The sequence below is a fragment of the Pseudomonas saudimassiliensis genome, from assembly GCF_000939975.1.
Lineage (GTDB): Bacteria > Pseudomonadota > Gammaproteobacteria > Pseudomonadales > Pseudomonadaceae > Halopseudomonas > Halopseudomonas saudimassiliensis.
Genome location: NZ_LK391969.1, coordinates 933,239 through 990,909, shown reverse-complemented (window position 1 = coordinate 990,909; position 57,671 = coordinate 933,239). Strand labels below are relative to the sequence as shown.

The window sequence follows — 57,671 nt, the reverse complement described above, 5'->3', positions numbered from 1 at the left end:
GGGGCATCTTCGGGGTGCTCACGGCGCTGGCGCTGGCGCTGTTCCTGGGGCCCTGGATGATTCGCACCCTGCAACTGCGCCAGATCGGCCAGTCGGTGCGCAACGACGGCCCGCAGTCGCACCTGTCCAAAAAGGGCACGCCTACCATGGGTGGTGCGCTGATCCTGATGGCGATCACCGTCAGCACCCTGTTGTGGGCCGACCTCAGCAACCTCTATGTCTGGGTGGTGCTGGGGGTGACGGTCAGCTTCGGGGCCATCGGCTGGGTCGACGATTACCGTAAGGTGGTGGAGAAGAATTCCCGTGGCCTGCCGTCGCGCTGGAAATACTTCTGGCAATCGGTGTTCGGCCTGGTCGCCGCCGTGGTGCTGTATATGGCGGCCGATACCCCCGCCGACACCACGCTGATCGTGCCGTTCTTCAAGACAATCGAATTTCAGCTGGGTGCCTTTTTCATCGTCCTGACCTATTTCGTCATCGTCGGGGCCAGCAACGCGGTCAACCTCACCGACGGGCTCGATGGTCTGGCAATCCTGCCCACGGTCATGGTCGGTGGCGCGCTGGGCATTTTTGCCTACCTGTCAGGCAACTTCCAGTTTTCGCAATACCTGCTGATCCCCTATGTGCAGGGCTCCGGGGAGCTGCTGATCTTCTGCGGCGCGCTGATCGGCGCCGGCCTCGGTTTCCTCTGGTTCAACACCTATCCGGCCCAGGTGTTCATGGGCGATGTGGGTGCGCTGGCGCTGGGCGCCGCGCTGGGGGTGATCGCGGTGATCGTTCGCCAGGAAATCGTGTTGTTCATCATGGGCGGCATCTTCGTGGTCGAGACCCTGTCGGTGATCGTCCAGGTCGCTTCGTTCAAGCTGACCGGCCGCCGGGTATTTCGCATGGCGCCGATTCACCACCATTTCGAATTGAAGGGCTGGCCCGAGCCACGGGTCATTGTGCGTTTCTGGATCATCACCGTGGTACTGGTGCTGATCGGCCTGTCCACCCTGAAGCTGCGTTGAGGAATACAAGGTGTCACTGATCACCACGGACAAACAGCGGATCATCGTCGGCCTCGGCGCAACCGGTCTCTCGGTTGCGCGGTACCTGGCCGGACGCGATCTGCCGTTTGCCGTTTGCGACACCCGTGCCAATCCGCCGGGGCTGGACAAGCTCAAGCGCTTCGCGCCCATGGCTGATCTCTACCTGGGCGAGCTGGATGCCGCGCTGCTGGCCGGCGCCGATGAGCTGATCGTCAGTCCCGGCATCGCCCTGGCCACCCCGGCGATCAAGGCTGCGCTGGATGCGGGCGTCAGTGTGGTCGGCGATATAGAACTGTTCGCCCGCGAGGCGGATGCCCCCATCGTTGCCATCACCGGCTCCAACGCCAAGAGCACCGTCACCACCCTGGTGGGCGCCATGGCCGAGAAGGCTGGCCGGCAGGTGGCGGTGGGCGGCAATATCGGCACCCCGGCGCTGGATCTGCTGGACCAGCGGGCTGATCTCTACGTGCTGGAGCTATCCAGTTTCCAGTTGGAAACCACCTGGACGCTGAACGCCGAAGTGGCCACCGTGTTGAACGTCTCCGAGGACCACATGGATCGCTATGGCGATCTGCAGGCCTACCACCTGGCCAAACACCGCATCTTCCGTGGTGCCCGCCAGGTGGTGATCAACCGGGATGACGCCCTGACCCGGCCGCTGGTGGCCGATCAGCTGCCGTGCTGGAGCTTTGGCCTGTCCCGCCCCGATTTCCGCGGTTTCGGCCTCATCGAGAAAGATGGCGCCAATTGGCTGGCCTTTGAATTCAATGCCCTGATGCCCACCGCCGAACTGAAGATCCGTGGCGCCCATAACCAGGCCAATGCGCTGGCGGCGCTGGCCCTGGGCCACGCGGTCGGCCTGCCGCTGGACGCCATGCTGGCGACCCTGCGGGAGTTCGCCGGCCTGCCGCACCGTTGCCAGTGGCTCGGCCAGCATGGCGGCGTGGATTATTACGACGACTCCAAGGCGACCAACGTCGGCGCTGCCCTGGCCGCCATCGAAGGCTTTGGCGCCGATCTGGCCGGCAAGCAGGTACTGATTGCCGGTGGTGATGGCAAGGGCGCCGATTTCTCGGCGCTGGTTGCGCCCATCAGCCGTCATTGCCGCGCGGTCATCCTGCTGGGCCGGGACGCGCCGGTGCTGGAGCAATTGCTCACCGGCCATGTACCCGTGCAGCGGGTGGCGACCCTGGATGAGGCGGTGGCGGCGGCTGCGGCCGTGGCCGAACCGGGCGACGCGGTACTGCTGTCGCCGGCCTGTGCCAGCCTGGACATGTTCCGCAACTTCGAGGAGCGTGGCCGGCTGTTTGCCGACGCGGTCGGGAGGCTATCGGCATGATCTTCACCGAGGCCATGCAACGCTCCCTGGCGCCGCTGATCGGCGAGCGCCGTTTCGACCTGGATATGCCGCTGCTGGTAGGTAGCCTGGCGCTGCTCGGCCTGGGCCTGGTCATGGTCACCTCGGCTTCGATGGAAGTGGCCGCCGGGCAACTGGGCAGCCCCCTCTATTACATGAATCGCCAGCTGGTCTACATGCTCATCGGCCTGATCGCGATGATTGCCACCCTGGCGGTGCCCCTCAGCCTGTGGGAGCAGTTCCGCTTCCCGCTGCTGTTCCTGGGGTTCGCTCTGCTGATCGCCGTGCTGATCCCGGGGATTGGCCGGGAGGTCAACGGCAGCTGGCGCTGGATCGCCCTCGGGCCGATCAACGTGCAGCCCTCGGAGCTGGCCAAACTCTTTGCTGTGGTGTTCCTGGCCGGCTATCTGGTGCACCGCCGGGATGAGGTCAAGGAGCGCTGGTTCGGCTTTATCAAGCCGTTCATGGTGTTGGGCCCCATGGCCTGGTTGCTGATCATCGAGCCGGATTTCGGCGCCACCGTGGTGCTCATGGGCGCGGCCACCGGCATGCTGTTCCTCGGTGGGGTCGGCCTGTTCCGCTTCACTTTGCTGTTCGGCTCGCTGGGCGGCCTGGCGGCCTTGCTGGTGCTGTTCGAACCCTACCGGCTGCAGCGCCTGACCAGCTTCCTCAACCCCTGGAATGATCCATACGGTACCGGCTATCAGCTGACCCAGGCGTTGATTGCCTTCGGCCGGGGCGAGTGGCTGGGCACGGGCCTGGGCAACAGCATCCAGAAACAGTTTTATCTGCCGGAAGCCCACACCGACTTCGTGTTTGCGGTACTCGCCGAAGAGCTGGGGCTGATCGGCGCGCTGGCGGCCTTCGCCCTGCTGATCTTTGTCGCGGTGCGTGCCTTGTATATCGGCCTGTGGGCCGAGAAGGCCGGCCGCTACTTTTCCGCCTACCTGGCCTACGGCCTGGCGATCATGTGGTGCGGCCAGGTGCTGATCAACGTGGGCGTGAATATCGGTCTGCTGCCGACCAAGGGGCTGACCCTGCCGTTCCTCAGCTATGGGGGCAGCTCATTGGTGGTCTGTTGCATCAGCCTGGGGCTGCTGCTGCGGATCGACTGGGAGCGCCGGCAGGCGCTGCGGGAGGCTGCCCATGGCCAGTAAGATCCTGATCATGGCGGGCGGCACGGGCGGACACGTGTTCCCGGCCCTGGCTTGCGCCCGGCAATTGCAGCGGCAGGGCTACGAGGTGCACTGGCTGGGCACCCGCCGCGGTATCGAGGCCGAACTGATCCCGGCTGCCGGCATTCCCGTACATTACATCGATATCCAGGGACTACGCGGCAAGGGCAAGGCTGGCCTGCTGAAGGCGCCGGTGCGGCTGCTGCGTGCCTTGAGTCAGTCCCTCAAGGTCGTCCGCCAGCTGCAGCCGGTGTGCGTACTGGGCGCCGGCGGTTATGTCACCGGCCCGGGTGGCGTCGCGGCCTGGCTGCGGCGCGTCCCCCTGGTGATCCATGAACAGAACGCTGTGGTGGGCACCACCAACCGGCTGCTGGCGAAAATCGCCGCGCGCCGTTGCGAGGGGTTCGATGGCAGTTTCGCGCCGGGCGTGGCGCGACGCAGCACCGGCAATCCCGTGCGCAACGAGATCTTCGCCGTACCGCCGATGGCCTGGGACGGCAGCCGTCCGCCACGCCTGCTGGTGCTGGGCGGCAGCTTGGGCGCCTTGCCCCTGAACAAGCTGTTGCCGGAGGCGCTGGCGCAACTGCCCACCGAACTGCGGCCCCAGGTACGCCACCAGTGCGGCAAGCAACACGTGAGCGCTGCCTGTGAAGCCTATGCCGCTGCCGGCGTGGTCGCCGAGGTGGAAGCCTTCATTGCCGATATGGCCGAAGCCTACGCCTGGGCCGACCTGGTGGTATGCCGTGCGGGCGCGTTGACGGTAGCCGAGCTGGCTGCCGCCGGGCGCCCGGCGCTGCTGGTTCCGCTGCCCCACGCCATCGATGACCACCAGAGCGCCAACGCGCGCTATCTGGCTGACCGCGGCGCCGCCGAACTGCTGCCGCAAAAGATGCTTACCGCCGCGCTGCTGGCGCAGCGGCTGAACACCCTGTTTACCCAACCGGAGACGTTACAACTGATGGCAGAACATGCCCGCAAGCAGGCCAAACCCGACGCTACAGCGGATGTGGTCCGCGCCTGCCTGGAGGTTGCCCGTGAACACTAAGGCCACCTACAGCCTCCCAGCCATGCGCCGCATTCGCTGCATCCATTTTGTCGGTATCGGCGGGGTAGGCATGTGCGGCATCGCCGAAGTGCTGCTCAACCTCGGCTACGAGGTATCCGGTTCCGACCTGAAACGCTCCGCGGTTACCGAGCGCCTGGAGAGCTTCGGCGCCCGGGTGGATATCGGCCATCGTGCCGAGAACGTGCAGAACGCCGATGTGCTGGTGGTCTCCAGCGCCATCAACCCGAGCAACCCGGAAGTGGCCGCGGCGATGGAAAAGCGCATCCCGGTAGTGCCGCGCGCGGAAATGCTCGCCGAACTCATGCGCTATCGCCACGGCATTGCGGTTGCCGGTACCCACGGCAAGACCACCACCACCAGCCTGGTGGCCTCGGTGCTGGCCGCCGAGGGGCTGAGCCCGACCTTCGTTATCGGCGGTCGCCTGACCAGCGCCGGCACCAACGCCCAACTGGGCGAGAGCCGTTATCTGGTGGCCGAGGCCGATGAAAGCGATGCGTCCTTCCTGCACCTGCAGCCGATGACCGCCATCGTCACCAACATCGACTTCGACCACATGGCGACCTATGAGGGCGACTTCAATCGTCTCAAGCGCACCTTCGTCGAGTTCCTGCACAACCTGCCGTTCTACGGGCTGGCGGTGCTCTGCATCGACGATCCGGTGGTGCGCGAGATTCTGCCGCAGATCAATCGCCAGGTGATCACCTACGGCCAATCCCCGGACGCCGACATCCGCGCGGTGGATATCGAACAGCAGGGGATGCAGACCCATTTCACCGTGCTGCGTGAGGGCCACGAACCGCTGCGCGTATTCGTCAACATGCCCGGTGTGCACAACGTGCTCAACGCCCTGGCGACCATTGCCGTCACCGCTGACGAAGGCGTCAGTGACGAGGCCATCGTCAAGGGCCTGACCGGCTTCCAGGGCGTGGGCCGGCGCTTCCAGGTGCACGGCAACTTCCCGCTGGGTGACGACGGCGATGTGATGCTGGTGGATGACTACGGTCACCATCCCCGCGAAGTGGGCGCAGTCATCAAGGCCGTACGCGGCGGCTGGCCGGACCGGCGCCTGGTGATGGTGTACCAGCCCCATCGCTATTCGCGCACCCGCGATCTCTATGAGGATTTCGTCCAGGTACTGGGCGAGACCAACGTGCTGCTGCTGATGGAGGTCTACCCCGCCGGGGAAGAGCCGGTGCCCGGGGCGGACAGCAAGCACCTGTGCCGCAGCATCCGGCTGCGCGGGCAGATCGACCCGCTGTATGTGGAGCGTGACGCGGACCTGATGCCGCTGCTGCGCGCGGTGCTGCAGCCGGGCGACATCCTGTTGACCCAGGGCGCCGGGGATATCGGCGGCCTGGCACCGCAGTTGGCCCAGGCGCTGACGCAGCTGGGCAATGAACGCAAGGGAGACAAGGCGTAATGGTCGACGTAAAAGCCTTTGGGCGGGTGGCAGTGCTGTATGGCGGCACCTCGGCGGAACGCGAGGTGTCACTGAAGTCCGGTGCCGCCGTGTTGGCGGCGCTGCAGGGCGCCGGGGTGGACGCCTTCGGCATCGACGCCGGCGCCGACCTCGCTGAACGCCTGCTGACCGAGCGGCCCGACCGGGTATTCATTGCGCTGCACGGCCGCGGTGGGGAAGACGGCAGCCTTCAAGGCCTGCTCGAATGCCTCAAGCTGCCCTACACCGGCAGCGGCGTGATGGCCTCGGCGCTGGGCATGGACAAGCTGCGAACCAAGCAGGTCTGGCAGAGCCTGGGCCTGCCGACCCCGGCCTACGCCGTGCTGCGCGATGAGCAGGAGTGCGCGGGTGTGGTTGAACGCCTGGGTACGCCGCTGATCATCAAGCCGATCCACGAGGGCTCCAGCATCGGCATGGCGCGGGTGGATTCACTGGCGACTCTGCAGCAGGCCTGGCAGGAGGCGCGCAAGTACGACGATGTGGCGTTGGTTGAGCAGTGGGTCACCGGGGCGGAGTTCACCGTGGCCATTCTCGACGGCAAGGTGCTGCCGGCCATTCGCCTGAGCACCCCCAACACCTTTTATGACTATCAGGCCAAGTACCTGGCCAGCGACACCCAGTACCAGTGCCCCTGCGGTCTGCCACCGGAGCGCGAAGCCGAGCTGGCCGAGCTCTGTCTGCAGGCCTTCAACGCCGTGGGTTGCCATGGTTGGGGCCGGGTAGACCTGATGCAGGACAGCGATGGCAACTTCTACCTGCTCGAGGTCAACACCTCGCCGGGCATGACGGACCACAGCCTGGTGCCCATGGCGGCTGCGGCGGCGGGCATGAGTTTCACCGATCTGGTACTGGCGATCCTCGCCAGCGCCCGTTACTGAGGGATTGCACATGTTGCCGGGGCTGATGATTCGGGATCAACGGGCAGGACGACCATTGGGGCGGCGCAGTGCGCCGACCCGGGGCGCCGTGCGCGTCACCCCGCCGGCCCCGCGCAGCTGGCCGCGGTGGAGCATGCCGTCGCTGAGCGACGCCCGGGGCCGTCTGCAGCAACTGCTCTGGCCGCTGCTGCTGGTAATCCTCGGCATGGGGCTGTTCGAACTGGTCAACCGCCTGCAGCCGCTGGCGCAGCGGCCGATCAGCGTGATCAACGTCGAAGGCGACCTGCAATATATCGACCGCGACTCGGTACACCAGAGCATTGCGCCCTACCTGAGCGAGAGCCTGCTGACCATCGACCTGGAGGCGCTGCGCGCCGACTTGCTGGCCATGCCCTGGGTGGCCAGCGCGGCCGTGACGCGGGTCTGGCCAGACCAATTGGTGATTACCCTGGACGAGCATCTGCCCGTAGCGCGCTGGGGTGACGCCGCGCTGTTGAATAACGCCGGTCGGGCCTTCGTGCCTGAACGGATTGACCGTTTCGAAGGTCTGCCACTGCTCAATGGGCCGGAGCGGGCCAAGCGCCGGGTGATGCAGACCTATCAGCAATTCAACCGCCTGCTGCGCCCCTATGGGCACCGGGTGGCGCATCTGGAACTGCGGGATCGAGGCAGCTGGTTCCTGACCACCCGCGAAGGTATCGAGATCCTGCTGGGGCAGGGTGATGTGGTGGAAAAAATGCAGCGCTTTCTGACCATCGACAAGCTGATGCTGTCGGAACGCCGCGAACTCATTGCGCGGGTTGACCTGCGCTACAGCAATGGCATGGCAGTGGCATGGCGCGAGCCTGCAACGGTTCAAACGGGGAGTAACGAGTAATCATGGCAAGCAAGCAGGGTAGCAGGATGATCGTCGGACTGGATATCGGCACCTCCAAGGTGGTCGCTCTGGTCGGCGAGATCGGCGCAGACGGTGAGCTGGAAATCGTCGGCATCGGCTCGCATCCGTCCCGCGGCATGAAGAAGGGCGTCGTGGTGAATATCGAGTCCACCGTGCAGTCCATCCAGCGCGCCATCGAAGAGGCGGAGCTGATGGCAGGCTGCCAGATCCACTCGGTGTTCGCCGGCATCGCCGGTAACCATATCCGCAGCATGAACTCCCATGGCATCGTCGCCATCCGCGAGGGTGAGGTGGTGCAGGCGGATATCGACCGGGTACTGGACGCCGCCCAGGCGGTGGCCATTCCTGCCGACCAGAAGGTGCTGCACATCCTGCCCCAGGAATACGTCATCGATAACCAGGAAGGCGTGCGCGAGCCACGCGGCATGTCTGGCGTACGCCTGGAAGCCAAAGTGCACCTGGTGACCTGCGCCATGAATGCAGTGCAGAACATCGAGAAATGCATCCGCCGCTGTGGCCTGGAAGTCGAGGATGTGATCCTCGAGCAGCTGGCCTCCAGCTACTCGGTGCTGACCGAGGACGAAAAGGAGCTGGGCGTATGCATGGTCGACGTTGGTGGTGGTACCACCGACATCGCCATTTTCACCGAAGGGGCGATCCGCCATACCGCAGTGATTCCGATCGCCGGCGATCAGGTCACCAACGACATCGCCATGGCCCTGCGCACCCCGACCCAGCACGCCGAAGAGATCAAGATCCGTTACGCCTGCGCCCTGGCCAAGCTGGCCGGCCCCGAGGAGACGATCAAGGTGCCGAGCGTGGGCGAGCGGCCGCCGCGGGATCTGTCCCGCCAGGCGCTGGCCGAGGTGGTCGAGCCGCGTTACGACGAATTGTTCACCCTGATCCAGGCCGAGCTGCGCCGGTCGGGGTACGAAGACATGATACCGGCCGGCATCGTACTGACCGGCGGCACCGCCAAGATGGAAGGTGCCGTCGAGCTGGCCGAAGAGATATTCCACATGCCGGTGCGCCTGGGCGTGCCGCAGGAATTCAAGGGACTGGCTGATGTAGTGCGCAACCCCATCTACTCCACCGGAGTAGGGTTGCTGCACTACGGCATGAAGCACCATGCCGATGGCAATCACAACAGTTCGGAGCAGAGCAGGGAATCACCGTTGATCAAGGTCAAGCGGTGGTTCAAGGGGAATTTTTAACAGACCCGCACAAGCGGGCAGTCGGGTAATCCGGCAGCAGTACCAAACGAAACGAAACCAGTTGAACAAGACGAGTGACAAACTCGAGGAGATGGGACCATGTTTGAATTGATTGATAACCTCCCGCAGAACGCAGTGATCAAGGTCGTCGGTGTCGGCGGTGGCGGTGGCAACGCCCTGCAGCACATGGTGGTCAACAATGTTGAAGGTGTGGACTTCATCTGCGCCAACACCGATGCCCAGGCACTGAAGAACATGACCGCCCGCACCGTGCTGCAACTGGGCTCGGCCGTCACCAAGGGCCTGGGCGCCGGGGCCAACCCGCTGATCGGCCGTGAGGCCGCCCTGGAAGACCGCGAGCGCATCGCCGAGGTGCTGCAGGGCGCCGACATGGTCTTCATTACCGCCGGCATGGGCGGTGGTACCGGTACCGGTGCCGCCCCGATCGTCGCCGAAGTGGCCCGGGAGATGGGCATCCTGACCGTGGCCGTGGTAACCAAGCCGTTCCCCTTCGAAGGCCGCAAGCGCATGCAGATCGCCGAAGAAGGTATCCGGGAGCTGGGCCAGCACGTTGACTCGCTGATCACCATTCCCAACGAGAAACTGCTGACCGTATTGGGCAAGGACGCCAGCCTGCTGTCCGCCTTCAGCAAGGCCAACGACGTACTGCTGGGCGCGGTACAGGGCATTGCCGACCTGATCATCCGTCCCGGCATGATCAACGTCGACTTTGCCGACGTCAAAACCGTGATGAGCGAAATGGGTATGGCGATGATGGGTACTGGCCACGCCAGCGGCCCGAACCGTGCCCGTGAAGCAGCCGAAGCGGCCATCCGCAGCCCGCTGCTGGAAGACGTCAACCTGATGGGTGCCCGCGGCATCCTGGTCAACATCACCGCTGGCCCGGACCTGTCCCTGGGTGAGTTCTCCGAAGTGGGTAACACCGTGGAAGAGTTCGCCTCGGAAACCGCTACCGTAGTCGTAGGTACCGTGATCGATCCCGAACTGCGCGACGAGCTGCGGGTCACCGTGGTCGCCACCGGTCTGGGTGCGCGGATGGAAAAGCCGGTCAAGGTGGTGGACAATACCCCTGCTCAGGCGACTACCCGTCAGTCGGATGCGGCCACGCCGAATTACCGCGATCTGGACCGCCCGACCGTGATGCGCAACTCCAACGCGGGCGGCAGCGCGGCGGCGCAGCGCCTGACCGCACCTGCGGAAGATCTGGATTATCTGGACATTCCGGCGTTCCTGCGGCGGCAGGCGGATTGATTTAGTCAATCACACGGATAGGGCTGATTGGTGTTCATCAAGGGCGGATTTTGCTACTATGTGCGCCACTTGTTGAAAATTATTCGCAACTAGAGCGGAAGCCAGTTCAAGCATGATCAGACAACGCACACTGAAAAACATCATCCGGGCCACCGGTGTTGGCCTGCATTCGGGTGAGAAGGTTTACCTCACGCTGAAACCGGCGCCGGTGGATGCCGGCATCGTGTTTCGCCGGACCGATCTCGACCCTGTGGCCGAGGTCCCGGCGAGTGCGTTATTCGTGGGCGAAACCACCATGTCCACTACCCTGATCAAGGATGGTGTCAAGGTGGATACTGTCGAGCATTTGCTATCTGCCATGGCGGGTCTGGGTATCGACAACGCCGTAGTGGAGCTCAGCGCCCCCGAGGTGCCGATCATGGATGGCAGCGCCGGTCCCTTCGTGTTCCTGATTCAGTCAGCGGGCATCGAAGAACAGGATGCGCCCAAACAGTTCATTCGCATCAAACGTGAAATCACCGTTGAAGAAGACGGCAAAACGGCGACCTTTGTCCCCTTCGAGGGCTTCAAGGTGTCGTTTGGCATCGACTTCGATCATCCGGTCTTCCGGGGTCGGAGCCAGTTCGCCAGCGTGGATTTCTCCAGTACCTCCTTCGTCAAGGAAGTCAGCCGCGCCCGTACCTTCGGCTTCATGCGGGACATCGAGTACCTGCGTTCGCAGAACCTGGCACTGGGTGGCAGCGTGGATAACGCGATCGTGGTGGACGAATATCGGGTGCTCAACGAAGACGGCCTGCGGTACGAGGACGAGTTCGTCAAGCACAAGATTCTCGACGCCATTGGCGATCTGTATCTGCTGGGCAAGAGCCTGGTGGGCGAATTCCGCGGCTACAAGTCGGGGCATGCGCTCAACAACAAGCTGTTGCGTGCGCTGCTGGCCAATGCTGACGCCTGGGAAATTGTCACCTTTGAGGATGCCGGAACCGCGCCCATCTCCTTCATGCGCCCGGCCGCTGCGGTCTGACATTTCCTCGTTTCGTTTGACGGCCACCTCGGTGGCCGTTTTTTTATGTGTCCGATTCGCCCCGGTGATGACGGGCCAATCGTTCCAGTGCCGAGCGCAGATTCGGGTCGCTGATATGGCCTGCGGTCTCGCTTAAACTCTCCGCTGCCACTGCCGATCGTCTCATTTTGCGAACTGGTGGTGCTTTTTTGACCAAAGGCGGTTGTACCTTGCAGTGTATTTTCGTTAAGGTTGCGAACTCCGCGTAAGTCTGTAGCTGTCGAATGAGGCGTCGCTGCTGATAACGGATCCGGGTTGCCCACTGACTGTCGGATACCAGCAAGCGAAGAACTCCCTCCCGATAGGAGGCGGCGCGGCAGTGTTCTCTGGCGGCGGGTTCGAGTACGGATTCGAGCAGGATCTGCAGTCGTTCCACCGCCCGAGCCTGGTTGAAAAGGCCCTTCAGGGTAGAGTGGGTTCTTAGCAGGTCGCCCGGGCGACGGGCATCCAGTGGATGAAAAGACATACAGTCGTCCGGAGTGGCTGAAACAGCGGTCATCGTAACAGAACCGCAGGACAGGTTTGGGGAACTACATCGTGAACATCATCATTCTAACCGGGCGCCAGGGTGCTACCAAGGCGCTGACGCTCGGCTCTCCCTGGGTTATTTCCGGGATTCTGGCCATTATCGCCATGCCCATCGCCGCTGCGCTGGTCACCTGGCAAATGAGCGGCGCCAGTGCGCCCGAGACCTCCCGCACAGCGCTGGATTACGAGCAGATCTGGGCCCAGTCGATCGAAGGATACGAGCTCGAAACCGACTATATAAAGGAAGAGTCCCAGGTTCAACTGGAGCACATGACCCAGCAGTTGAGCCGGCTGCAGACTCGACTGTCGCGCCTGGACGCCCTGAGCGAGCGGCTTACCGAGCTGGCGGACCTGTCCGACGGCGAATTCGACTTCAATACCGATCCCGGCATGGGTGGTCCGGAGCTGCCGAGCCATAGTGACGACTATGCAGGCGCGGATATCCAGACCGTCCTCGATCGCCTGTCCGCCCGCATCGACAACCGTACCCAGCAGCTGCGTTTGCTGGAAGAGCTGCTGCTCAACCGACAGAACGACGCCAATGCCATGCTCGACTTCCTCCCGGTCCAGACGGGCTATATTTCCTCCGGCTTCGGCCGGCGCACCGACCCGATCACCCGGCGCACCGCGACGCACTCGGGGCTGGATTTCGCCGCGCCGCGCGGTACCGAGATCTACGCCTTGGGGGCCGGCGTCGTGACCTTTTCCGGCCGCCGCGGCGCTTACGGCAACATGGTTGAGATCAGCCATGCCGGCGGCTACAAGACCCGCTACGCCCACGCCCAGGACCTGCTGGTCGAGAAGGGTGCATTGGTCAAGAAAGGTCAGCAGATTGCCACCGTGGGCTCTACCGGGCGCTCCACCGGCCCGCACCTGCACCTCGAGGTCTATCAGAACGGCATGGCGATCAATCCGGCTCGCTTTCTCGCGCTGAAATAGTCGTTTGTCCTTACCGCCCCGTCCGTCCTCTCCGGGCGGGGCCAGTCCCCCCTCCGCTCCACCAAGCCCCTTCTGCCGTGACGGCGGTTTATTGTGCCGAGACTTTCAGAGTAGAATGGTTTTTTTCGGTGAATGGCCTGTGCACGGGCCAGCCTTGCCATCATCACAGGGATATCGAAGTCGATTATGTTTGCGCCTTTATTGAAGAAGATGTTTGGAAGCAAGAACGAGCGTGAGTTGAAGCGCATGTTGAAGACCGTTCATGCGATCAATGCCCTCGAAGAAGGCCTGAACCGTCTCAGCGATGACGAGCTCAAGGCCAAGACGGTTGAATACAAGGCGCGGGTAGGCAACGGCGAAAGTCTCGACTCCATACTCCCCGAAGCCTTTGCCCTGGTTCGCGAAGCGAGCAAGCGGGTGATGGGCATGCGGCACTTCGATGTGCAGCTCATTGGCGGCCTGGTGCTGCATGAAGGCAAGATCGCCGAGATGAAGACCGGTGAGGGCAAGACGCTGGTCTCCACCCTGCCGGCCTATCTCAATGCGCTGTCCGGCAAGGGCGTGCATGTGGTCACGGTGAACGACTACCTGGCCCGCCGCGATGCCAACCTGATGCGTCCGCTGCACGAATTTCTCGGCCTCAGCGTAGGCGTGGTGGTGCCCTTCCAGGACCCGGAAGAGAAGCGCGCCGCCTACCGTTGCGACATCACCTACGGTACCAACAACGAATTCGGTTTCGACTACCTGCGCGACAACATGGCGTTCCGCCTGGAGGACAAGTTCCAGCGTGAGCTGAACTTCGCCATTGTCGACGAGGTGGACTCCATCCTGATCGACGAAGCGCGTACCCCGCTGATCATTTCCGGTCCGGCGCAGGACAGTTCCAAGCTCTACACCGCCATCAACAAGCTGATCCCGCTGCTCAAGCGCGGCGTCAAGGCGGAAGAAGGCGAAGAGGGCGTTGACGGCCATTTCTTCATCGATGAGAAGTCCCGTCAGGTCGAGCTCAACGAGGAAGGCCACCAGTACGTCGAGGAGCTGCTGACCCAGGAGGGCCTGCTGCCTGAAGGGGACAGCCTGTACCAGGCGCAGAACCTCAACCTGCTGCACCACGTGCACTCCGCGCTGCGCGCCCACACCCTGTTCCACCGGGACATCGAGTACATCGTCAAGGACGGGCAGGTGCTGCTGGTTGACGAGCACACTGGCCGGACCATGCCCGGCCGGCGCCTGTCCGAAGGCCTGCACCAGGCGATCGAGGCCAAGGAAGGACTGAACATCCAGGCCGAAAGCCAGACCCTGGCTTCGACCACCTTCCAGAACTACTTCCGGTTGTACAACAGGCTGGCCGGCATGACCGGTACTGCCGATACCGAAGCCTTCGAGTTCCGCCAGATCTACAACCTCGACGTGGTGGTGATCCCGACCAACAAGCCGATGATCCGCAAGGATTACAACGACCTGGTCTACCTGACCATTGGCGAGAAATTCGCTGCCATCGCGGCCGACATCAAGGGCTGCATGGAAAGCGGTCGTCCGGTGCTGGTCGGTACCGCATCGATCGAGTCCTCCGAAGTGGTCTCGCAACTGCTGCACAAGGAAGGCATCGCCCACCAGGTATTGAACGCCAAGTACCACGAGAAGGAAGCCGAGATCATTGCCCAGGCCGGTCGCCCGGGTGCGGTGACCATCGCCACCAACATGGCGGGCCGTGGTACCGACATCATCCTCGGCGGCAGCTGGGAAGCGGAAATCGCCAGCCTGGAAAACCCCACCCCCGAGCAGATCGACCAGATCAAGGCCGAATGGCAGGAGCGCCACCAACAAGTGCTGGACGCCGGCGGTCTGCACATCATCGCCTGTGAACGCCACGAATCCCGGCGGATCGACAACCAGCTGCGCGGTCGCTCCGGCCGCCAGGGTGATCCGGGCTCCAGCCGCTTCTACCTGTCGCTGGAAGACAATCTCATGCGGATCTTTGCCTCCGATCGGGTGAAGAATTTCATGAAGGCGCTGGGGATGGAGAAAGGCGAGGCCATCGAACACCGCATGGTGACCAACGCCATCGAGAAGGCCCAGCGCAAGGTTGAAGGGCGCAACTTCGACATCCGCAAGCAGTTGCTGGAATACGACGACGTGGCCAACGAGCAGCGCAAGGTGATCTACACCCAGCGCAACGAGATCCTCGCCGCCGACTCGGTGGAAGACACCATCAAGGCCATCCGCGAAGACGTGGTCAATAGCACCATCAGCCAGTACATGCCGCCCCAGAGCGTGCCGGAACAGTGGGATATTCCCGGCCTGGAACAGCATCTACGGGCCGAGCTGGCGCTGGACCTGCCCATCCAGCAGTGGCTGGATGAAGACGACACCCTGCACGAAGAGGGCGTTCGTCAGCGGGTGCTGGATGAGCTGGTCAAGGCCTACGCCGAGAAAGAGGCCCTGACCGGGGCGCAAGCGCTGCGCTCCTTCGAGAAGCAGATGCTGCTGCGCGTGCTGGACGATCTGTGGAAGGAACACCTGGCGACCATGGACCACCTGCGCCAGGGTATCCACCTGCGCGGCTATGCCCAGAAGAACCCCAAGCAGGAATACAAGCGCGAGGCCTTCAACCTGTTCGAGCAGATGCTTGAGTCGATCAAGACCGACACCATCCGCGTGCTGAGCCACGTGCAGGTGCGCCGCGAAGATCCGGCCGAGGAAGAAGCCCGGCTGCGTCGCCAGGCCGAGGAGCTGGCCCAGCGCATGCAGTTCAAGCACGAGGAGCTGCCCGGCGTCGGTGAGGAGCCTGAAGAGCAGGCCGGCGAGCCCGCCGCACCGGCGCCCAGCACACCGGTTACCCGTGACGGGCCCAAGGTCGGTCGCAATGATCCGTGCCCCTGTGGCTCGGGCAAGAAATACAAGCAGTGCCACGGGAAGATCGGCTGAACCGCTGGTTCCGCCCAACCGTCGCCGCGCGTTCCCGCGGCGGCGCACCCGCCTGATAATGGCTCGCCGTTAACATACCTATACCGCAAGCCCACCGCTTGCCCTTACTGGAGATATCGCACCATGCCCGTTGGACTCGGCCCGCTTCCGACCCTGCACCCTGTTCCCGGCTTTCGTCTGGGTATTGCCTCCGCGGGGATCAAGAAGGCCGGACGACGAGATGTCGTGGTCATGGAGGCGGCGGCCGGTTCCGCCATGGCGGGGGTGTTTACCACCAATGCCTTCTGCGCCGCGCCGGTGACCCTATGCAAGCAGCATCTGCAGCATGCCCCGCGCTACCTGCTGGTCAATACCGGCAATGCCAATGCCGGCACCGGTAAGCCGGGGATGGCCGCAGCGCTGAAGACTTGCGAAGCGCTGGCTGACCTCACCAAGGTTGAGCCAAGCCAGGTGCTGCCCTTCAGTACCGGTGTGATCGGCGAACTGCTGCCGGCGGACAAGATCATCGCCGTGCTGCCCCAGGCGCTGGAGAACCTGGCCGAGGGCAACTGGGCTGCAGCCGCTGAAGGCATCATGACCACCGACACGCTGCCCAAGGGCGCGAGTCGGCAGATCACCCTGGCCGGCCAGACGGTGACCATCACCGGCATCTCCAAGGGCGCCGGCATGATCCGACCGAACATGGCGACCATGCTCGGTTACGTGGCGACGGACGCCAAGGTCGCGCAGCCGGTGCTGCAGCAGATGCTGCGCCAGGCGGCTGACCTGTCCTTCAACCGTATCACCATCGACGGCGACACCAGCACCAACGATTCCTGCCTGCTGATCGCCACCGGACAGACGCAGATGGCGGAGATCAGCGACCCGGCGAGCGCTGAATATGCCCAGCTGGCCGAGGCGGTCAATGCGGTCATGCTGGAGCTGGCCCAGGCCATCGTGCGCGACGGTGAAGGCGCGACCAAGTTCGTTACCGTGCAGGTCAATGGCGGTGGCAACCGGAACGAGTGCCTGGATGTCGCCTACGCAGTGGCCCATTCGCCGCTGATCAAGACCGCGCTGTTCGCCTCTGACCCGAACTGGGGGCGGATCCTGGCGGCGGTGGGTTACGCTGGCGTGCCGGAGCTGGATGTCGAGCTTATCGATGTCTATCTGGACGAGGTTTGCATCACTCGCAACGGCGGGCGTGCTGCGGAGTACACCGAGGAGCAGGGCGCATGGGTGATGGCCCAGGCCGAGATCACCATCCGCATCGAGCTGGGCCGTGGTGATGTCAGCGAGACCATCTGGACCACCGACCTGTCCCACGAATACGTGCGCATCAACGCCGAATACCGCACCTGATGCGGTTGGCCGGTACGCCTGTCCAGGCGTACCGGCACGGCCTCACTCCTGCGGCCGACCCTGGTCCGCTTGGCTGTAATCACAGACGCCCTGCGGGAAGATTGCGTTCAGCTCCGCCAACTGGGCGCCGGTGGGGTTCCAGCTGCCATAGGTGCCGTCGTTCACGGCGGTGCTGACCGGCTTCAGGGCGCATTTGAAAATACTCCCCTCGATCGGCCCACCGGCCACCATCCGCGAGGTGGTATAGGTCGGGAATTGCCTGGTGCAGGCCCCGGCAGGCCGATCGTCCAGGACGCCGTCCCATACTTCGTCTCCCGCGGCGATCAATTCACCGTTGGTTTCAAAACAACTGTCCACCGCGGCGGCGGGCTTGTTGCCAGCGATGCCCTGGTCGGGATTGGCCCGGATATTCATCAGCCATTCGTGCACCACGTCGAGCGCCATCCAGGTCTGGTCGAAGTCTTCCCGCGGGCGCGGCTCGTCGGGGTCGCTCACGTCGGTCGGCCGGGTATCGGTAAACCAGATGACCTGGTGGTCCGCATCGCCCATGCGGTTGCGGATCCGCTGGCGGGCCGAGAACGACTGGTGGCTGTTGTGCATATCCAACACTTCCTCCAGATAGTGGCGCCAGTCGATCACCGGCATGTTCAGCTGGCCATCGAATACCATGCCCGACTCATAGGCGGCATTGATGGCCTGCAGGTCGCCTTCGGTCCGCGGCGCCGGACTGTTGCCATCGGGGCTCAACCGCATGTTCCTGCTGCTCCAGGGGTCGAACCGGGACGGGTCGGCCAATACATCGGCTTCAGTGCCGATGAAGGGAAACCCCTCCTGCACCATTTCACTGGGATGCTTCCAGCCACCGATCTGGCTGTTGAGCTTGAGGAATTCCGCGGGCGTGATATCACCATCGGTCAGCGCCTTGAGCCCGTATTGCACGCCCACGTTGTCGAACAGGGTGCGGGGGTCGCCGTTCTCATCAACGCCATAGATATTGCGCAGATCGTCATAGTGGGTCCATTGCACCGAGTCCATCACGCCGGGCGGTTGCATCAGCTGCTGGTTGGCGGCCTGGCCGTAGAGCGGGTTCATGACCAGCGGGGTCAGGCCGCGCCAGGCCGGGATGCACTCGGTCATGCCCGGGGCGGTGCTGTAGCCCAGCATCGTCTTGGCGTCGGCAAAGGGGTCCGGGTAGGCATCGGTCGCGTTCAGCCCGACCAGCAGGCTGCGGTTGGCCGTGGTACGCCAGAGTGGATTGGTGCGGTCGGTGGCGTCCATATAGTATTCCAGCAGCTCGCAGTCGCCGATGTGGATGGTCTGGGTGACCATGTCGGGGTAGGAGTACTGCGGTACCCCGGCGTCCAGCAGGTCGGGATGGTTCTGCGAATAGACGTATTGCTGGATGCCGCCGCCGGAGCCGCCGATGGCCACGGTGTAATCCGGCGTGCCAAAGCGTTTGATGAAATGCTCCTTGACCATCAGCGCGGTCTCACCCCCTACCTGCAGGTTGTAGTGGGTGCTGGTGCGGGTGCCGGTGGAGTAGATGACGGCGTACCCCTTGCTGAGTACCTCCGGCGCCAGCGCGCGCCCGCTGATCCGGCCCTGGGTGTGGCCGATGGCGACGCCGCCTTCGAAGTGAAACAGCAGCCGGCCGTTCCACTTGTCCGTCGCGGCAGCGTCGGCGGCATCCCCCAGGGTGGCGAGGGTGGCGAAGCTGTACAGGAAGCGATTGATGGTGCCGCGCTCCTGACGCACGATGAAGTCTACGGTGCGGCCATCGGTCAGCGTGGTGGTCGCCATGTCGGCGGGGCGCGAACCATCCGTGGGCAGCGGCCGATAGCTGGGGTTGTCACTGTTGGTACGGTAGAGGAACACCACGAACGGCTCGATCGAGCAGTCCTTGCTCAAGCCGATCTGATTGCCATTGGCGTCCAGTACCGGAAAACCAGTATCGCCGTCGGTATCCACCAGCGGCTGTTTGCCCAACTCGGACACCGAGGTGCAGACAAAGGGGTACTGTTGTGGGCCGGAAAAGAGGGGGCCGGTGATCGGATGGTTGACCAAGTCCAGCTCGTGCAAGGGCCCGTGCTTGGCGTGGTGCAGTTCCAGCTGGTTGTCCCCTTCAACGAGGTCCTCCAGCAGGATTTCCACCTGGTTATTGCGGCGCGTCTGGCGAGCCGGCTGCACTTGCTGATCGTTGAGCCAGAATTCCAGCTGACCCAGTTGCTCGTCGATCACCTCGGCATCCCCCGCCAGGGCCACCAGCACACTGCCGCCACTGACCTGATCGGCAGCGCTCGACAGCAGTCGCAGTTCCAGGTCGGGCGCGTCATCCGAGCGGGAGCTGGAGCCTCCCGAGCCGCTGAGACAGCCAGTCAGGGCGAAGGTGAGCAGGCTGATTGCACAAGGTAATCCATAACGTCTCATGTTCGACATCGTCTTTCCCTCTGTTGGCCGGAGCCTTTCTTGTGATTGTTATACGCCCGCAGACCGGTGCCGCGCCGTGGGTACGGATGGGTCTGATCGGGGAGGGGGGAGGCATTGGGGAATAGCTCGATGCCGCATGGCGGCATGGGGCGCCGGTGCGCGCTGCTGTTGCATGCGTAAAGCGTGCGTGGGCCATGGATCCTGGTCGCCTCAGCTTGCTGAGCGCCATGGGTTATTGTTGTTGGCGTTCAAGCGCCATCAGTATAGATGGCGACGGCAAACTTGCCATTGCGGTCCGTTTTTTTGTCCCTGTGACGAGACAGTAATGTCGTTCAGGCCGGGCAGTCGGCACCGATCACCGCCCGTTCCACCCGCGCCCGGCCGATGCGGTTGATGACGACCTTGCGCCCCTCCACGCCAGCCTCCTGCGGGCAAACGGAGAAGGTGCCGGATTGGAAGCCACCATTGAGCAGTTCGGATTCACCCTGGGCGTTGTAGCGCAGGTAGCTGGCGAGGGGCGAATTGACATGGATATGCTGCACGCGTGCCGGCAGCTCTTCGCGCAGCAGGGTGTCGCCCGCGTCCAGCGCGCCGTTGTTGTTGGCATCGATGAAGATCACCCAGCCATTGCTCCAGCTGCCCGCTAACGGGGCCATGGTCACGTGGCGGTTGCGGCGGGTGGCTTCGGTGCGGGTGAGGTTGATGCTGCGCACCAGGCTGTTGACGCTGCTGTCCATGCGCTGGCCATCGATCAGGCCGCCAAAGGCCGGCAGTCCGATCGCCAGCAGGATGGCGAGAATGGCCACCGCCACCATGAGTTCGATCAAGGTAAATCCACGACAACGCATGGCGTAGTCCTCCCTGGGGAAAGGGGCTACTGCCTGGGTCTGCCCGTTGAATGGAAACGCCGGAATGTCCGGCGGCGAAAAGTGTACCGCATGCCGCGCAGCGCGGTGACACCAGGGGCTGAAACTGCGAGGGGCGTCACGCTTGCGCGACCCTGGGGAAGGGTCAGGCAAGCTGTGGATGCGCGTCCTGGGTCAGCGGCCGCCGATCAGCGCCGCTCCAGCAGCACGCCCGATTCCATGTGATGGCTGTAGGGGAACTGGTCGAACAGCGCGCAACGGACAATACGATGGGTGCCGTGCAGCTCGTCCAGGTTGGCGGCCAGGGTGTGGGGATTGCAGGAGATATACAGGATGCGATCGTAGCCCTTGACCAGCTCCAGGGTGGCGGGGTCCAGCCCCGCGCGGGGCGGATCGACGAAGACGGTGCCGAAGTCGTAGCCGCTCAGATCCACGCCCTGTAAACGGCGGAACTCGCGCACGCCGGTCAGCGCCTGGGTCACCTCCTCGCTGGCCAGCCGCACCAGGGTGACATTGTCGACCTGGTTCAGGGCGATGTTCTCCAGCGCCGAACGTACCGAACTCTTGGACAGTTCGGTAGCCAGCACCCGCCGAAAGCGCGTCGACAATGGCAGGGTGAAGTTGCCGTTGCCGCAGTACAGCTCCAGCAGGTCCCGGCTATTGTCCCCAGCGGCGTCCAGCGCCCAGGCCAGCATATGCTGGTTCACCTGCCCGTTGGGCTGGGTGAAGCCGCCCTCCGCCTGCTGGTAGTGCCAGGTGCGGCCAGCGACCGTCAGCGCTTCCAGTACGTGGTCGCGCTGCAGTACACGTTTGCGCCCGCGGCTGCGGCCGATCAGCAGGATGCCCAATTGCTCGGCTAGCACGGTCGCCGCCACGTCCCAGTCTTCATCAATCGGGCGGTGATAGCACAAGGTAACCAGCGCCTCGCCGGACAGGGTGGTAAGAAACTCGATCTGGAACAGCTTGCGGCCCAGCACCGGATCGGCCTTGCACGCTTCCAGCAGCGGCATCATCAGTTCATTGATGCGTTTGCTGGCAATGGGCAGTTGCTCGATCAGGATCGGCCGACGGTTGTCCCCCGGCTCGAACATGGCGTAATGGGGTTGGCCCTGCTCGTACCACAGGCGAAACTCGGCGCGCAGGCGGAAATGCTCCCGTGGCGAGGCGAACACCTCCGGCTCCGGCGCAGCAAAGGGTTGCAGCAGCGCTATCAGGCGCTGACGCTTTTCCTCAAGCTGCTGCTCGTAGCCGGTGGGGTTGAATGCTGTACCCATCAGCTGAAGAATCCGAGCTTGATGATGAACAGCCCCGACAGCACATAAAGGCTGGGATTCAGCTCACGCCAGCGGCCGGCCAGCAGCTTGATGAGGGTCCAGGAAATGAAACCCAGGGCGATGCCGTTGGCAATGGAGAAGGTCAGCGGCATGACGAGGGCGGTGACTACCACCGGGGCGGCTTCGGTCAGGTCTTCCCAGTCGACCTGTACCAAGCCGCTGGTCATCAGTACGGCAACGAAGAACAGCGCCGGCGCGGTAGCAAACGCAGGGACGGCCCCTGCCAGCGGGGAAAAGAACAGGCTCAGCAGAAACAGCGCAGCAACCACGCACGCGGTCAGGCCGGTACGGCCGCCCGCGGCGGTGCCAGCGGTGGATTCCACATAGCTGGTGGTGGTTGAGGTGCCCAGCAGCGAGCCGGCCATGGTGGCGGTGCTGTCGGCCATCAGGGCGCGGCCCAGGCGCGGCAGCTTGCCGTCCTTTTCCACCAGCCCGGCCTTCTGCGCGACGCCGATCAGGGTGCCGGAGGTGTCGAACAGATCGACGAACAGGAAGGCAAAGATCACGCTGATCAGGCCAACTTCCAGGGCGCCCGCAAGATCCAGTTGCAGCAGGGTCGGGGCCAGGCTGGGCGGGGCGGAAACAAAGCCGTCAGTGCTGGTCAGGCCCAGCGCCAGGCTGATAAGGGTAACGATCAGGATGCCGATCATTACCGCACCGGTAACCTGGCGATAGGCCAAGGCGACGATGATGGCAAAACCCAGGGCCGCCAGCAGCGGGCCGGCCTGGGTCATATCACCGAGGCCGACCAGGGTGGCGGGGTTATCCACCACGATACCGGAGCTCTTCAGGGCAATCAGCGCCAGGAACAGGCCGATGCCGGCGGCGATGGCCGAGCGCAGGGGCAGCGGAATGCTGTTGATCACCCACTCGCGGATCTTGAAGATGCTCAATATGAAGAACAGGAAGCCGGAGATGAACACGGCACCCAGGGCCACCTGCCAGCTGTAGCCCATGGAACCGACCACGGTATAGGCGAAGAAGGCGTTCAGCCCCATGCCGGGCGCCAGGGCGATCGGGTAGTTGGCCCAGAGGCCCATGATCAGCGAGCCGATCGCGGCGGCAACGCAGGTGGCGACGAAAGCCGCGCCGGGATCAATGCCTGCGTCCGCCATCATCATCGGGTTGACGAAGACGATGTAGGCCATGGTCAGGAAGGTGGTAACACCGGCAATGATCTCGGTGCGCACATTGGTGCCATGGGCTTTGAGTTGGAACAGTTTATCCAGCATGACGGGTCTCGGGGTTGGGGTGGGGGCGAAAAGGGCGGCATTTTAGCCTATTCATGCCGCTGGCGCAGCACCGGCGGGCAGGGCATTTATCCGTCAGTGCCGCGGCGAGGGTGAATTTTTAGCGTTGTTGTGTCAGGCTTTACGGTCATTTTTCCGGAGAGCCGTCATGAGCAATACTTTCGAAACCGACGAACAGCGGGTCAGCTACGGCATCGGCCGTCAGATGGGCGACCAGCTGCTGTCGAGCAACATCCCCGATCTGGCTATCGAGCTGGTCATGAACGGCCTGCGTGATGCTTATACCCAGCAGCCCAGCCCGATCGACGAGGCGGCCATGCAGGGCGCCTTCCAGACCCTGCAGAGCAAGATGCAGGCGCTGGCCGAAGAGTCCGCCCGGGCCGCTGGCAAGGCAGGTCTGGAGTTTCTCGAGCGCAATGCCGAGCGCGATGGGGTAGTGACCCTGCCGTCGGGCCTGCAGTATGAAGTGATCGAAACCGGCAATGGCGCCACGCCGACCGCCAGCTCCACCGTGCGTACCCATTACGAAGGTACCCTGATCAGCGGTGAGGTGTTCGACAGCTCCTACAAGCGCGGCCAGCCTGCCGAGTTTCCGGTCGGTGGCGTGATTGCCGGTTGGACCGAAGCACTGCAGCTGATGCAGGAAGGGGCCAAGTGGCGCCTGTACATCCCCTCCAAGCTGGCCTACGGCGAACGCGCCGCCGGCAGCATCCCGCCGCACAGCACGCTGATCTTCGATATCGAGTTGATCAAGGTTCTGTAAGGAAGTTAGCGGGGCGGGTATCTCTCCCCAACCCCGCTTCGCGCCCCGGCCCTTCGCAGAGCTCAGGGCGCTCAAGCGGGCGAAGCAGTGCTTCGCTTATTCCGCTTTCGCCCCCGCAAGGGGAGAGGGGGCTTGGTCGCGCATGCTGCAAGGAATGGTAGTTTCTGACCAAGCGTTCAAGTCATGCGGATGTGCAGCTCAGTCACCCCTCTCCGCTTGCGGGAGAGGGGGTGGGGGAGAGGGGGAGGTGGCTAACTCAGAACGAACGATCTACCGCAAACCGCGCCAACTGCTCCAGCGCATCCCGGTAGATCGATGGCGGCAGGGTCTGCAGCAGGCTGATTGCCTCGTCCGCATGCTGGCGCGCCAGGTTGGCGGTGTAGTCGAGGGCGCCGCTGGCTTCCACGGCTTCGCTGATGACGGCGATATCATCGGTGCCGCCCTTCTGGATCGCCTTGCGCACCAGGCTGGCCTGTTCCGGCGTGCCTTCGCGCATGGTGTAGATCAGTGGCAGGGTCGGCTTGCCTTCGGCCAGATCGTCACCAACATTCTTACCCATGGCTTCGGCATCACCGTTGTAGTCCAGCAGGTCGTCGACCAACTGGAAGGCGATACCCAAAGCATCCCCATAGCGGCGCAGCACTTCGGCCTGTTCAGCGGGGGCGCCGGCAAGGATGGCGGCGGTGTGGGTGGAGGCTTCGAACAGCATGGCGGTCTTGCTGCGGATGACCTCCATATAGGTGGCTTCGTCCGTATTGGCGTCGCGCACCTTGGACAACTGCAGCACTTCGCCCTCGGCAATCACGTTGGTCGCGCCGGCCAGTACCTGCATGATGCGCATGTCGTTGAGCTCGACCATCATCTCGAAGGAGCGCGAGTACAGAAAGTCGCCCACCAGCACGCTGGCGGCATTGCCCCACAGGGCGTTGGCGGTGGAGCGGCCGCGGCGCAGGTCGGAGGTGTCGACCACATCGTCGTGCAACAGGGTGGAGGTGTGCATGAATTCGATGATGGCGGCCAGGGTGTGCGGCCGCTCGTCCGTCAGGCCGCAGGCGCGGGCGGCGAGCAGGACCACCAGGGGGCGCAAGCGCTTGCCGCCGGCGCTGATGATGTAGCTGCCGATTTTCTCCACGAGCGGGACGCGCGAATGCAGTTGACGCATGATCAACTGGTTTACAGCTTCGAAGTCATCAGTGACCGCAGTATAAAAGGGCAGGGTCGTCATCTACAGCACGCTTTCAGAAGGGTTGCGCGGCATGCTAGGCGGCGGCTTGCGTGCTGTCAAGGAACCGCATGGGACGCAGCGCCCAAACCGGTGCATTAAGCGAGGTCGCTCCATTGCGTTGTGTTGGATAAGTCGGTAGAATCCCCGCCCCTGAAAACCCGATTTACAGCATCCCTGTTTTGACAATGGCAAGCTCGGGCCCGATTGGCGGGTTCACTTGCAGCCATGCCGGCCACTAACCATTATTCCCAAGCGCCGGGTGAGCAGGATTACGGAGAAAGCAACATGTACGCAGTTATTGTTACTGGTGGCAAGCAGTACAAGGTCGCCGAAGGCGAGTTCCTGAGAGTAGAGAAGCTGGAAGCCGAAACCGGCTCCACCATCGAGTTCGATCGCGTGCTGCTGATCGGTAACGGTGATGACGTCACCATCGGTGCGCCGGTGGTTGATGGCGCCAAGGTGACTGCAGAAGTCAGCGCCCATGGTCGTGGTGACAAGGTTCGCATCATCAAGTTCCGTCGCCGCAAGCACCACATGAAGCGTCAGGGCCACCGTCAGTGGTACACCGAAATCAAAATCACCGGCATCTCTGCCTAAGCATTGAGGAGATAGAAACTCATGGCACACAAAAAAGCAGGCGGTTCCACACGTAACGGTCGCGATTCAGAAGCCAAACGACTTGGTGTGAAACTGTACGGTGGCCAGCAGGCTACTGCCGGCAACATCATCGTTCGCCAGCGCGGCACCGAGTTCCATGCCGGCAAGAACGTTGGTATGGGCAAGGATCACACTCTGTTCGCCAAGGCTGACGGCGTGATCAAGTTTGAAGTCAAGGGTGAGTTCGGTCGTCGCTACGTCAGTGTCGTAGCCGGCTGATAGCTTCCCGGTTTCAAAAAGCCCTGTCTTGCGACGGGGCTTTTTTGTTTGTAGCTTAGGGCTGGTTCAATGGCCCCTCAATCAACCCCTTCAGGGGGAGCGCAATGAAATTCGTAGATGAAGTATCCATTACGGTAAAGGCCGGTGATGGTGGTAACGGTTGCATGAGCTTCCGACGTGAGAAATTCATTCCCAAGGGTGGCCCTGATGGGGGTGACGGTGGCGATGGCGGCTCGATCTTCCTGGAAGCCGATCCCAACCTGAACACGCTGGTCGATTATCGTTACACCCGTCGTTTCAATGCCAAGCGTGGCGAGAATGGCCGTGGTTCCGACTGCACAGGCGCCAAGGGCGAGGATATGATCCTGTCCGTGCCGGTGGGTACTACCGTGATCGATGCCGGTACCCAGGAAATCATCGGTGATCTGACCGAGCCGGGTCAGCGCCTGCTGGTCGCCCAGGGTGGCTTCCATGGCCTGGGTAATACCCGCTACAAATCCAGCGTCAACCGCGCTCCCCGGCAGACCTCCAATGGCAGTCTGGGCGAGCTGCGCGATCTCAAGTTGGAGTTGAAGGTGCTGGCTGATGTGGGTCTGCTCGGTCTGCCCAATGCGGGCAAGAGTACCTTCATCCGCGCCGTATCGGCGGCCACCCCCAAGGTGGCGGACTATCCCTTCACTACCATGGTGCCCAACCTGGGCGTGGTGGATGTGGGTCAGTTGCGCAGTTTCGTCATCGCCGACATTCCCGGCGTGATTGCCGGCGCTGCCGAAGGGGCTGGCCTGGGTACGCGGTTTCTCAAGCACCTGTCGCGTACACGGCTGCTGCTGCACCTGGTGGACATGGCGCCGCTGGACCAGAGCGATCCGGTCGAGGCGGTCGAGACCATCATCCATGAGCTGGGCAAGTTCAGTCCGGCACTGACCCTGCGCGAGCGCTGGCTGGTGCTGAACAAGTGCGACCAACTGCTGGAAGATGAGCAGCAGGCGATTCTCGATGACGTGGTCGAGCGGCTGGAGTGGGAAGGTCCGGTCTTCGTGATCTCCGCCTCCGAGCGCACGGGCACCCAGGAATTGGCCAAGGCGGTCATGAACTGGCTGGATGAGCGCGAGCTGCGCATGCAGGAAGACGAAGAATACGCCGCCGAGGTCGCCGAGCTGGATCAGCGCATCGAGGAAGAGGCGCGTGCCCATATCCAGGAGCTGGATGATCGCAAGGCGCGGCGTAAGGCCGGCATCAGCGACGACGAAGATGACTTCGACGACGAGGATGAAGATGACGAAGATGGTCCGGAAATTATCTACGTGCGCTGAGCGGAGCTGATATTGCATGCGTGACAAGGTGACTGCCGCCCGGCGGTGGGTAATCAAGATTGGCAGTGCGCTGCTGACGGGCGATGGCCGTGGTCTGGACCGCGGGGCCATGGCCGTGTGGGTGCAGCAGATGGTGGCCCTGCGCGAAAGCGGCGTGGACGTGGTGCTGGTGTCCTCCGGGGCGGTGGCGGCGGGGATGACTCGGTTGGGTTGGAGCGAGCGTCCCAAGAGCATTCATCAGTTGCAGGCTGCTGCAGCCGTGGGGCAGATGGACCTGGTGCAGGCGTGGGAGAGCAGTTTTGAGGAGTTTGGGTTGACCACGGCCCAGGTGTTGCTGACCCATGATGACCTGTCCGACCGCAAGCGCTATCTGAACGCCCGCAGCACCCTGCGCAGTCTGCTGGATCTGGGCGTGATTCCAGTCATCAACGAAAACGATACCGTCGTCACCGACGAGATCCGTTTTGGTGACAACGATACCCTGGGGGCGCTGGTGGCCAACCTGGTCGAGGCGGATCTGCTGGTGATCCTCACCGACCGGGACGGGCTGTACACCGCCGACCCGCGGGGCAATCCGGAGGCCGAGCTGATTTCCCAGGCGATGGCGGATGATCCCAAGCTGGACGCCATGGCCGGCGGCAGTGCTGGTGCCTTGGGTCGCGGCGGCATGCAGACCAAGCTGCGCGCGGCGCGTCTGGCGGCCCGCTCGGGCGCCAGCACCATCATCGTCGGTGGCCGCATCCAGCAGGTGATTGACCGGTTGAAGGCGGGTGAGCAGTTGGGCACCTTGCTGCTGCCGGAAAAGGGCATGCTGGCTGCGCGCAAGCAGTGGCTGGCAGGGCATTTGCAGACCCGCGGCCGGCTGGTGATCGACGATGGCGCGGTCAAGGCGTTGAGCAGTGGTCATTCCAGTCTGCTGCCGGTAGGGGTCAAGGCAGTGGAAGGCAACTTCCGCCGCGGCGAGATGGTGGTCTGCGCCGGCCTGGATGGCCGCGAAATCGCCCGCGGGCTGGTCAACTACGGCGCCCAGGAAGCGGCGCGCATTATTGGTCGTTGCAGCGAGGAAATTGTCGGCGTGCTCGGCTATGTCGACGAGCCGGAGCTGGTGCACCGGGATAACCTGGTGCTGGTGTAAGGAGTGTGCGGGCCGGGTGGCCCGCATCGCCCCGGGGCGATGCTCGCCGCAGGAGGCATCGGAGCGTCAGGATTGAAAGAGGGTAGCTCTTTGATTCAGGCATAAAAAAACCGGCTCAATGAGCCGGTTTTTTGTATCAACGCGGAACGCAATCAGGCGGCGGTAGCCATGGCCTTGATGTGTGCGTTCAGGCGGCTCTTGTGGCGAGCGGCCTTGTTCTTGTTGATGATGCCCTTGTCAGCCATGCGGTCGATGACCGGAACAGCGGCAGTGTAGGCAGTTTGTGCTTTTTCCAGGTCCTTGGCTTCGATAGCCTTGACCACGTTCTTGATGTAGGTACGAACCATGGAGCGCAGGCTTGCATTGTGATTGCGGCGCTTCTCGGCCTGCTTGGCGCGTTTCTTGGCTTGAGGTGAGTTGGCCACCGTCTTGCTCCTCAGAAAATCTAGTGAATTAGGGTATAAATAAGGTCGCGTACTGTGCCGCAGAGCGGGGCCAATGTCAAGGGAGGAGCCGGCTAATTATTCGGCAGCTGTAGAGCAAAGGCGGGTCGGTCGAGGGCGATACAGTCGAAGTGTCCAAGTATACCCGGTAAGCGCTATCATCGCGCTTTTATCTGGCGATGGACCCATGACCGACACGACACCCCCTGCCGCGCCCGAACCCAAGGCCCCCAGCCTGCTGCGATCCGGCATGGTGGTCAGCATCATGACCATGCTGTCCCGCGTCCTGGGTATGGTCCGTGACGTGGTGGTGGCGGCTTACTTCGGCTCCAAGTCCGAAGCCGATGCCTTCTTTATCGCCTTCAAGATTCCCAACTTCCTGCGCCGACTGTTTGCTGAAGGGGCCTTCGCCCAGGCATTCGTGCCGGTGCTCTCGGAATATCGCACCCGCTTTACCCTGGCTGAGGTACAGAACCTGGTCAACCGGGTGACCGGTACCCTGGGGCTGACCCTGGCCGGCATTACTTTGCTCGGCGTGGCCGGTGCGCCGGTACTGATTACCCTGTTTGCCCCCGGTTTCCATGGTCAGACCGAAAAGCTCGCGCTGGCCACGGATATGCTGCGCATCACCTTTCCCTACCTGTTCCTGATTTCCCTGACCGCGCTATGCGGGTCGATTCTCAACAGCTACGGCCGCTTCGCCATCCCCGCGTTCACTCCCGTGCTGCTCAACCTGTGCATGATCGGCGCTACGCTGTTCATGACGCCGTACTTCGACCAGCCGATCATGGCGCTGGCCTGGGGGGTGTTCATTGCCGGGGTGGCCCAGCTGCTGTTCCAGCTGCCCTTCCTGGCGCAGATCAAGCTGTTGCCGGTGCCGCGCCCGGACCGTCACCACGAGGGCGTCAAGCGCATCATGACGCTGATGATCCCGGCGTTGTTCGGCGTATCGGTCAGCCAGATCAACCTGCTGCTGGATACGGTGCTGGCGTCCTTCCTGCAGACCGGCAGTATCTCCTGGCTGTATTACGCCGACCGCCTGTCGGAGCTGCCGTTGGGCGCTTTCGGTATTGCCATCGGCACCGTGATTCTGCCGGCACTGTCGCGCCAGCATGCGGGGGAGGATCCCAAGGCCTTTGCTGCCACGCTCGACTGGGCGGTGCGGATGGTGCTGCTGGTGGGAGTGCCCGCCGCGCTGGCGTTGCTGCTGCTCGCCGAGCCGCTGATCGCGACCCTGTTCCACTACGGGGCGATGACCGAGCGGGATGTGATCCAGTCGGCCAACGCCCTGCGTGCCTACGCGGTGGGGGTGATGACATTCATGCTGATCAAGGTCCTGGCGCCGGGCTATTTCGCCCGCCAGGACATGAAGACCCCAGTAAAGATCGCGATGATCTGCATGGGCGCGAATATGGTCTTCAACCTGATTCTGGTCTGGCCGCTGGATCATGTGGGGCTGGCGCTGGCGACTTCGCTGTCGGCGCTGCTCAACGCCGGCATGCTGTGGTGGGGGCTGCGCAAATCCGGCATCTATCAGGCACAGCCGGGCTGGCCGCTGTTCATGTTGCGCCTGGCGCTGGCCTGTCTGGCGCTGGCAGCGATGGTGTTGTGGCTGGCGCCCGGTGTAGAGCAATGGTTTGCCTGGGGCTGGCAGCAGAAGGCCCTGGAGATGGCGATCCTGGTGGTCACGGGTATCGGCGTGTTCGTTGCCACCCTGGCCATGACTGGCATGCGCATGCGCCATTTAAGGAAGTAACCTGGGAGGGACGAGCACCAGCTCGTCCACGGCGTAGCGCTCCTTCATCGAGCCTGGTTGCGTCCTGTGGCTCGATGTTCCCGAGGAGCGCTACCTGCCCCTGGCAGCATAGCTTGCCCGATGACGCCGTACCCCCTAAGCCTGTATACTTTCCGGCTTTGACCCATCTGCCTATAACGAGCGCTATGGAACTGGTCCGCGGCCTGCACAATCTGCGCCCCCATCATCGTGGGTGCGTGGCGACAATTGGTAATTTCGACGGTGTACATGCCGGCCATCAGACGATTCTCAAACGTCTGAGTCGTCACGCCGAGCGCCTTGGGCTGCCCGGATGTGTGGTGATCTTCGAACCCCAGCCCCGGGAATACTTCGCCCCACAGAGCGCGCCGCCGCGTCTGACCCGCCTGCGCGACAAGCTGGCGCTGCTGGAAGAGCAGGGCGTAGACCGGGTGCTGTGCCTGGCTTTCAATCGCCGCCTGCGCGAGCTCAGTGCCGACGAGTTCATCCGTCAGGTATTGATCGACGGCCTGGGCGTCAAGCATCTCGATGTGGGCGATGATTTCCGCTTCGGCTGCGACCGCGCCGGGGATTTTGCCCTGCTGCGCGAACGTGGCCAGGACAACGGTTTTACCGTCGCATCCGCCGACACCGTGGCCGAGAATGGCGAACGGGTCAGCAGCACCCGGGTACGCCAGGTGCTGGCCGAGGGCGATTTTGCCCAGGCCGAACGCCTGCTCGGTCGCCCCTTCAGCATTACCGGGCGAGTCCTGCATGGGCAGAAACTGGGCCGCCGCCTCGGCGCACCGACCGCCAACGTACAGCTCAAGCGCATCAGCGCGCCGCTGAACGGCGTCTATCGGGTCAGTGTCCAGCTGGATGGTGTGCGCCAGCTCGGCGTCGCCAATATTGGCTCCCGACCAACGGTGGATGGCGATGGCCGTGCCCACCTGGAGGTCCACCTGCTGGACTTCAACGGCGATCTTTATGGCCGCCGCATTACCGTGGTATTCCATGAAAAGCTGCGCGACGAACGCAAGTTCGACTCGCTGGATGAGCTGCAGGCCGCAATCAAGGCCGATTTTGCTACCGCACGAGCCCAATGGGCCGCCGAATTGAACAAGTGAGCCAGGACAAGATGACTGATTACAAAGCGACGCTGAACCTGCCCGCAACAGACTTCCCGATGAAGGCCGGCCTGCCGGCCCGCGAGCCGGAAACCCTGAAACGTCTGGACAGTATCGGTCTCTACCAGAAGATTCGTGAAGTCAGCCAGGGCCGCCCGCAGTTCATCCTGCACGACGGCCCGCCCTACGCCAACGGCAGCATTCACATCGGCCACGCGGTCAACAAGATCATCAAGGACATGATCGTGCGCTCGCGCACCTTGTCCGGTTTCGACGCACCCTACGTGCCCGGTTGGGATTGCCACGGCCTGCCCATCGAGCACAAGGTCGAGACCACCTTCGGCAAGAACCAGCCGGCGGACCAGACCCGCGAGCGCTGCCGTCACTATGCCGCCGAACAGATCGAAGGCCAGAAAAACGACTTCATCCGCCTCGGCGTGCTGGGCGACTGGGACAATCCCTACAAGACCATGGAATTCCCCAACGAGGCCGGTGAGATCCGCGCGCTGGCGAAGATGGTCGAAGGCGGCTTCGTGTTCAAGGGCCTCAAGCCGGTGAACTGGTGCTTCGACTGCGGCTCGGCACTGGCTGAAGCCGAAGTGGAATACCAGGACAAGAAATCCGACGCCATCGACGTGGCCTTTGCCGTCGAGGACGCCGACAAGCTGGCTGCCGCCTTTGGCGTGGCCGAGCTGGCCAAGCCCGCCAGCATCGTCATCTGGACCACCACCCCCTGGACCATCCCGGCCAACCAGGCGCTGAACGTCCATCCCGAGTTCATCTATGCACTGGTCGATACCGGCGACAAGTTGCTGGTGCTGGCCGAGGAATTGGTCGAATCCAGCTTGCAGCGTTATGGCCTCGAAGGCGAGATCATCGCCCGCTGCGAAGGCAGCGCGCTGGACCACATCCGCTTCCGCCATCCGTTCTACGAACGTTTCTCGCCGGTCTACCTGGCTGATTACGTCGAGACCGGCGCCGGTACCGGCATCGTCCACTCGGCCCCGGCCTACGGTGAGGATGACTTTCGTACCTGCAAGGCCTACGGCATGGAGAACGACGACATCCTCACGCCGGTGCAGAGTAACGGCGTGTATGTCAGCGACCTGCCGTTCTTCGGTGGCCAGTTCATCTGGAAGGCCAACGCCAACATCGTCGCCAAGCTGGACGAAGTCGGCGCGCTGCTCAAGCACGAGCCGATCCAGCACAGCTACATGCACTGCTGGCGCCACAAGACCCCGCTGATCTACCGCGCCACCGCGCAGTGGTTCGTCGGCATGGACAAGGTTGCCAAAGACGGCAGCTCCCTGCGCGCCCGCGCACTGGACGCCATCGAGCAAACCCAATTCGTCCCCGCCTGGGGCCAGGCGCGCCTGCACGGCATGATCGCCGGGCGCCCAGACTGGTGTATCTCCCGCCAGCGCAACTGGGGCGTGCCGATCCCGTTCTTCCTGCACAAGGAAAGCGGCGAGCTGCACCCGCGCACCGTCGAGCTGATGGAAGAAGTCGCCAAGCGCGTGGAGCAGGAAGGCATCGAGGCCTGGTTCAAGCTCGATCCGGCCGAGCTGCTGGGTGACGAAGCGGCCCAGTACGACAAGATCAGCGATACCCTGGATGTGTGGTTCGACTCCGGCACCACCCACTGGCACGTCATGCGCGGCTCGCACCCCATGGGTCACGAGCAAGGCCCGCGTGCCGACCTGTACTTGGAAGGCTCCGACCAGCACCGCGGCTGGTTCCATTCGTCCCTGCTGACCGCCTGCGCCATCGACGGTCACGCGCCGTACCGCGGCCTGCTGACCCATGGCTTCGTGGTCGACGAGAACGGCCGCAAGATGTCCAAATCCCTGGGCAATGTGGTCGCCCCGCAGGAAGTGAACGACAGTCTGGGCGCCGACATCCTGCGCCTGTGGGTCTCGTCCACCGATTATTCCGGCGAGATGGCGGTGTCCAAGCAGATCCTCCAGCGCAGCGCCGACGCCTACCGCCGCATCCGCAATACCACGCGCTTCCTGCTGTCGAACCTCAACGGCTTCGACCCCAAGCAGCACGCCCTGGCCCCCGAGCAGATGCTCGACCTGGACCGCTGGGCGGTGGACCGCGCCCTGCTGCTGCAACAGGAAATCAGCGAAGCCTACGACACCTACAAGTTCTGGAACGTCTACCAGAAGGTGCACAACTTCTGCGTGCAGGAGCTGGGCGGCTTCTATCTGGACATCATCAAGGACCGCCAGTACACCACCGGAGCCGACAGCACCGCCCGGCGCTCCTGCCAGACCGCCATGTACCACATCGCCGAGGCGCTGGTGCGCTGGATCGCCCCGATCCTGGCCTTCACCGCCGAGGAAATCTGGCAATACCTGCCGGGCGAACGCAACGAATCGGTCATGCTCAACACCTGGTACGACGGCCTGACCGCACTGCCGGCCGACGCCGAACTGGATCGCGCCTTCTGGGACAAGATCCAGGACGTGAAGATCGCCGTGAACAAGGAACTGGAAAACCTGCGTAACGCCAAGGTACTGGGCGGTAACCTGCAGGCGGAAGTGACCCTGTACGCCGACGAACAGCTCAGCGCCACGCTGAACAAGCTGGGCGACGAGCTGCGCTTCGTACTCATCACCTCCGCCGCACGGGTCGCACCGCTGGCCGAGGCAGGCGAGGGCGCGGTCGAGACCGAAGTGCCTGGTCTCAAGCTGAGCATCGTCAAATCCGGCCACGGCAAGTGCGTGCGCTGCTGGCACTTCCTGCCGGATGTCGGCAGCCACGCCGCGCATCCCGAGATCTGCGGCCGCTGCGTAACCAACATCGAAGGCCCGGGCGAGGTGCGCAAGCATGCCTGAGCTGCGCCGCAGTGGGCTGATCTGGCTGTGGCTCAGCGTGGTGGTGATTGCCCTGGACCTGCTGAGCAAATGGGTCGCCGAATCGAGCCTGAGCCTGTACCAGCAGGTGCCGGTGATCGACGGCCTGTTCAGCTTCACGCTGGCCTATAATACCGGGGCCGCGTTCAGCTTCCTGTCCGATGCCGGTGGCTGGCAGCGCTGGTTCTTCATCGCCATCGCGGTGGGTGTCAGCATCATGCTGCTGCTCTGGCTGGCCCGGCTGGGCCGCGGCAAGTGGCTGGAAGCCGTGGCGCTGGCGCTGATCCTGGGTGGCGCTCTGGGCAACCTGTACGACCGCATCGTGCATGGGCACGTGGTGGATTTTATCCTGGTGCACTGGCAGCAGAGCTGGTTCTTCCCGGCGTTCAATATTGCCGACAGTGCGATTACGGTGGGGGCGGTGCTGATGATTGCTGATATGTTCTGGCCGAAGAAGGAGAGGGTGGGTTAACTGCTTTTCCCCTCTCCCCAACCCCGCTCCGCGCCCCGGCCCTTCGCAGAGCTCAGGGCGCTCAAGCGGGCGAAGCAGTGCTTCGCTTCTTCCGCTTTCGCCCCGCGAGGGGAGAGGGAGTAGAGCGTGCACAGGGTTTATTACCTACTCAGACCGCCCAGCCCAGTCACCCCTCTCCCCTCGCGGGAGAGGGGCCGGGGGAGAGGGGAGTCCCAACCCCCACCCCACCAAGCAAAACGAGACCCGACACATGACCGATATCACCCGCATCAACCAGAACACCGAAGTCACCCTGCACTTCACCCTGAAACTGCCCAGCGGCGATGTGGTTGATTCCACCGTTGGCAAAAAGCCCGCCACCTTCAAGGTCGGCGATGGCAGCCTGTTGCCCGGCTTTGAGCAGGCCCTGTTCGGTCTCAAGGCCGGCGACCAGCGCAGCTTCGAGATTGAACCCGAGCGCGGTTTCGGGCCGGGTAACGTGCAGAACATCCAGACCGTGCCCCGCGACCAGTTCAGTGACATGGAACTGGAGCCGGGCCTGCTGGTAATCTTCAAGGATGCCGCCGGTGGCGAGATGCCCGGTGTGGTGAAGGCCATCCACGAGAGCTTCGTGGAAGTGGACTTCAACCACCCGCTGGCTGGCAAGGTCATCACCTTTGAAGTGGAAATCATCGAGGTGAAGGCGGCCTGAGGCTGCTGTCATCCATGACTGAATCGAGGCTCCCCATGCAGATCAAACTGGCCAACCCGCGCGGCTTCTGTGCCGGTGTCGACCGCGCCATTGAAATCGTCAATCGCGCGCTGGAAGTGTTCGGCCCGCCGATCTATGTGCGCCATGAAGTGGTGCATAACAAGTTCGTGGTCGAGGATCTGCGCAACCGTGGCGCGGTCTTTGTCGATGAGCTGGACGAGATCCCCGATGACGTCATCGTCATCTTCAGCGCCCACGGGGTGTCCAAGGCGGTGCGCGATGACGCCGATGCCCGCGGGCTGAAGGTGTTCGACGCCACCTGCCCGCTGGTGACCAAGGTGCATATGGAAGTGGTGCGCTACAGCCGTGACGGGCGGGAATGCGTGCTGATTGGCCACGCCGGGCACCCCGAGGTGGAAGGCACCATGGGCCAGTACGACGACAGCAACGGCGGCGCCATCTACCTGGTGGAAAACGAGGACGATGTCGCCCGCCTGCAGGTCAAGGATCCGACCCGGCTGGCCTTCGTCACCCAGACCACCCTGTCCATGGACGACACCGCCAAGGTTATCGACGCGCTGCGCAAGCACTTCCCGCTAATCGAAGGGCCGCGCAAGGACGACATCTGCTACGCCACCCAGAACCGCCAGGACGCCGTGAAGCAACTGGCTGGCGAATGTGATCTGGTGCTGGTAGTGGGCAGCCCCAACAGCTCCAACTCCAACCGGCTGCGCGAACTGTCCGACCGCATGGGCACGCCTGCGTACCTGATCGACGGCGCCGATGAGATTCGCCCGGAGTGGCTGGAAGGGGTGACCAACATCGGCGTCACCGCCGGCGCTTCCGCCCCGGATGTGCTGGTGCAGCAGGTGATTCAGCACCTGCGTGACAGCGGTGCCACCGGTGTGCAGGAGCTGGACGGCCGGGAAGAGAACATCGTCTTCAGCATGCCCAAGGAACTGCGGGTAGTAGAAGTTACCTGATACCTGCGCCGCCCCCTGGGAGGGCCGGGTTCCATCCCGGCCAGCGGCGTCGCCGGTCTGCGCTCTACATTCCTTGCCGCGCCTGCCTCACCTCCAGAGCTGGCGTATCCCGGCTATACCCTGGGCACCCACCTCGAAGGCCTGCTCCAGCTCATTGGCTGACAAGCCACCCAGCAGATAAACCGGCATATTCACCGAATCGATCAGCTCCCGGGCGCGGGTCCAGCCCAGCGGGGCGGCGTCGGGGTGGCTGGCGGTGGGCTGCACTGGTGACAGCGTGACGAAATCTACCCCCAGTGCCTCTGCCAGGGCCAACTCCTCCGCATCGTGGCAGGAGGCAGCCAGCAAGGCGCCGTTCTCAAGGGGACGCCGACGCCGCAAGGGCAGTTCGCGCAGCTGGCGACTGGTCAAATGCCAGCCAACCCCGGGCCAGGGCGGCGGTTCGTCGCCCTTCATCAACCACTGGAACTCATCCGCGAAGCGCGCCAGCAGCCGCTCGGCCAGGGCTCGGTACGCCTCGGCGGACAAACCGGTCTGCCGCAGCTGCGCCAGCCCAATGCCCGCGGCGCGGGCTCGCTCCAGGCCGGCCATCAGTTCAGCCTCATCCGCCAGGTCCGGTGTAATCAGATAGCGCTCCGGCAACTGCGCGGCGCGCACTATCGGGGCGTTGGCGGCCGGAAAGGGGTAGTCATCCAGCTCGCGGGCCGTGACCCAGCGCACCGGCTGACCCTCGGCGCCATGGGCCTGGCCGTCGAAGCCGGTAACCAGCCACACATCCAGGTGCACCGACTTGTCCGGATAGTCGTGGCGAATATCCAGCAGCGGTCGCGCCTGGGTGACGGTGATGCCCAGTTCCTCCTGCAGCTCCCGCCCCAGGCCCTCCAGCCGGGTCTCGCCATCCTCCAGCTTGCCGCCGGGGAATTCCCAGAGGCCGCCCTGGTGCGCATGGTCGGGGCGTTTGGCAATGAGGATGCGGCCCTGCGCATCACGGATCACCGCCGCTATGACATGGATTCGACGCATGGGCGCGTTATTGCTCGCGGAAATCGTCGGAAAACAGGTCCTGTTCCAGCTCATCGCCGGGAATCACATGTTCCTCCGAGGCCCAGGCACCCAGATCGATCAGGCGGCAGCGGGGCGAGCAGAAGGGGCGGTCCGGGAAGCTTTCATCCCAGGTAACCGGGGCCTTGCAGGTGGGGCATGCTACGGTCGTGGTCATGGTTTGGCTCCTGTACTCAGCGCCAGATAGAACTGGTGCAATTGGTCGACCTGGCGGTGCAATGCTGCCAGGTCCTGGTCGTTGGTGATGACATCATCGGCGTGGCGCAGGCGATCGTCCCGTTGCGCCTGGGCCTGCAGAATGGCCCGCACCTGCGCCTCCGGTACCTGGTCCCTCGCCGTGGTGCGGGCGATCTGCAGCGCCTCGGGCACATCCACCACCAGCACCCGCCGGGTCATCTGGTATTGCCCTGACTCCACCAGCAGGGGCGAGACCAGCAGCGCATAGGGTGACTCGGCGGCGGCCAGGTCGCGGGCAATTTCCTCCCGGATCAACGGATGCAGTAGTTGCTCCAGCCAGCGGCGCTCCTCGGCCTCCTGAAACACGCGTTCACGCAGGGCAGCGCGGTTCAGCGAGCCGTCCGGCTGCACTACCGCATCGCCAAAGCGATCCACGATCTGCCGCAGCGCTGGGCGCCCTGGCTCCACCACCACCCGCGACTTGATATCGGCATCCACCACGTGGATACCGTGGGCTTCGGCGAAGCGGGACGCGGCGGCACTCTTGCCGCTGCCGATGCCGCCGGTCAGGCCGATGATGAAGGAGTTGGAAGTGCTCATTGCGGTGTCAGCGCCCTGGGTCTGATTCAAAGGCGCCCAGTATACGTAGATTGGCCTAGCCTGTGGGAGTCGCCGGGGAATGCCGGCTGCCGGGTCGCTACCCGCCGGACCATCATCACTGGCCCCGAGCTGCCCCCGCCGTTACAATCACCCGGTTGATTCCCCAGCCCCCGATTCAGGAAAGATATGAGCGTTTCCTTCATCCATTTGCGCGTCCACAGCGAATATTCATTGGTCGATGGCCTGGTCAGGATCAAGCCCTTGATCAAGGCAGTGGGCGGGGCAGGGATGCCGGCGGTAGCGGTGACCGACCAGAACAACATGTGCAGCCTGGTCAAGTTCTACAAGGCGGCCATGGGTGCGGGCATCAAGCCGATCTCGGGTGTGGACATCTGGCTGACCGGCGAGGAAGACGAGAACCACCTCAGCCGCATGACCCTGCTGGCGATGAATCGCCAGGGCTACCGCAACCTCACCGAGCTGATCTCCCGGGGCTACACCCAGGGCCAGCGCAACGGTTTGGTCACCATCCGCCGGGAGTGGATACGGGAATCCAGCGAGGGCGTCATTGCCCTGTCGGGGGCCAAGGAGGGCGAGATCGGCCAGACCCTGCTGTCCAGCGATCCGGCCCACGCCGACCACCTGCTGCGGTACTGGATGGAGGTCTTCCCCGGGCGTTTCTACCTGGAGCTGCAGCGCACCAAGCGCCCCAATGATGAAGAGTACCTGCACGCCGCGGTCGCGCTGGCGGCCCGCCACAATTGCCCGGTCGTCGCCACCAACGATGTGCGCTTCATCTACCGGGAAGATTACGAAGCCCATGAAACCCGGGTCTGCATCGGCGAAGGCCGGGCCCTGGACGACCCGCGCCGGGTGCGCCAGTACAGCGAAGAGCAGTACCTGAAATCGCCGGAGGAGATGGCCGAGCTGTTCTCGGACATCCCCGAGGCGCTGGCCAACAGCGTGGAAATCGCCAAGCGCTGCAACATCGATGTGCAGCTGGGCAAGTATTACCTGCCGGACTTCCCGATCCCCGACGGCATGACCATGGACGACTACTTCCGTCAGGTCTCGCTGGAAGGGCTGGAAGAACGCTTCAAGAAGGTATTGCCGCCCGATTCGGAAAACTACGAAGAACGCCGCCAGGTCTACCTGGACCGCTTGAAGTTCGAGCTGGATATCATCATCGAGATGGGCTTTCCCGGCTACTTCCTGGTGGTCATGGACTTCATCAAGTGGGCCAAGAATAACGGCGTGCCGGTCGGCCCCGGCCGGGGTTCCGGGGCCGGTTCGCTGGTCGCCTATGCGCTGCTGATCACCGACCTGGACCCGCTGGAATACGATCTGCTGTTCGAGCGCTTCCTCAACCCGGAACGGGTGTCCATGCCCGACTTCGATATCGACTTCTGCATGGAAGGGCGCGACCGGGTGATCGAATACGTGGCCGATACCTACGGCCGCGATGCGGTATCGCAGATCATCACCTTCGGTACCATGGCCGCCAAGGCGGTGGTGCGCGACGTGGCCCGGGTGCAGGGCAAGTCCTACGGTCTGGCCGACAAGCTGTCGAAGATGATTCCCTTCGAGGTCGGCATGACCCTGGCCAAGGCCTATGAGCAGGAAGAGATCCTCCGCGATTTCCTGGCGGCCGACGAGGAAGCCCAGGAAATCTGGGACATGGCGCTCAAGCTCGAAGGCATCACCCGTAACGTCGGCAAGCACGCCGGTGGGGTGGTCATCGCGCCGACCAAGCTGACCGACTTTGCCCCGCTGTATTGCGACGAGGCCGGCGAGGGCCTGGTGACCCAGTTCGACAAGGACGACGTCGAGGCAGCCGGCCTGGTGAAGTTCGACTTCCTCGGCCTGCGCACCCTGACCATCATCGACTGGGCGATGGAGACCATCAACCGCGAGCAGGCCCGCAAGGGGCTGGAGCCGGTGGACATCGACCGCATCCCGCTGGATGATCCGCCCACCTACGCGATGCTGCAGAAGGCCGAAACCACGGCGGTATTCCAGCTCGAATCCCGCGGCATGAAGGAGCTGATCAAGAAGCTCAAGCCTGACTGCCTGGAAGACATGATCGCCCTGGTGGCCCTGTTCCGTCCGGGGCCGCTGCAGTCCGGCATGGTGGACGACTTCATCAACCGTAAGCACGGCCGCGAGCAGATTTCCTACCCGCACCCGGATTATCAGTACCCGGGCCTGGAGCCGGTGCTCAAGCCCACCTATGGCATCATCCTGTATCAGGAACAGGTGATGCAGATTGCCCAGGTCATGGCCGGCTATACCCTCGGCGGCGCGGACATGCTGCGCCGGGCGATGGGTAAGAAAAAGCCCGAGGAGATGGCCAAGCAGCGGGCGATTTTCCTGGAAGGGTGCAGCAACAACGGCATCCATGCCGACCTTGCGGGCAACATCTTCGACCTGGTGGAAAAGTTTGCCGGCTACGGCTTCAACAAGTCGCACTCGGCGGCCTACGGCCTGGTGTCCTACCAGACGGCCTGGCTCAAGGCGCACTTCCCCGCGCCGTTCATGGCCGCGGTGCTGTCGGCGGATATGCACAACACCGACAAGGTAGTGACGCTGATCGAAGAATGCCGCAGCATGAAGCTGCGCATCAAGGCGCCGGATGTGAACCTGTCCGAATACAAGTTCACCGTGGATGACAGTGGCAGCGTGGTCTATGGCCTCGGCGCCATCAAGGGCGTGGGGGAAGGGCCGGTGGAAACCATCGTCCAGACCCGTGCCGAAGGCGGACCTTTTACCGACCTGTTCGATTTCTGCGCCCGGGTCGACCTCAAGCGCATCAACAAGCGGGTCATGGAAGCGCTCATCCGCTCCGGTGCGCTAGATTCCCTCGGCCCGTTCTTCGACACTGAGCAACAGGCCTACCTGCAGCAGGTGGACCGCAACCGTGCAGCCCTGGCGGCGGCCATGGAAGAAGCCATCGCCGCGGCGGAGCAGACCCTGCGCAGCGCCGACAGCGGCCACGATGACCTGTTCGGTGATCTGCTCGGGCCCTCGGCTGAGCGGGACGTGTTCGAAGCCTACCGCAACGTGCGCGAGTGGACCTTCAAGGAACGCCTGCGCGGCGAGAAGGAGACCCTGGGCCTGTACCTGACCGGTCACCCGATCGATGAATACGAGAAGGAAGTCCGCCGGTTTGCCCGGCAGAGGATCATCGATCTCAAGCCCTCCCGGGAGTCGCAGACCATTGCCGGCCTGGTGTTCGACCTGCGGGTAATGAAGAGCAAGCGCGGCGACAAGGTCGGCTTCGTCACCCTGGACGACCGCTCGGCCCGGGTCGAGGTCTCGCTGTTTGCCGAGGCGTTCCAGGCGGCGCAAGCCCTGCTGCAGAAGGACGCCCTGCTGGTAGTGGAAGGCGAAGTGGCAGTAGACGATTTCTCCGGCGGCATGCGCGTGCGCGCCAAGCGGGTGATGAGCCTGGAAGAGGCGCGCACCTCGCTGCTGGACAGCGTGCGCATCAATCTCGACACCCGTCGCCACGGCCCGGACTGCCTGGGTCGCCTCGCCGGTGTGCTGCAGCAATACAAGGGTAATTGCGCGGTAACCATCGAAGTGCAGCGCCCCGATGCCCAGGCCATGCTGCGCCTGGGTGAGGCCTGGCGGGTCGAGCCGGCCGATGATCTGGTGCAGACCTTACGTGACCAGTTGGGCAAGGGCAGCGTCTCTCTGCACTATAGATAAACCGGAATTCAGACATTCTCACGGGATGGGGCTGCTCGACGCAGCCGAGTCAATCCCGTAAGGTAACGCAAAAACAGGATGCCCCGACGCGGGGCCACGCGGATAATCGACGCTTATGATCAGAAGCCAGAAGTACCTCGAATTTGAACAGCCGATTGCCGACTTGCAGGCCAAGATCGAAGAGCTGCGCCTGGTGGGCAGTGACAACTCGCTGAACATTACCGACGAAATCACCCGTCTGCAGGACAAGAGCCGTTCGCTCACCGAGAGCATTTTTGCCAATCTGTCGAGCTGGCAGGTGGCGCAGATGTCCCGGCATCCACAGCGTCCCTACACGCTGGACTACATCCGCCACATCTTTACCGATTTTGAAGAGCTGCACGGCGACCGGCACTTTGCCGATGACGCCGCCATCGTCGGTGGTATCGCCCGCCTGGATGGTCGCCCGGTGATGGTCATCGGTCACCAGAAAGGCCGTGACGTGAAGGAAAAGGTCCGCCGCAACTTCGGCATGCCCAAGCCGGAAGGTTACCGCAAGGCCTGCCGCCTGATGCAGATGGCCGAACGCTTCAAGATGCCGATCCTGACATTCATCGACACCCCCGGTGCCTACCCGGGTATCGACGCTGAAGAGCGCGGCCAGAGCGAGGCCATCGCCTGGAACCTGCAGGTCATGTCGCGCCTGAAGACGCCGATCATCTCTACCGTCATCGGTGAGGGTGGTTCCGGTGGGGCGCTGGCGATCGGCGTGTGTGACCGCCTGATGATGTTGCAGTATTCGATCTACTCGGTGATCTCGCCGGAAGGCTGTGCCTCCATCCTGTGGAAGAAGGCTGAGAAAGCCTCCGAGGCTGCCGAAGCCATGGGCATTACCGCAGCCCGTCTGCAGGAGCTGGGCCTGGTCGATAACCTGATCCCCGAACCCCTGGGCGGCGCCCACCGCGAGCCGGAAACCATGGCCGCGCGTATCAAGCAGCAGCTGCTGGCTGAGCTGGCGAAGCTCGACGAGCACTCCGTCGACGAACTGCTGGACAGCCGCTACGAGCGCCTGATGGCCTTCGGTATCCAGTAAGTGTTCACCCTGCAGGGCCTGCTGCCACAGCTGGCGCCCTGTAAGGACGCCCCGGCCCTATGGCTGGGGCTGTCCGGTGGTCTTGACTCCATGGTGCTCCTTGATGCCATGGTGCAGTTGAGCCGCCAGCACCCCTTGCCTCCACTTAAAGCCATTCATGTACACCACGGCCTGCATGTCGATGCGGACCGCTGGGCGGCGCATTGCGTCCGTGAGTGCGCCGCCCGGAAAGTGCCGCTGCATATCGAGCGGGTCCAGCTGCCGGCCGGCGGCAGCATTGAAGAACTGGCGCGGGATGCGCGCTACGGGGTGTTCGAGCGGTTGCTGGAGCCGGGCCACTGGCTGCTGCTGGCGCACCACGCCGATGACCAGCTGGAAACCCTCATGTTCCGCTTGCTGCGCGGCACCGGCCTGCGCGGACTGGCAGGCATGCCACGCCAGCGCCCGGTGGGCGCGGGGCAATTGTTGCGGCCGCTCTTGCCCTGGCCCCGGCAACAACTGGCGGGCTGGGCCCGCGCCCAGCAACTGGACTGGATCGAAGACCCGGCCAATGCCGACCCGCGCTACGCCCGTACCGCGCTGCGCCATGAATTACTGCCGCAATTGCGCCAGCGCTGGCCCAGCATGCCGGATATCCTGTTGCGGCTGGCCGACCATGCCGCCGAAGCCAATGAGTTGCTGGACGAGCGGGCCAGCGAGGATCTGCAGGCTGCCAGCGGCGGCGTGACGGATGACTGGCTGCGCTGCTGGCCCAGCCTGGACCTCGAAATGCTGGCGACACTCAGCCCGGCGCGGCAGAAGAACCTGCTGCGCTATTGGCTGCATCAGCACACCATCCGCTTGCCGGACCAGCGGCATCTGCACAGCCTGCTTGAGCAGTTGGGCGCGGCAGCGGATAGCCAGCCGGTCCTGCGGGTGGGCGGCGCGCAGCTGCACCGTTCGTCGGGGCGCCTTTGGTTGCTCCCCGCTGGCGGTGTGCCTGCCGGCAGCGACCAGCCGTTGGCGCAATGGGCCGATACCCCGCTAACTGCGGGCAATGGTCGGCTGTGCATACGCCCCGGCAACCTTATCGCCCAGCGCGCGGGCAATTGGCGTATCGGTTACCGCCGCGGCGGCGAGCAGATCAAACTGCCCGGCCGACCGACCCAGAGCCTGAAAGACCTATTCCAACAGGCTGGTATTCCAGCCTGGCTGCGCCCGGCGGTGCCCTTGCTATACTGCGACGAGCGCCTGGTATCCGTGGCGGGCCGCTGGACTGCCGAAGGGGCAGGGGCGGGCACCGGCGAGCACGGATTCAGTCTGTGTTGGGAGCCGGTTTTAGATTGAGCAAGAAAGGGCTGTCTGGTATCCTGACTTCCCATCTTGACGAGACTTTGGTCTCCCTTCGATTTCCTGCGGCTGCGACCGCTTAACTTCAATCTACGGGTTTTTCATGACGCGCTACATCTTCGTCACGGGTGGTGTTGTATCTTCTTTGGGCAAGGGCATCGCCTCGGCATCCCTGGCGGCGATTCTCGAAGCACGTGGCCTCAAGGTCACCATGCTCAAACTGGATCCGTACATCAACGTGGATCCGGGTACCATGAGCCCGTTCCAGCACGGCGAAGTATTCGTCACCCATGATGGTGCCGAAACTGACCTTGACCTGGGCCATTACGAGCGCTTCATCCGTACCCGCATGACCCAGAACAACAACTTCACTACCGGCCGCGTCTATGAAGACGTGCTGCGCAAGGAGCGCCGTGGTGATTACCTGGGGGCCACCATCCAGGTCATTCCCCATATCACCGACGAGATCAAGACCCGCATCATCCGGGGCGCCGGCGATGCCGACGTGGCCATGGTCGAGATCGGCGGTACCGTGGGTGACATCGAGTCGCAACCCTTCCTCGAGGCCATCCGCCAGCTGCGCCTGGAAGTGGGCGCCAAGCGCGCCATGCTGATGCACCTGACTCTGGTGCCCTATATTGCCACCGCTGGTGAGACCAAGACCAAGCCGACCCAGCATTCGGTCAAGGAACTGCGCTCCATCGGCCTGCAGCCCGACGTGTTGGTCTGTCGCTCCGATCATCCGATCGACCTGTCTTCGCGCCGCAAGATTGCGTTGTTCACCAACGTGGAAGAGCGTGCGGTCATCAGCCTGCCCGACGCCGACACCATCTATCGCATCCCCGGCATCCTGCATGCCCAGGGGCTGGATGATTATGTGGTCGAGCGCTTCGGCCTGGAATGCGGCAGTGCTGACCTGTCCGAGTGGGAGCGGGTGGTAGACGCCAAGCTGCACCCGGAGAAGGAAGTCACCATCGCCATGGTCGGCAAGTACATGGAGCTGCTGGACGCCTACAAGTCGCTGATCGAGGCCCTGAGCCACGCCGGCATCCAGAGCCGTACCAAGGTCAACGTGCGCTATATCGACTCGGAAACCATCGAGGAGAATGGCACTGGCCAGTTGGAAGATGTGGATGCCATCCTGGTGCCCGGCGGCTTCGGCCTGCGCGGCGTGGAAGGCAAGATCGCCGCCGTGCGCTATGCCCGCGAGAACAAGATCCCCTACCTGGGCATCTGCCTGGGCATGCAGGTGGCCGTAATCGAATTCGCCCGCAACGTGCTGGGCTGGGACGATGCCAACTCCACCGAGTTCGACAAGACCTCCAAGCACCCCGTAGTCGGCCTGATCACCGAGTGGCAGACCGCTACCGGCGAAATGCAGACCCGCGACGAGTCCTCCGACCTGGGCGGCACCATGCGCCTGGGCGCGCAGGAATGTGCGCTGGAAGCTGGCAGCAAGGCCCGCGAATGCTATGGCGCCGATGTGATCGTCGAACGCCACCGCCACCGCTACGAGGTCAACAACAACCTGCTGGCCGAGCTGGAAAAGAGTGGCCTGAAGGTGTCCGGTCGCTCGATGGACCGCGCCCTGGTGGAAATGGTCGAGGTGGAGGATCACCCCTGGTTTGTCGCCTGCCAGTTCCACCCCGAGTTCACTTCCACGCCGCGTGATGGTCATCCGCTGTTCAGCGGTTTCGTCAATGCGGCGCTGAAGCAGCGCGCCAGCAAGAAAGCCTGAGGAAACGCAATGGCCCAGAAAATCGTCCGCGTTGGCAGCATCGAGATTGCCAACGATAAACCCTTCGTGCTGTTCGGCGGCATGAACGTGCTCGAATCCCGTGATCTGGCCATGCGTATCTGTGAAGAGTACGTCCGGGTTACCGAGAAGCTCGGTATCCCCTACGTCTTCAAGGCCAGCTTCGACAAGGCCAACCGCTCGTCGATCAACTCCTTCCGCGGCCCCGGCATGGAAGCAGGGCTGAAGATCTTCGAAGAGATCAAGCAGACCTTCAAGGTGCCGGTTATTACCGACGTGCATGAGCCGCACCAGGCTGCCCCGGTGGCCGAGGTCTGCGATATCATCCAGTTGCCAGCGTTCCTGTCCCGGCAGACCGACCTTGTGGTGGCCATGGCCCAGACCAGCGCGGTGATCAATATCAAGAAGGCACAGTTCCTGGCACCCCAGGAAATGCGCCACATCCTGACCAAGTGTGAAGAAGCCGGTAACGACCGGTTGATTCTCTGTGAACGTGGCTCCAGTTTCGGCTATAACAATCTGGTTGTGGATATGCTCGGCTTCGGCATCATGAAGCAGTTCGAGTACCCGGTGTTCTTTGACGTAACCCACGCCCTGCAAATGCCCGGTGGCCGCAGTGATTCCGCGGGCGGTCGTCGGGCCCAGGTCACCGACCTGGCCAAGGCCGGCATGAGCCAGGGCCTGGCCGGCCTGTTCCTGGAGGCACACCCGGATCCGGATAATGCCAAATGCGATGGCCCCTGCGCCCTGCGCCTGGACAAGCTCGAGCCCTTCCTGGCTCAGCTCAAGGCGCTGGATGAACTGGTCAAGGGCTTTCCGGAGCTGGAAACTGCCTGATTGGCAGGCAAACCCCCTTTTAAACAAAAGCATGTTTCAGATGGAGAAAGCAGCAATCATGGCGAAGATCATTGAAATCAAGGGTCGTGAAGTACTGGACTCCCGCGGTAACCCGACCGTTGAAGCGGATGTGATTCTGGAAGGCGGCATCCTCGGCAGCGCCTGCGCGCCCTCCGGTGCCTCCACCGGTTCCCGTGAAGCGCTGGAGCTGCGCGACGGCGACAAGAGCCGTTACCTGGGCAAGGGCGTGCTCAAGGCCGTCGCCAACATCAATGGCCCCATCCGTGAGCTGCTGGTTGGTCGCGACGCGCTGGACCAGGCTGCCCTGGACCGCGCCATGATCGAGCTGGACGGTACCGACAACAAGGCCAAGCTGGGCGCCAACGCCATCCTGGCTGTCTCCCTGGCTGCCGCCAAGGCCGCTGCCCAGGCCAAGGGTGTGCCGCTGTACGCGCACATCGCCGACCTGAACGGCACCCCCGGTCAGTACAGCATGCCGGTGCCGATGATGAACATCATCAACGGCGGCGAGCATGCCGACAACAACGTCGACATCCAGGAATTCATGGTCCAGCCGGTCGGCGCCAAGAGCTTCGCCGACGCCCTGCGTATGGGAGCGGAAATCTTCCACCACCTCAAGGCGGTGTTGAAGGATCGCGGCCTGAGCACCTCGGTCGGTGACGAAGGCGGCTTCGCCCCCAACCTGGCCTCCAACGAAGACGCCCTGGCCGCCATTGCCGAGGCCGTCGGCAACGCCGGCTACACCCTGGGTGACGACGTGACCCTGGCCCTGGACTGCGCCTCCAGCGAATTCTACAAGGACGGCCAGTACGACCTGGCCGGTGAAGGCAAGGTGTTCAACGCCGAAGGCTTCGCCGACTACCTGGCGGGCCTGACCCAGCGCTACCCGATCATCTCCATCGAAGATGGCATGGACGAGTCCGACTGGGACGGCTGGAAGGTGCTGACCGACAAGATCGGCGCCAAGGTGCAACTGGTCGGGGACGACCTGTTCGTCACCAACACCAGGATCCTCAAGGAAGGTATCGAGAAGTCCATCGGTAACTCCATCCTGATCAAGTTCAACCAGATCGGCTCGCTGACCGAGACCCTGGAAGCCATCCAGATGGCCAAGGCCGCCGGCTACACTGCGGTGATCTCCCATCGCAGTGGCGAAACCGAAGACCACACCATCGCCGACCTGGCCGTGGGTACCGCCGCTGGCCAGATCAAGACCGGCTCGCTGTGCCGCTCCGACCGCGTGTCCAAGTACAACCAGCTGCTGCGTATCGAAGAGCAACTGGCTGGCCAGGCGCCGTACAAGGGCCGTGCCGAGTTCCGCGGCTGAGAGGATAGGGCGGGCCCTGGCTCGCTCGAAGGGAGATCGCCTGTTTGAAATGGCTCTGGCTAATATCGCTGACCTTGCTCGCCCTCCTGCAGTATCGCCTGTGGGTGGGGGAGGGCAGTCTGGCGCATGTAGCCCAGCTCAAACAGGAAATCTCCGCCCAGCAGGGCGAAAATGAAAAGCTGCTGGAGCGCAACCGCGTGCTCACCGCAGAGGTCATCGAACTGAAACAGGGCCTGGAAACCATCGAAGAGCGTGCCCGGCATGAGCTGGGCATGGTCAAGGAAGGCGAAACCCTGTTCCAGTTGAGCGGCGATGACTGAGACTCTGCCATCTTTCTGGGTTGTCATCCCCGCTGCGGGCGTCGGCTCGCGCATGCAAGCCGACCGACCCAAACAGTACCTGCCACTCGGCGGGCGCTGCCTGATCGAACATACCCTCGACTGTTTTCTTGACCAGCCCGGTCTCTCCGGCCTGGTTGTCTGTCTGTCGCCTACCGACGCATGGTGGCCGGAGCTGGCCTGTGCGGCCGATCCGCGCATTACCCGTGCCGACGGTGGGCGTGAGCGCGCCGATTCGGTCCTGCACGGCCTGCAGGCGCTTGCCGCGCTGGGGGCCAAGGATGAGGACTGGGTACTGGTGCATGACGCCGCCCGGCCGAACCTGGCCCAGTCCGATCTGCACAAGCTGTTGAATACCCTGAAAGACGACCCCGTCGGCGGCCTGCTGGCGGTACCGGTACGCGACACATTGAAACTCACCGGGCCGGATGGCCGGGTCAGCTCCACGCCAGATCGTTCACTGTTCTGGCAGGCCTACACGCCGCAGATGTTCCGCCTCGGTGCGCTACGCACCGCCCTGGCCGACGCCCTGGCGGCGGGTGCAGTCATCACCGATGAAGCCTCTGCGATGGAATGGGCCGGCTTGGCACCGCGGCTGGTGGAGGGGCGGGCAGATAACATCAAGGTTACCCGGCCGGAAGATTTGCTGTTTTTGCAGGGCCGCTGAGGTAGCGGCGTTGAGTCAGAACCCGGCAAACCGCAGGTAAGTCCCGGTAATCCAATCACCCCAGATGATCGCAATCCATCCCGCAATCGCCAGGTAAGGTCCGAAGGGTAGCGGGGTAGAGTTGGAGTCGCCACGGGTCTTGAGGATGATGATGCCGAGAATGGCACCCACCAGGGATGACAGCAGAATGGTCAACGGCAACACCTGCCACCCGCCCCAGGCGCCCAGCATGGCCAGCAGCTTGAAGTCCCCATAACCCATGCCTTCCTTGCCGGTGATCAGCTTGAACAGCCAGTACACCGACCACAGGCTTAGATAACCAAATACCGCGCCCCACAACGCCGAGGACATATCGGTAAGCAGTCCGAAACTGTTGGCAATCAGGCCCAGCCACAGCATCGGCAGCACAATGGCGTCCGGCAGCAGCTGGGTGTCGGCATCAATCAAGCTGAGGGCGATCAATGCCCAGGTCAGTAACAGCATGCCGGCCGCCGGCCAACCGAAGCCATACTGCCAGGCCACCACCACACTTAGCACCGCGGTGAGCAGTTCCACCAGCGGGTAACGGGCGCTGATTCGCTCCCGGCAGTTGCCGCAGCGGCCGCGTAGCAGGGCATAGCTGATCAGCGGCAGGTTCTGCCAGGGCTTGATCTCGGTCTGGCAGTGCGGGCAATGGGAGTGGGGCAGCACCAGGTTGTACACCGGCTGCTCAGGCTGCGGCTGCTCCGGATGCAACATCTCCCGGGCCTGCTGCTGCCAGTCGCGCTCCATCATCTTCGGCAGGCGATGAATAACCACATTGAGAAAGCTGCCAACCACCAACCCCAACAGCCCGGCGACTACAGCAAAGGCCAGCAGGTGGCTGGCCATATAATCGAGTAGGGTCATGGTTCAGACAACGGCGCCCAGCTGGAAGATTGGCAGGTACATGGCAATGATCAGACCACCGATCAACACCCCCAGCACCGACATGATCATCGGCTCAAGCAGGGTGGTGAGGTTGTCCACCTTGTTATCCACTTCAGCTTCGTAAAAGTCTGCGACCTTTTCCAGCATACCGTCGAGGTTACCTGACTCCTCACCAATGCCGGCCATCTGCACCGCCAGGGTAGGGAACACATTGGTGGAGCGCATGGCAAAGTTCAGCTGGGTACCGGCCGACACATCCTGCTTGATGTTATTGACGGCGTTGTAGAACACCACGTTACCCGCCGCCCCGGCGACCGAATCCAGCGCCTGCACCAGCGGCACACCCGCGGCGAAGGTCGTAGACAGCGTGCGAGCGTAGCGGGCCACGGCGGCCTCGTAGACGATCTTGCCAACGATCGGCGCCTTGAGCAGGGTACGGTCCTGGGCATCGCGGAAGGACTTGGAGCGTCGGTGGGCCTGGGTATAGGCCCAGCCCAGTACGATGAGCCCGATCAATATGATGAACCACCAGGACTGCAACCATTCCGACAGGCCAATCACCATCAGGGTAAAGGCTGGAAGGTCAGCACCGAAGTTGGCAAATACGTCCTTGAACTGCGGCACTACCTTGAGCAGCAGAATCGCCGTCACGATCACCGCCACCACCACCACTGCAATGGGGTAGGTCATGGCTTTCTTGATCTTGGCCTTCAGCGCCTCGGTCTTTTCCTTGTAGGTGGCGATACGGTCCAGCAGGGATTCCAGTCGACCGGATTGCTCACCGGATTCAACCAGGTTGCAGAACAGATCGTCGAAGTACTGCGGATGCTTGGCCAAGGACGCCGCCAGGGTATTACCCGAAGCGATATCGGTCTTGATTTCATTGAGCAGCTTGGCGAAGTTCGGGTTAGCCGTGCCTTCGGCAATAATCTCGAACGCCTGCACAATGGGCACGCCGGAGGCCATCATGGTCGCCAGCTGGCGCGTGAAGAAGGCAATATCCAGCGGCTTGATCTTCTTCGCGCGGGGGCCGAACAGGGAGGACTTCTTATGGATCTTGGTGACCATGATGCCCTGCTTGCGCAGCTGGGCCTTGATCAACGCCTGGTTGCTACCCTGTATCTCGCCGGATACCTTGACGCCCTTGCGATCCTTGCCTTCCCACTTGAACGGGTAGACCTTCTCAACCTTGGCTTTCTTCGCGGGTTTCGCGACCGGCCTGGTCCGTTTCACTGCTGCTTGCTGGGCCATGACTTAATCCTTGGTCACTCGGTTCACTTCCGCCAGGCTGGTGACACCCTGTTCCGCCTTCATCAGCGCGGATTGGCGCAAGCTTCTGAATCCTTCATTCTGGGCTACGTCGGAAATCTGCATGGAATTGCCGTCTTCCATGATGATGCGCTGGATGGCCGGCGTGATCTTGACCACTTCATATATCCCGACACGCCCTTTATAACCGTCCTGACAATTTTCGCAACCCACCGGCCCGTAAATCGTTAACCCGCTAGCAATTTTTTCATCGCTGAAGCCTTCTTCGCGCAACGTCTCGCGGGGAATATCCATCGGCTTCTTGCAGTGGGGGCACAACCGCCGCGCCAGTCGCTGGGCAATGATCAGGTTTACCGAGGTAGCGATGTTGAACGCAGCCACGCCCATGTTGCGCAAGCGGGTCAGGGTTTCCGCCGCGCTGTTGGTGTGCAGGGTAGACAACACCATGTGACCGGTCTGCGCCGCCTTGATGGCAATCTCGGCGGTCTCCAGGTCACGGATCTCACCCACCATGATGATATCCGGGTCCTGACGCAGGAAGGCGCGCAGCGCCTGGGCAAAGTCCAACCCCTGCTTGGGGTTCACGTTGACCTGGTTGATGCCCTCCAGGTTGATCTCCACCGGGTCTTCGGCGGTGGAGATATTGCGCTCCATGGTGTTGAGAATGTTCAAACCGGTATACAGCGACACCGTCTTACCGGAACCAGTAGGGCCGGTGACAAGGATCATGCCCTGGGGCTTGCTCAGGGCATCCAGGTACATTTGCTTCTGGTCGTCTTCGTAACCCAGGGCATCGATACCCATCTTGGCGCTGTCGGCATCGAGAATACGCAGCACCACCTTCTCGCCCCAGAGCGTCGGCAGGGTGTTGACCCGGAAGTCGATGGCCTTGTTCTTCGAGATCTTCAACTTGATCCGGCCATCCTGCGGCTTGCGCCGCTCGGCCAGGTCCATGGACGACATCACCTTCAGGCGCGCGGCAATCTTCACACCCAACTGCACCGGGGGCTTGGATACCTCATGCAAGATACCATCGGTACGAAAGCGCACCCGGTACACCTTTTCATAGGGCTCAAAGTGCAAGTCCGAGGAGCCTTTCTTGACCGCGTCCAGCAGCATCTTGTTGACGAAGCGCACCACGGGCGCATCTTCGGCATCGTTGCTACCATCCTTGCGCTTGTCATCACTGGCCGCGCTTTCAACCTCAAGGCCATCGAGGTCACCGTCGTCCACATCGCCCAGGCCGCTGGTCCCGCTCTCAAGATACTTGTCGATGGCGGTGCGCAGCTTGTCATCCTCGACAATCACCGCATCGGTCATCAGGCCGGTATTGAACTGGATATCGCTCAGTGCCTGCTGATTGGTGGGGTCAGAGAGAGCCAGATACAGCCGCGAGCCGCGCTTATATAACGGCAACACACAATGCTGGCGGATCAGCTTTTCGCTAACCAGGCTGACCTCCGGCTGGCTCTCCCGATCCAGCGCCGCCAGATCCAGATAGGGGTAGCCGAATTCCTCAGCACACACCCGCGCCAGATCACGCGCCTTGGCCAGCTTGTTTTGCACGAGATAGGTAATAAGGGGGATCTTGTCCTGGCTGGCCAGTTGACTAGCCTTGCCAGCCGCCTGCGCATCTAACAGTTCTTCCTGAACGATTCGCCGGGCCAGGCCGGAGAGGGTAGGGGTGTCCATAGCGTCTTCCCGATACGTAGTGAGACAGTGCCGACTATAGTACAGCACCGCACCGACACACCAAAAGCGCAGCGACCAAACGCGCCACGGTTACCCGCTACGCTGACAAAAAACGTCACCTTCCGCCAATCCATGCCAGCGCTAGGCGCACTCTGCATCTAGACGAAGCGGCTGCAGCTAACCGTCCTATCTAGATACTCCATGCTCCCGCCCCTTATGTAGGAGCGGCGCCCCGCCGCGATACCCGCTCTCTGGTGTACTCCGCCTGCATTTAATCCACCATCCCAACCCCGGCTCCGCCACCTTGGCACACAAACTGCACTAGCCCCACCAGCCCATTGGCTAATCTCAAAAACAAATGGAGTTGAGAAATGAAAGCTCAAATGCAGAAAGGTTTTACCCTTATTGAATTGATGATCGTGGTTGCGATCATTGGTATTTTGGCGGCGATTGCTATTCCCCAATACCAAAACTATATTGCTAAATCGCAAGTAAGCCGCGTGATGAGTGAGACAGGCTCCCTACGGACTGCTGTCGAAACGTGCATGATGGAAGGCAATAGCACTAGTTGCCACTTGGGATGGACGGTTAGCAATCTCCTAGCTGGTCAGAGCGACGAAGGTGGTCTAGAGACTGGGCAGACTGGTCTGGAAGTTTCTATTGAAGATAATACAGCTGAAATAGTTGCGACGTTTGGTCAAAGCGCTTCCACCGCTATTGTAGATAAGACCCTCACTTGGTCTCGAGATGAGAACGGTGAGTGGATATGCGATACCACTGTGGAAGATAAATTTAAGCCCGCCGGTTGCCAAGGCGAGACAGAAACCGACGCTTGATTCCTACGTAAAAAAGGGCGCATTGCGCCCTTTTTTGGATTTATAAATGCGTTTCGTTTTTGTACGACTGGTCAAGACTAGACTAGTTATATTGTTAATTGTTGGGCTGCTATTTGCGGCCGGTATAGCGCATTTGGTCATTGCTGAGCGCTTGCTCTTGTTGCGTTCGTTTTTTCCTGTGGTTTCTTTTTTGTCCATCGCCTCGATAAATTGTAGCGAGGGCGCACCGGAATGGATGGATATGACGCTTAAAGATGCCGCTCTAACGATGAAATCATCTTCTAATCAATTAGTTTATATATCCCCGGCTGGGCAGGCGTATCACTGCGAGAGTGGTTGGGAAGATGGGGTTTTCACAAAAAATATTAGCAAATATACTCGTTTCCGATATGCTAGCTTGACTAAGCTGCTAACTGCAGATGCTGTTCTCAAATTAGAGCGAGATGGAAAGCTTTATACGCAACAGACTCTGGACGAGTTGTTTTTATTGGCTGATGAAGTGGTTGACCAAAGAGTCAAAGAAATTACTTTAAAACACTTGCTCAACCATCAGGCTGGGTTTGACAGGTTGCTAAGTTCTGATCCGCTCTTCTCGCATAATAAAATGTCTTGGTGTCCGCAGGATCTTCTAGTTTTGGAGGGCATAAGGCTTGATTTTGAACCTGGTGACAGAGCGTCTTATTCGAACTTGGGTTATTGTTTGTTAGGGGCTGTTATAGAAAAGATAACGGGAAAGCCATATAGACAATATATGGAGCAACAGTATGGTTTGAATAGTACGGGTATCAAGTTTATTGATGGGCCGTATTTGGAGGATGAAGTCGCCTATAACTTCTATTTCAGTGATTTTTATGGGGTTGGCTATTACAAGTTTTTTGATTTCTATGCCTTGTCGTCCTCTGCGGGCTTATCTGGAAGTGCGTTTGGTCTGGCGTCTCTGTTGCACGGTTTGGATTCATTAGATATTACTGAGCTTGAACATAAGTTAGATATGTATTCATGTGCTTACCATAAGTTTAGGTTCTGCTATATTGATGGGGTTAATGCTTTCCGGCCTGTCGCGGGAAAGTGGACTATTTATTCGCAGGGTGGGTTTCTGCCCGGCTCTTCCGCACTAGCTGCCGTCGATGGATTTGGGGGTCTGATCGTTTGGGTGGGCGGGGGTGCCCCTTTAGGGGGTGACAGCGAAAATGAAAAATTTATAACGCAGCTTTATTGGCGGCTGGATGCCCATTATAAACGCTAATTGTTATTTTCGGGGAATAATAGAACTCAGAATTTGCGTATACCGTCCAGCTTATAAGTAAGCTTCCTAACTTGGTCCGCGCGTACCTCGTATTCGTTTCCAGCGGTGCGGCAGGAACGCGCCACCAGCAAATCTAAGAATCAGCATGTCCGGAAAATGGGCGGATGATACTGGAGCTGGGCTGTCGGACGAGGGGCCAGTGTCAAGAGCAGGGATAGCCGACATGATCGGGGGAAGGTTGGGGCGCAAGCTTGCTCAGTTGTTAATATGCTGCCATTTTGCCCTTCCCACTGCCTCTGGTATGGTTAGCCCTTTTGCTTTCGGAGGCTCCATGTCCTTTTACGTTTATCTTTCCGGCGAAATCCACACTGATTGGCGCGACGAGATCCAGCGCGGTGCCGAGGCCAAGGGACTGGATGTGGTATTCACCTCAGCGGTGACTGACCACGATGCCAGCGATGCAGCGGGTGATCATCTGGGTGCGGAAGAGAATGCTTTTTGGCGCGACCATAAATCAGCCAAGGTCAACGCCATCCGCACCAAGACGCTGATCGAGCAGAGCGATCTGGTTGTGGTGCGCTTCGGTGACAAGTACAAGCAATGGAACGCCGCCTTTGACGCCGGCTACTGCGCAGCCTTAGGCAAGCCCTATGTCACACTGCATGCCGAGGACATCATCCACCCGCTGAAGGAAGTCGATGCCGCAGCGATGGCCTGGGCAACTACGACCGAGCAGGTGGTGGATATTCTGGCTTACGTGCTGAAGGCCTGAATCGCCGTTCGGGGCAGGTCACTGCCCCGTCTCGATGAGTCGTTCCAGTCTATTATTCCGGCGCTGTAACCGAACCGGCAGTGGGCTGGTCAGTGCGCGGGCCTGCGTCTCGCTCAGCAGCGACTCTACAGCGGCACGTTGATCGCTTGTCAGTTTGCTGTAGAAGTCGCGCGGCCTTTGCCACATCCACAGGTTGTACGGAAACACCAATCGCTCTTCTTCCATGTCACCCAATCGATAGCGCAACTTGCCAATAGCGCGGGGAATCTCCGTCGCGTCGGGGTTGGCTGTGATCCACTCTTCCAGTTGCCTGGCGGTTTTCATCAGCACCGGCACTTGCTCGTCGAACATCCGCTTGATGATGGGTAATAGCGTATCCGGTACTGCATCATCCGGTAAGAAATCCCCGCCCTTGCTGGCCACAGCCGGGCTGATCATTCGTTCGACCCAGCGCGCGACTTGCGGTGCTCGCTCTTGCATCAGGCGGCCAGACGCCGGGTCGCGGTAGAGGTGCGCGTACAAGGGGCCAATCAGACCGAAGTCGCCGATGCAGGGCCTATCGCCGAGGAGGTAGTCATGACTGCTGAAATGGGTGTTCAGTTCGTCCAGCAGGGTCAGATAACTTGCTTCGATGGCGGCCCGGGAATGATCGGTAATCCCCAGGCGGGGCAGCGCGCCAGCGAAGGGGGCGGACGCTTCCAGTCCGGCGGCGTATTGCTCTTCCGGGCTGGCTTCAGGCAGGCGAGTCCGGCCGAATTCCGAAATGGCAAACTGGCGATTCTCCTCGATCATCCAGCGATACAGCATGGCAGGGTTGACCAGCCATTCATCGCTATAGACTTCTAGCAGTAACGCAACCAATCGCTGGCGGGGTCCTGCGGGGTAGACGGGCCTGTCGGGAAACCGCTGCTCCAGGTAATCGATGATCTCGGTTGAATCCTGGATCACTCGGTCATCGGGCGTTACCAGGACCGGAATATAACGCACCCCCGTGCGCGGGATGATCAGCTCTCGATAAATCTGCGGCGTAGCCAGAACCTCCTCGAAGGCGATTCCCTTGAACTGCAGGTAGCAGCGCACCTTGCCGGTATAAAGTGAAACAGGTGCTCCGATCAGTTTGTACATGCCTGTGCTCCATCGGTGTATGGAACAAGTGTCGACTACCTTGTTGCGGGGAGCGAGACCCGAACGGGTGATTATAGCGATGGGGAATGGTCGAACATGAGCGTGGCGATATCCCCTGTCTTTTCTGGCAGGGTATTTATCTGGCGAATTGGCCTTCTGGCCTGTTTGAGAAACGGGTAGGCTGTCTTCTAACGAGACATTTTTAGGCGAACAATGCCGACTCAATAAGAACAGCTAACGAGGCGCGCCGATGCAAG

The 57,671-nt window shown here is 62.3% G+C and carries 50 protein-coding genes (2 of these 50 running past the window's edge); 36 read left to right on the top strand and 14 right to left on the bottom strand.

Annotation, left to right across the window (positions count from 1 at the left end; all coding sequences use genetic code 11):
* From mraY to lpxC, 10 genes are all read left to right on the top strand, one after another.
* On the top strand, nucleotides 1–1,010 hold the 3' portion of the coding sequence (mraY, locus tag VG99_RS04685) for a phospho-N-acetylmuramoyl-pentapeptide-transferase (RefSeq protein WP_044498547.1). Its footprint begins 73 nt before the window's first position; the window shows 1,010 of its 1,083 coding nt (coding positions 74–1,083); its start codon lies off the left edge, out of view; its stop codon occupies nucleotides 1,008–1,010.
* 10 nt (nucleotides 1,011–1,020) lie between these two features.
* Nucleotides 1,021–2,370: a UDP-N-acetylmuramoyl-L-alanine--D-glutamate ligase gene (murD, locus tag VG99_RS04680; RefSeq protein ID WP_044498546.1), complete on the top strand. Its 1,350-nt coding sequence runs from the start codon at nucleotides 1,021–1,023 to the stop codon at nucleotides 2,368–2,370.
* Complete coding sequence (gene ftsW, locus VG99_RS04675; protein ID WP_044498545.1) at nucleotides 2,367–3,545, top strand: putative lipid II flippase FtsW; 1,179 nt, start codon at nucleotides 2,367–2,369, stop codon at nucleotides 3,543–3,545. The genes murD and ftsW overlap by 4 nt, the downstream gene beginning before the upstream one ends.
* The gene (murG, locus tag VG99_RS04670; protein WP_044498544.1) at nucleotides 3,535–4,608 is read left to right on the top strand and encodes an undecaprenyldiphospho-muramoylpentapeptide beta-N-acetylglucosaminyltransferase; all 1,074 of its coding nucleotides are present in this window, start codon (nucleotides 3,535–3,537) and stop codon (nucleotides 4,606–4,608) included. The genes ftsW and murG overlap by 11 nt, the downstream gene beginning before the upstream one ends.
* Nucleotides 4,609–4,630: 22 nt before the next feature.
* The gene (murC, locus tag VG99_RS04665; RefSeq protein WP_044501445.1) at nucleotides 4,631–6,049 is read left to right on the top strand and encodes a UDP-N-acetylmuramate--L-alanine ligase; all 1,419 of its coding nucleotides are present in this window, start codon (nucleotides 4,631–4,633) and stop codon (nucleotides 6,047–6,049) included.
* The gene (locus VG99_RS04660; RefSeq protein ID WP_044498543.1) at nucleotides 6,049–6,966 is read left to right on the top strand and encodes a D-alanine--D-alanine ligase; all 918 of its coding nucleotides are present in this window, start codon (nucleotides 6,049–6,051) and stop codon (nucleotides 6,964–6,966) included. Before murC ends, VG99_RS04660 begins: the two co-directional genes overlap by 1 nt.
* A gap of 13 nt (nucleotides 6,967–6,979) precedes the next feature.
* Nucleotides 6,980–7,843: a cell division protein FtsQ/DivIB gene (locus VG99_RS04655; protein WP_082050075.1), complete on the top strand. Its 864-nt coding sequence runs from the start codon at nucleotides 6,980–6,982 to the stop codon at nucleotides 7,841–7,843.
* Between the two features lie 2 nt (nucleotides 7,844–7,845).
* Entirely contained in the window at nucleotides 7,846–9,078 is a 1,233-nt protein-coding gene (ftsA, locus tag VG99_RS04650) for a cell division protein FtsA (protein ID WP_044498542.1), read from the top strand.
* 99 nt (nucleotides 9,079–9,177) lie between these two features.
* A complete protein-coding gene (gene ftsZ, locus VG99_RS04645) occupies nucleotides 9,178–10,350 on the top strand; it encodes a cell division protein FtsZ (RefSeq protein ID WP_044498541.1) in 1,173 nt (390 codons plus the stop codon).
* 112 nt (nucleotides 10,351–10,462) lie between these two features.
* Nucleotides 10,463–11,374: a UDP-3-O-acyl-N-acetylglucosamine deacetylase gene (lpxC, locus tag VG99_RS04640; RefSeq protein ID WP_044498540.1), complete on the top strand. Its 912-nt coding sequence runs from the start codon at nucleotides 10,463–10,465 to the stop codon at nucleotides 11,372–11,374.
* A 43-nt stretch (nucleotides 11,375–11,417) separates the two neighbouring features.
* On the opposite strand, the gene VG99_RS15665 is transcribed toward lpxC, so the two are convergent.
* Nucleotides 11,418–11,879, bottom strand: a complete 462-nt coding sequence (locus tag VG99_RS15665) for a DUF721 domain-containing protein (protein ID WP_076939724.1) — start codon at nucleotides 11,877–11,879, stop codon at nucleotides 11,418–11,420.
* A 71-nt stretch (nucleotides 11,880–11,950) separates the two neighbouring features.
* On the opposite strand from VG99_RS15665, the gene VG99_RS04635 reads away from it, so the two are divergent.
* From VG99_RS04635 to argJ, 3 genes are all read left to right on the top strand, one after another.
* A complete protein-coding gene (locus VG99_RS04635) occupies nucleotides 11,951–12,880 on the top strand; it encodes a M23 family metallopeptidase (protein ID WP_044501443.1) in 930 nt (309 codons plus the stop codon).
* A gap of 186 nt (nucleotides 12,881–13,066) precedes the next feature.
* Complete coding sequence (gene secA / locus VG99_RS04630) at nucleotides 13,067–15,808, top strand: preprotein translocase subunit SecA (RefSeq protein WP_044498539.1); 2,742 nt, start codon at nucleotides 13,067–13,069, stop codon at nucleotides 15,806–15,808.
* Nucleotides 15,809–15,931: 123 nt separating this feature from the next.
* Entirely contained in the window at nucleotides 15,932–17,149 is a 1,218-nt protein-coding gene (gene argJ / locus VG99_RS04625; protein WP_044498538.1) for a bifunctional glutamate N-acetyltransferase/amino-acid acetyltransferase ArgJ, read from the top strand.
* Between the two features lie 42 nt (nucleotides 17,150–17,191).
* On the opposite strand, the gene VG99_RS04620 is transcribed toward argJ, so the two are convergent.
* From VG99_RS04620 to VG99_RS04605, 4 genes are all read right to left on the bottom strand, one after another.
* Nucleotides 17,192–19,585, bottom strand: coding sequence for a DUF6351 family protein (locus tag VG99_RS04620; RefSeq protein ID WP_204216688.1), 2,394 nt, complete (start codon nucleotides 19,583–19,585; stop codon nucleotides 17,192–17,194).
* Between the two features lie 323 nt (nucleotides 19,586–19,908).
* Nucleotides 19,909–20,424: a GspH/FimT family pseudopilin gene (locus VG99_RS15465; RefSeq protein WP_052508699.1), complete on the bottom strand. Its 516-nt coding sequence runs from the start codon at nucleotides 20,422–20,424 to the stop codon at nucleotides 19,909–19,911.
* Nucleotides 20,425–20,630: 206 nt separating this feature from the next.
* Nucleotides 20,631–21,716 carry a tRNA (uridine(54)-C5)-methyltransferase TrmA gene (gene trmA, locus VG99_RS04610; RefSeq protein ID WP_044498537.1) on the bottom strand — a complete coding sequence of 362 codons (1,086 nt, stop codon included), beginning with the start codon at nucleotides 21,714–21,716 and terminating at the stop codon, nucleotides 20,631–20,633.
* A complete protein-coding gene (locus VG99_RS04605) occupies nucleotides 21,716–23,008 on the bottom strand; it encodes an NCS2 family permease (protein ID WP_044498536.1) in 1,293 nt (430 codons plus the stop codon). Before VG99_RS04605 ends, trmA begins: the two co-directional genes overlap by 1 nt.
* A 166-nt stretch (nucleotides 23,009–23,174) precedes the next feature.
* On the opposite strand from VG99_RS04605, the gene VG99_RS04600 reads away from it, so the two are divergent.
* On the top strand, nucleotides 23,175–23,789 hold the full coding sequence (locus VG99_RS04600; RefSeq protein ID WP_044498535.1) for a BamJ family beta-barrel-assembly machinery protein: 615 nt from the start codon (nucleotides 23,175–23,177) through the stop codon (nucleotides 23,787–23,789).
* Between the two features lie 256 nt (nucleotides 23,790–24,045).
* On the opposite strand, the gene VG99_RS04595 is transcribed toward VG99_RS04600, so the two are convergent.
* A complete protein-coding gene (locus tag VG99_RS04595; protein WP_044498534.1) occupies nucleotides 24,046–25,014 on the bottom strand; it encodes a polyprenyl synthetase family protein in 969 nt (322 codons plus the stop codon).
* Nucleotides 25,015–25,299: 285 nt separating this feature from the next.
* Here VG99_RS04595 and rplU point away from each other — a divergent pair, with 285 nt between their 5' ends.
* The 4 genes from rplU to proB all read left to right on the top strand — a co-directional run bounded on the left by rplU (nucleotide 25,300) and on the right by proB (nucleotide 28,338).
* Nucleotides 25,300–25,611, top strand: a complete 312-nt coding sequence (gene rplU / locus VG99_RS04590) for a 50S ribosomal protein L21 (protein WP_044498533.1) — start codon at nucleotides 25,300–25,302, stop codon at nucleotides 25,609–25,611.
* A 21-nt stretch (nucleotides 25,612–25,632) separates the two neighbouring features.
* The gene (gene rpmA, locus VG99_RS04585) at nucleotides 25,633–25,890 is read left to right on the top strand and encodes a 50S ribosomal protein L27 (RefSeq protein ID WP_044498532.1); all 258 of its coding nucleotides are present in this window, start codon (nucleotides 25,633–25,635) and stop codon (nucleotides 25,888–25,890) included.
* Between the two features lie 104 nt (nucleotides 25,891–25,994).
* Nucleotides 25,995–27,203, top strand: coding sequence for an Obg family GTPase CgtA (gene cgtA / locus VG99_RS04580; RefSeq protein ID WP_044498530.1), 1,209 nt, complete (start codon nucleotides 25,995–25,997; stop codon nucleotides 27,201–27,203).
* A gap of 16 nt (nucleotides 27,204–27,219) precedes the next feature.
* Entirely contained in the window at nucleotides 27,220–28,338 is a 1,119-nt protein-coding gene (gene proB, locus VG99_RS04575; protein WP_044498528.1) for a glutamate 5-kinase, read from the top strand.
* Nucleotides 28,339–28,490: 152 nt separating this feature from the next.
* On the opposite strand, the gene rpsT is transcribed toward proB, so the two are convergent.
* Nucleotides 28,491–28,763 carry a 30S ribosomal protein S20 gene (gene rpsT / locus VG99_RS04570; RefSeq protein ID WP_044498527.1) on the bottom strand — a complete coding sequence of 91 codons (273 nt, stop codon included), beginning with the start codon at nucleotides 28,761–28,763 and terminating at the stop codon, nucleotides 28,491–28,493.
* Nucleotides 28,764–28,968: 205 nt separating this feature from the next.
* On the opposite strand from rpsT, the gene murJ reads away from it, so the two are divergent.
* From murJ to ispH, 6 genes are all read left to right on the top strand, one after another.
* The gene (gene murJ / locus VG99_RS04565; protein WP_076939723.1) at nucleotides 28,969–30,537 is read left to right on the top strand and encodes a murein biosynthesis integral membrane protein MurJ; all 1,569 of its coding nucleotides are present in this window, start codon (nucleotides 28,969–28,971) and stop codon (nucleotides 30,535–30,537) included.
* A 185-nt stretch (nucleotides 30,538–30,722) separates the two neighbouring features.
* A complete protein-coding gene (gene ribF, locus VG99_RS04560) occupies nucleotides 30,723–31,661 on the top strand; it encodes a bifunctional riboflavin kinase/FAD synthetase (RefSeq protein WP_044498526.1) in 939 nt (312 codons plus the stop codon).
* 11 nt (nucleotides 31,662–31,672) lie between these two features.
* Nucleotides 31,673–34,504 carry an isoleucine--tRNA ligase gene (gene ileS, locus VG99_RS04555; RefSeq protein ID WP_044501439.1) on the top strand — a complete coding sequence of 944 codons (2,832 nt, stop codon included), beginning with the start codon at nucleotides 31,673–31,675 and terminating at the stop codon, nucleotides 34,502–34,504.
* Nucleotides 34,497–34,994 (top strand): signal peptidase II, encoded by a 498-nt coding sequence (gene lspA / locus VG99_RS04550; RefSeq protein WP_044498525.1) that lies wholly within the window; start codon nucleotides 34,497–34,499, stop codon nucleotides 34,992–34,994. Before ileS ends, lspA begins: the two co-directional genes overlap by 8 nt.
* A 250-nt stretch (nucleotides 34,995–35,244) precedes the next feature.
* Nucleotides 35,245–35,685, top strand: coding sequence for an FKBP-type peptidyl-prolyl cis-trans isomerase (gene fkpB / locus VG99_RS04545; protein WP_044498524.1), 441 nt, complete (start codon nucleotides 35,245–35,247; stop codon nucleotides 35,683–35,685).
* Between the two features lie 35 nt (nucleotides 35,686–35,720).
* Nucleotides 35,721–36,668 (top strand): 4-hydroxy-3-methylbut-2-enyl diphosphate reductase, encoded by a 948-nt coding sequence (ispH, locus tag VG99_RS04540; RefSeq protein ID WP_044498523.1) that lies wholly within the window; start codon nucleotides 35,721–35,723, stop codon nucleotides 36,666–36,668.
* A gap of 87 nt (nucleotides 36,669–36,755) precedes the next feature.
* Here the strand turns inward: ispH and VG99_RS04535 are convergent, their stop codons facing one another.
* Genes VG99_RS04535 through coaE form a run of 3 tightly spaced genes read right to left on the bottom strand, consistent with a single transcriptional unit; the run spans nucleotide 36,756 to nucleotide 38,507 of the window.
* Nucleotides 36,756–37,691: a Nudix family hydrolase gene (locus VG99_RS04535; RefSeq protein WP_044498522.1), complete on the bottom strand. Its 936-nt coding sequence runs from the start codon at nucleotides 37,689–37,691 to the stop codon at nucleotides 36,756–36,758.
* Between the two features lie 7 nt (nucleotides 37,692–37,698).
* Nucleotides 37,699–37,887: a DNA gyrase inhibitor YacG gene (gene yacG, locus VG99_RS04530; protein WP_044498521.1), complete on the bottom strand. Its 189-nt coding sequence runs from the start codon at nucleotides 37,885–37,887 to the stop codon at nucleotides 37,699–37,701.
* Nucleotides 37,884–38,507 carry a dephospho-CoA kinase gene (gene coaE / locus VG99_RS04525; RefSeq protein WP_044501438.1) on the bottom strand — a complete coding sequence of 208 codons (624 nt, stop codon included), beginning with the start codon at nucleotides 38,505–38,507 and terminating at the stop codon, nucleotides 37,884–37,886. The genes yacG and coaE overlap by 4 nt, the downstream gene beginning before the upstream one ends.
* A gap of 186 nt (nucleotides 38,508–38,693) precedes the next feature.
* Between coaE and dnaE the strand changes: the two genes are divergently transcribed.
* The 8 genes from dnaE (at nucleotide 38,694) to ispD (ending at nucleotide 49,565) form a co-directional block, all read left to right on the top strand.
* Nucleotides 38,694–42,218, top strand: a complete 3,525-nt coding sequence (gene dnaE, locus VG99_RS04520) for a DNA polymerase III subunit alpha (protein WP_044498520.1) — start codon at nucleotides 38,694–38,696, stop codon at nucleotides 42,216–42,218.
* A gap of 115 nt (nucleotides 42,219–42,333) precedes the next feature.
* A complete protein-coding gene (accA, locus tag VG99_RS04515) occupies nucleotides 42,334–43,290 on the top strand; it encodes an acetyl-CoA carboxylase carboxyl transferase subunit alpha (protein ID WP_044498519.1) in 957 nt (318 codons plus the stop codon).
* A complete protein-coding gene (tilS, locus tag VG99_RS04510) occupies nucleotides 43,291–44,616 on the top strand; it encodes a tRNA lysidine(34) synthetase TilS (protein WP_052508698.1) in 1,326 nt (441 codons plus the stop codon).
* A gap of 106 nt (nucleotides 44,617–44,722) precedes the next feature.
* Nucleotides 44,723–46,357: a CTP synthase gene (locus tag VG99_RS04505; protein WP_044498518.1), complete on the top strand. Its 1,635-nt coding sequence runs from the start codon at nucleotides 44,723–44,725 to the stop codon at nucleotides 46,355–46,357.
* Nucleotides 46,358–46,366: 9 nt separating this feature from the next.
* Nucleotides 46,367–47,212, top strand: coding sequence for a 3-deoxy-8-phosphooctulonate synthase (gene kdsA, locus VG99_RS04500; protein WP_044498517.1), 846 nt, complete (start codon nucleotides 46,367–46,369; stop codon nucleotides 47,210–47,212).
* A 58-nt stretch (nucleotides 47,213–47,270) separates the two neighbouring features.
* The gene (eno, locus tag VG99_RS04495) at nucleotides 47,271–48,560 is read left to right on the top strand and encodes a phosphopyruvate hydratase (RefSeq protein ID WP_044501436.1); all 1,290 of its coding nucleotides are present in this window, start codon (nucleotides 47,271–47,273) and stop codon (nucleotides 48,558–48,560) included.
* A 35-nt stretch (nucleotides 48,561–48,595) separates the two neighbouring features.
* Nucleotides 48,596–48,880 (top strand): cell division protein FtsB, encoded by a 285-nt coding sequence (gene ftsB, locus VG99_RS04490; protein WP_044498516.1) that lies wholly within the window; start codon nucleotides 48,596–48,598, stop codon nucleotides 48,878–48,880.
* The gene (ispD, locus tag VG99_RS04485) at nucleotides 48,873–49,565 is read left to right on the top strand and encodes a 2-C-methyl-D-erythritol 4-phosphate cytidylyltransferase (protein WP_044498515.1); all 693 of its coding nucleotides are present in this window, start codon (nucleotides 48,873–48,875) and stop codon (nucleotides 49,563–49,565) included. Before ftsB ends, ispD begins: the two co-directional genes overlap by 8 nt.
* A gap of 15 nt (nucleotides 49,566–49,580) precedes the next feature.
* Here the strand turns inward: ispD and VG99_RS04480 are convergent, their stop codons facing one another.
* From VG99_RS04480 to pilB, 3 genes are read right to left on the bottom strand one after another with little or no spacing between them, the layout of a single operon-like run.
* The gene (locus VG99_RS04480) at nucleotides 49,581–50,453 is read right to left on the bottom strand and encodes a prepilin peptidase (RefSeq protein ID WP_044498514.1); all 873 of its coding nucleotides are present in this window, start codon (nucleotides 50,451–50,453) and stop codon (nucleotides 49,581–49,583) included.
* Nucleotides 50,454–50,456: 3 nt separating this feature from the next.
* Entirely contained in the window at nucleotides 50,457–51,725 is a 1,269-nt protein-coding gene (locus VG99_RS04475) for a type II secretion system F family protein (protein ID WP_044498513.1), read from the bottom strand.
* Nucleotides 51,726–51,728: 3 nt separating this feature from the next.
* Nucleotides 51,729–53,435: a type IV-A pilus assembly ATPase PilB gene (gene pilB / locus VG99_RS04470; protein ID WP_044498512.1), complete on the bottom strand. Its 1,707-nt coding sequence runs from the start codon at nucleotides 53,433–53,435 to the stop codon at nucleotides 51,729–51,731.
* A gap of 371 nt (nucleotides 53,436–53,806) precedes the next feature.
* On the opposite strand from pilB, the gene VG99_RS04465 reads away from it, so the two are divergent.
* The 3 genes from VG99_RS04465 to VG99_RS04455 all read left to right on the top strand — a co-directional run bounded on the left by VG99_RS04465 (nucleotide 53,807) and on the right by VG99_RS04455 (nucleotide 56,289).
* The gene (locus VG99_RS04465) at nucleotides 53,807–54,271 is read left to right on the top strand and encodes a pilin (RefSeq protein WP_044498511.1); all 465 of its coding nucleotides are present in this window, start codon (nucleotides 53,807–53,809) and stop codon (nucleotides 54,269–54,271) included.
* A 46-nt stretch (nucleotides 54,272–54,317) separates the two neighbouring features.
* Nucleotides 54,318–55,517: a serine hydrolase domain-containing protein gene (locus VG99_RS04460; RefSeq protein WP_052508697.1), complete on the top strand. Its 1,200-nt coding sequence runs from the start codon at nucleotides 54,318–54,320 to the stop codon at nucleotides 55,515–55,517.
* A gap of 331 nt (nucleotides 55,518–55,848) precedes the next feature.
* Nucleotides 55,849–56,289 carry a YtoQ family protein gene (locus VG99_RS04455; protein ID WP_044498510.1) on the top strand — a complete coding sequence of 147 codons (441 nt, stop codon included), beginning with the start codon at nucleotides 55,849–55,851 and terminating at the stop codon, nucleotides 56,287–56,289.
* A gap of 18 nt (nucleotides 56,290–56,307) precedes the next feature.
* Here VG99_RS04455 and VG99_RS04450 read toward each other — a convergent pair whose 3' ends face one another.
* On the bottom strand, nucleotides 56,308–57,414 hold the full coding sequence (locus tag VG99_RS04450; protein WP_044498508.1) for a glutathione S-transferase family protein: 1,107 nt from the start codon (nucleotides 57,412–57,414) through the stop codon (nucleotides 56,308–56,310).
* Between the two features lie 250 nt (nucleotides 57,415–57,664).
* Between VG99_RS04450 and VG99_RS04445 the strand changes: the two genes are divergently transcribed.
* Nucleotides 57,665–57,671 carry the 5' portion of a DUF2889 domain-containing protein gene (locus VG99_RS04445; RefSeq protein WP_044498507.1) on the top strand. Its footprint extends 728 nt past the window's final position, so 7 of the gene's 735 nt are visible here — the first part of the coding sequence; the start codon lies at nucleotides 57,665–57,667; its stop codon lies beyond the right edge, outside the window.

Coding starts and splice junctions, on each gene's coding strand:
- dnaE (WP_044498520.1), top strand. CDS start 38,694: ATGAGCGTTTCCTTCATCCATTTGCGCGTCCACAGCGAATATTCATTG.
- pilB (WP_044498512.1), bottom strand. CDS start 53,435: ATGGACACCCCTACCCTCTCCGGCCTGGCCCGGCGAATCGTTCAGGAA.
- VG99_RS04600 (WP_044498535.1), top strand. CDS start 23,175: ATGAGCAATACTTTCGAAACCGACGAACAGCGGGTCAGCTACGGCATC.
- ribF (WP_044498526.1), top strand. CDS start 30,723: ATGGAACTGGTCCGCGGCCTGCACAATCTGCGCCCCCATCATCGTGGG.
- ftsA (WP_044498542.1), top strand. CDS start 7,846: ATGGCAAGCAAGCAGGGTAGCAGGATGATCGTCGGACTGGATATCGGC.
- VG99_RS04605 (WP_044498536.1), bottom strand. CDS start 23,008: ATGCTGGATAAACTGTTCCAACTCAAAGCCCATGGCACCAATGTGCGC.
- VG99_RS04660 (WP_044498543.1), top strand. CDS start 6,049: ATGGTCGACGTAAAAGCCTTTGGGCGGGTGGCAGTGCTGTATGGCGGC.
- VG99_RS04450 (WP_044498508.1), bottom strand. CDS start 57,414: ATGTACAAACTGATCGGAGCACCTGTTTCACTTTATACCGGCAAGGTG.
- murJ (WP_076939723.1), top strand. CDS start 28,969: ATGACCGACACGACACCCCCTGCCGCGCCCGAACCCAAGGCCCCCAGC.
- VG99_RS04480 (WP_044498514.1), bottom strand. CDS start 50,453: ATGACCCTACTCGATTATATGGCCAGCCACCTGCTGGCCTTTGCTGTA.
- eno (WP_044501436.1), top strand. CDS start 47,271: ATGGCGAAGATCATTGAAATCAAGGGTCGTGAAGTACTGGACTCCCGC.
- coaE (WP_044501438.1), bottom strand. CDS start 38,507: ATGAGCACTTCCAACTCCTTCATCATCGGCCTGACCGGCGGCATCGGC.
- lpxC (WP_044498540.1), top strand. CDS start 10,463: ATGATCAGACAACGCACACTGAAAAACATCATCCGGGCCACCGGTGTT.
- VG99_RS04505 (WP_044498518.1), top strand. CDS start 44,723: ATGACGCGCTACATCTTCGTCACGGGTGGTGTTGTATCTTCTTTGGGC.
- VG99_RS04460 (WP_052508697.1), top strand. CDS start 54,318: ATGCGTTTCGTTTTTGTACGACTGGTCAAGACTAGACTAGTTATATTG.
- rpmA (WP_044498532.1), top strand. CDS start 25,633: ATGGCACACAAAAAAGCAGGCGGTTCCACACGTAACGGTCGCGATTCA.
- murG (WP_044498544.1), top strand. CDS start 3,535: ATGGCCAGTAAGATCCTGATCATGGCGGGCGGCACGGGCGGACACGTG.
- ispH (WP_044498523.1), top strand. CDS start 35,721: ATGCAGATCAAACTGGCCAACCCGCGCGGCTTCTGTGCCGGTGTCGAC.
- ispD (WP_044498515.1), top strand. CDS start 48,873: ATGACTGAGACTCTGCCATCTTTCTGGGTTGTCATCCCCGCTGCGGGC.
- murC (WP_044501445.1), top strand. CDS start 4,631: ATGCGCCGCATTCGCTGCATCCATTTTGTCGGTATCGGCGGGGTAGGC.
- VG99_RS04455 (WP_044498510.1), top strand. CDS start 55,849: ATGTCCTTTTACGTTTATCTTTCCGGCGAAATCCACACTGATTGGCGC.
- secA (WP_044498539.1), top strand. CDS start 13,067: ATGTTTGCGCCTTTATTGAAGAAGATGTTTGGAAGCAAGAACGAGCGT.
- fkpB (WP_044498524.1), top strand. CDS start 35,245: ATGACCGATATCACCCGCATCAACCAGAACACCGAAGTCACCCTGCAC.
- ftsZ (WP_044498541.1), top strand. CDS start 9,178: ATGTTTGAATTGATTGATAACCTCCCGCAGAACGCAGTGATCAAGGTC.
- cgtA (WP_044498530.1), top strand. CDS start 25,995: ATGAAATTCGTAGATGAAGTATCCATTACGGTAAAGGCCGGTGATGGT.
- yacG (WP_044498521.1), bottom strand. CDS start 37,887: ATGACCACGACCGTAGCATGCCCCACCTGCAAGGCCCCGGTTACCTGG.
- VG99_RS04595 (WP_044498534.1), bottom strand. CDS start 25,014: ATGACGACCCTGCCCTTTTATACTGCGGTCACTGATGACTTCGAAGCT.
- rplU (WP_044498533.1), top strand. CDS start 25,300: ATGTACGCAGTTATTGTTACTGGTGGCAAGCAGTACAAGGTCGCCGAA.
- VG99_RS15665 (WP_076939724.1), bottom strand. CDS start 11,879: ATGTCTTTTCATCCACTGGATGCCCGTCGCCCGGGCGACCTGCTAAGA.
- VG99_RS04475 (WP_044498513.1), bottom strand. CDS start 51,725: ATGGCCCAGCAAGCAGCAGTGAAACGGACCAGGCCGGTCGCGAAACCC.
- VG99_RS15465 (WP_052508699.1), bottom strand. CDS start 20,424: ATGCGTTGTCGTGGATTTACCTTGATCGAACTCATGGTGGCGGTGGCC.
- VG99_RS04535 (WP_044498522.1), bottom strand. CDS start 37,691: ATGCGTCGAATCCATGTCATAGCGGCGGTGATCCGTGATGCGCAGGGC.
- VG99_RS04620 (WP_204216688.1), bottom strand. CDS start 19,585: ATGTCGAACATGAGACGTTATGGATTACCTTGTGCAATCAGCCTGCTC.
- VG99_RS04465 (WP_044498511.1), top strand. CDS start 53,807: ATGAAAGCTCAAATGCAGAAAGGTTTTACCCTTATTGAATTGATGATC.
- accA (WP_044498519.1), top strand. CDS start 42,334: ATGATCAGAAGCCAGAAGTACCTCGAATTTGAACAGCCGATTGCCGAC.
- lspA (WP_044498525.1), top strand. CDS start 34,497: ATGCCTGAGCTGCGCCGCAGTGGGCTGATCTGGCTGTGGCTCAGCGTG.
- trmA (WP_044498537.1), bottom strand. CDS start 21,716: ATGGGTACAGCATTCAACCCCACCGGCTACGAGCAGCAGCTTGAGGAA.
- argJ (WP_044498538.1), top strand. CDS start 15,932: ATGCCCGTTGGACTCGGCCCGCTTCCGACCCTGCACCCTGTTCCCGGC.
- ftsW (WP_044498545.1), top strand. CDS start 2,367: ATGATCTTCACCGAGGCCATGCAACGCTCCCTGGCGCCGCTGATCGGC.
- proB (WP_044498528.1), top strand. CDS start 27,220: ATGCGTGACAAGGTGACTGCCGCCCGGCGGTGGGTAATCAAGATTGGC.
- kdsA (WP_044498517.1), top strand. CDS start 46,367: ATGGCCCAGAAAATCGTCCGCGTTGGCAGCATCGAGATTGCCAACGAT.
- ileS (WP_044501439.1), top strand. CDS start 31,673: ATGACTGATTACAAAGCGACGCTGAACCTGCCCGCAACAGACTTCCCG.